The organism is Streptomyces sp. SAI-170, from assembly GCF_049739565.1.
Lineage (GTDB): Bacteria > Actinomycetota > Actinomycetes > Streptomycetales > Streptomycetaceae > Streptomyces.
On sequence record NZ_JBMGQD010000001.1, the window covers coordinates 4,183,671 to 4,241,341 of the forward strand.

Genomic DNA, 57,671 nt, shown 5'->3' on the forward strand with positions numbered 1-57,671 from the left:
ACACCCAGGACCCCAAGGAGTGGAAGCGCTTCGGCAAGCGCATCCGCGAGCTCACCGGCGGCGAGGACATCGACATCGTCTTCGAGCACCCCGGCCGCGAGACCTTCGGCGCGTCCGTCTACGTCACCCGCAAGGGCGGCACCATCACCACCTGCGCCTCCACCTCCGGCTACATGCACGAGTACGACAACCGCTACCTGTGGATGTCCCTGAAGCGGATCATCGGCTCCCACTTCGCCAACTACCGCGAGGCCTGGGAAGCCAACCGCCTCATCGCCAAGGGCAAGATCCACCCCACCCTGTCGAAGACGTACTCCCTCGAAGAGACCGGGCAGGCCGCGTACGACGTGCACCGCAACCTCCACCAGGGCAAGGTCGGCGTCCTCTGCCTCGCCCCCGAGGAAGGCCTCGGCGTCCGCGACCAGGAGATGCGCGCCCAGCACCTCGCCGCCATCAACCGCTTCCGGACGGCGTAGCGGCAAGGGCCGGCCCCACATGGCCGGCCACCCAGGCGACGATGTCCCGCGTGGGCGTCCCGGGCGTGAAGACGGCGGCCACACCGAGGTCCCGCAGCACCGGGATGTCCGCGTCCGGGACGATGCCGCCGCCGAACACCGTGATGTCCTCGGCATCGGCCTCGCGCAGCAGCGCGAGCACCTCCGCGAACAGGGTCAGGTGCGCCCCGGACAGGATCGACAGTCCGATGCCGTGCACGTCCTCCTGCAACGCCGCGTCGACGATCTGGCGCGGCGTCTGGTGCAGGCCGGTGTAGACGACCTCGACGCCCGCGTCCCGCAAGGCGCGGGCGATCACTTTTGCCCCGCGGTCATGGCCGTCCAGGCCGGGCTTCGCCACCATCACGCGGATGCGCTCGGTCGTTGTCGTCATCTCTTCCTCTCCCTTGATTCTCGTCGCTTGTGGTGAAAGGGGTCGTAACGCCCGCGGCGGGCGGGCCCGTTGCCGGGTCCGCCCGCCGATGGGCCTGAGGCTGGGATGCCGCTCAGTGCGCGGCGGCCTCGCCGCGCAGTCGGGCGGCGAGCTGGACGGGAGTGGGGTGGGCGAACAGGTCGGCCAGCTTCAGGCGGGTGCCCGTCGACTCCTCGACCCGCTGGAGGAGTTGCGCGCCGAGCAGCGAGTGGCCGCCGGAGGTGAAGAAGTGCGTGTCGGCGCCGGCCGTGGGCGTGGCGAGCAGGTCGCCCCACAGGGCGACGAGTTCGTCGACCAGGGCGTCACCCGTGGCCGCGTCGGTGCGGCCCGCGGCGGTCCGGCGGTCGTGCAGCCTGCGCTCCTCGGCCTGCCGGGTCAGCGCCGGGTAGTCGGTCTTGTCGTTGCCCGTGGTGGGGAAGGCGTCGACGAGGACGAAGTCCTGGGGGGCGGCGGAGCCCGGCAGAAGGGTCCGGGCGTGCTCCCACAGCCCGTCCCGTACGGCCTCTCCCTCGGGGGCGACGACGAACGCGACGAGCGCCCCGTCCGCCGAGGGGTCGCCCACGACGACCACGGCCGCGGCGGCGACGCCCGGGTGGGCGGTGAGGACCGACTCGACCTCCCCGAGCTCGATGCGGTTGCCGCGCAGCTTCACCTGACGGTCCATGCGTCCGAGCACCTCCAGTGTGCCGTCCGGCAGCCAGCGGGCCAGGTCGCCCGTACGGTAGGAGCGGCCGTGGACGGGATGGTCGATGAAGCGTTCCGCGGTCAGCTCGGGCCGCTCGTGGTAGCCCATCGCCACGCCCACGCCGCCGATGCACAGCTCGCCGCCGAGGCCGATCGGCAGCTCCCGGCCGTCGGGGCCGAGGAGGAACACGCGAGTGTTGGCGATGGGCGAACCGACCCGGATGCGGCCGGTGTCCGCGCTGGTCACCCGGCCCGAGGTGGACCAGATGGTCGTCTCGGTGGGGCCGTACACATTGCGCAGGTCCGCGCCGACGGCGACGAGTTCCCGGGCGAGCGTGGCCGGCAGCGGTTCGCCGCCGCACAGCACCCGCACCCCGGCCAGGGACGCCCCGGCCTCGGCGACGATCAGCCGCCAGCTGGTGGGGGTGGCCTGGGCGATGGTCACCTTGTGCCGGCGCAGCACCTGCAGCAGACGGCCGCCGTCGGTGCGGGCGTCGTCCGGGGCCACGACCAGCCGGCCGCCCGTGGTGAGCGGCAGGAACAGCTCCAGCGCGGAGATGTCGAAGCTGAAGGTCGTCATCCACAGCGTGGAGTCGTCGGCTCCGGCGGCGAGTTCGCCGGCGAAGTGGTCGACGAGGTTGACCAGCCCGCGGTGGTGCAGCCGGGTGCCCTTGGGCCGGCCGGTGGAGCCGGAGGTGTAGATGAGGTAGGCGCAGGACAGCGGGTCCACGGCGGGCACATCGGCCACGGCATCGGTGCCCTCGGCCTCGGCCTCCGCGGAGTCCGCCGGGGCGGGGGTCAGGGTCACCCGGGCCGCGGCGTCCGGAACCTGCACCCCGGGGTCGGCGATCACGACCGAGGCGGCCGAGTCGGACAGCTGGTAGGCGATGCGCTGTTCCGGATGGTCGGGGTCGAGCGGCAGATAGGTGGCCTCGGCGAGCCAGATGCCGAGCACGGCGGCGGCCAGCTCGGGGCCGCGCCGGCTCAGCAGGGCGACGACGGAGCCCGGCTCCACGCCCACCGCGCGCAGCCGGTCCCGGTTGTCGAGGGCGGTCCACCACAGCTGCGCGTAACTGAGCTGCCGGTCGCCGTCGACGACGGCCGGCGCGTCCGGGGTGCGGTCGACCCGCTCCGCGATCGCGCGCAGGACGGTGGCGTCGTCGGCGATGGGGCGGTCCGTGGCGTTCGCGGCCTCGATCACGGCACGGTCGCGCTCGCTCCACACCGGGATGCCGGCCAGCGGGCTGTCCGGGTCGGCGGCGAGCGCCCGCAGCAGGTCGTCGTAGCGCTCGAGCAGCAGCTCTACGTCACTGCGGTCGATGGCGTCGACGTAGTACGCGGCGCGGACCTGGAGGGCCTGCGCGGAGGCGGTGACGAAGAACTCGAGGTCGAACTTGCTGGAGCCGTTCTCGACCATCAGCAGGCGGGCGCGTTCGCCGCCCAGCTTGAACTCGGTGTCCGCGCTGTCCGGGATGTAGTTGAAGACATGGCGGAAGAGCTGGTTGCGCCACTCGGAACCGGCCCTGGGCACCAGCTCCAGCAGGTCGTCGACGGGCAGGTCGGCGTGGCCGACCGCCTCCAGGAAGTTGCGGCGGACCTGGACGACCAGGTCGCGGAAGCTGCGCTGCGGGTCGACGTCGGCCCGCAGCGTCAGGACGTTGATGTGGTAGCCGATCGCGCGCTGCTCGTCCCGGCCGCGGATGCTCAGCGGGGAGCCCACGGTGAGGTCGCGGCCGGTGCCGTGCGCGGCGAGCAGGACGTAGTAGGCGGCGAGGAGCACCACGGCCTCGGGGGCGCGCAGTTCGCGCTGCATGCGCTTGACGACGGCGGTGGCCTCCTCGGACAGCCGCCGGTTGACGGTGTCGCCGGCCAGGGTGACCTGGGCGGGCGCCGGCTTGTCGCAGCCGAGGGTGAGGGTGGAGGGGTCGAAGCCGTCCAGCTGGCGCTGCCAGAAGACGCGGCTCTTCTCGGACGGGACGGTCTCGGGCAGCAGCGGCTGCTCGGTGGTGAGCTCCTCGGGCAGCTCCTCGCCCGCGGCGAACGCGTCGTACGCCGTGGCGAAGTCGTCGCGCAGGATCGTGGTGGACATGCCGTCGAAGACGGAGTGGTGCAGCGCCAGGCAGAGCACGTCGCCGTCGGCGCGCCGCAGATGCCGGGCCCGCCACAGCGGGCCGCCGTCGCGCTGGAAGGGCCGGGCGACGAACGCCGTCAGGCCGGGCAGCACGTCGGCCTCGGCGCAGTCGAGGCTCTCCACCTCGACCCGGAAGGCGTCCGCCGGGCGGATCTCCTTGGTGAGGGCGAGTCCGTCGCCGTGGAAGACGGTGCGCAGCACACGGTGCCGACGGGCGAGCCAGTCGACGGTGCGCCGCACGGCCTCCAGGTCGAGCCGGCCCTCGGTGTGGAAGGCGACGGAAAGGTTGTTCACCCCGGTACCGGGGACAAGGTCCTCCAGCAGCCAGAGAGACTTCTCCTTGCTGGTGGCGGCGGTCGGCGTCGGCATTTCCCCGTCCGTTCTGTTGGGTGGTCGCGTGGGGGGATCGTGGTGGGGGATCGTGTGAGGGCTGGGCCGAGGGTCAGTCGTTGATCAGCCGGTCGGTGCCCCTCGCGACCTCGGGGTCGCGCAGCATCTCCGAGTGGGCGGAGGCGAAGACGATCTCCTCGGCGACGAGTTCGGCCTCGGGCAGGAGGAAGGAGTCGCGCACCCGGTTCAGGCCGCTCTCCTGGCTCGCGGAGCACAGGGCGACGGCCCGGCGCCACAGCGGCAGCGCCTCGACCGGCTCGGCGATCGACAGGTACGACATGAAGGAGCCGACGAGGTCGAGCAGGTCCTGCGCGAACGCCGGGCCCAGGCCCATGCGGGCGAACGCCGCGGCGGCGGCCTGCTCGAACAGGTCGTACAGGGTCGCCGTGAGCTGCTGGACGTTCTCGCCGTTCGCCTCGAAGGCGGTACGGCCGGCGGCCTGGAGCTGCGCCGCCTCGTCCGGGGCGAGTACCTGGGACATGCTGCCGACCATCTTGTAGAACTGCCAGAACACCGTCTCGGCGTTGACGAGTTCCGGGTCGAACAGCAGCACCTTGGGCTCCTCGCCCTGCCACTGGCCGATCCGCTCGGCAAGGACGGACGCGTAGACGCCGCCGACGCAGAAACCGAGGACGGCCCGCACCTTCAGCCCGCTGCCGCGCACCTCGTCGAGCCACGGCTCGATGTACTCCTCGACGGCGACGTCCCGCAGCAGGCCGTTCGGCTCCACCAGCGTCCGCCACACCGCGTGGTCGGTGGCCAGCAGCGGCGCCAGCGCGTTGAAGTCGGCCTCCGCGCGCCCGGTGGCGGGGAAGTCGACGGCGAGCACGACCTCGCCGGAAATTCCGGAGCGGAGTTCGTCCCAGGTCTTGAGCCCACTCATGATTTCTCCTCATTTCCCTTGCGGAATGTTGGAGTCTTGTCACTCCGCCAGAAAAATGTAGTGAGCCAAACCTGTCGAATTAACCCCCACCGACCCCCTATCGGCCCCTAGGGCCGCCTCAGGGGCTCCCCGCCCCGGTAATGGCCGGGCCGTGCCAAAAAATTCAGACCGGCACGGGCGAGATCCGCGCCAGATAAGGCCGCACGTCGGACAGGTTCCTCCTGTCCGCGAGCAGGCCGATGTAACCGTCCGGCCTGATGACCGCCACATCGCCCTTGGCGACACCGTAGGCGGTGTGCACACTGCTGTCCGCGTCCACCAGCACGGCCCGCGCCCCGGCGGGCCACGCGTCGACCTCGGGATGGATCACGGTACGCACGGCCGCACCCGGCGGCAGCAGTTCCTGCCGTACGCCGGTGTCGTCGAGCCCGAAGGCCAGCACGGTCGCCTGCGGGCCGCGCAGCGCGTCGAAGAGCCGCACCCTCGCGCCGTACGGGTCCCGGCACACCGCGTCGGGCGCCCGGTCGCCGGCACGCAGCGGCCCCGCGGCCGTACGGCGGTCCCACGACAGCGCGCTGTCCCGGTAGTGGAGCTGAAGTTGGTGGGTCTCCCGGCCCGGCTGCCGGAAGCGCAGGTTCTCCCGGGCGGCGGCGGTCTGGAGGCGGCTGCTCAGCTCCAGCACCCGCGCGGCGACCGGCAGCCGCTCCTCCTCGTAGGAGTCCAGCAGCCCCTCGGGGGCGCCGCGCAGGACGGCGCCCAGCTTCCAGCCGAGGTTGAACGCGTCCTGGATGCCGGTGTTCACGCCCTGCCCGCCCGCCGGCGGATGCACATGCGCGGCGTCGCCCGCCAGGAACACCCGGCCGGTCCGGAAACGCTCGGCCATGCGCACGTTGAAGGTGTACACCGACAGCCAGCTCGGCGAGTGCGGCCGGATGTCCGCCCGCCCGGTCCGGGCCGCGACGAGCCCGGCCACGCCGCGCGCGGTCAGGGTGACGTCCTCGCCCGGGGCGAGACCCGCGAAGAAGCAGAACTCCTCGGTGCCGGGCAGCGGGAAGAACGCCACCGGCCCGCCGGCCGCGTCCGGCCACGCGTGCGTGTGCTCGCGGTCCAAGCCCTCCACCGCGATGTCCCCGACGAGGACGCGCCGGTCGCCGTCCGTCTCGCCGCGGAACCCGACACCCGCCGCCGCGCGCACCCGGCTGTGAGCGCCGTCCGCCCCCACGAGATACGCGCACCGCACGCTCTCCTCCGCCCCTGAGTCCGCGCGCAGCACGACGGACACCCCATCGGGGTCCTGCCGCAGGTCCACGATCTCGACCCCGTGTTCCACCCGGACGCCGAGCGCCTCGAGCCGGTCGCACAAAATGCGTTCCGTGGCGTACTGCGGCACCATCCGCAGGCTCGGATACGGGGTGTCCGGGCGGGGCCTGACCTGGTCGAACCAGGACCAGCCGCCGATGGCCCGGTCACCGTCGTAGCCGCGGAAGGGCAGGTAGGGGCCGCTGTGCGCCAGGATCTCGCCGATCACCCCGAGGTCCTCCAGGATCTCCAGGGTGCGCGGCTGGAGCCCCTTGCCCCGGGAGCCGGGGCGCAGGCCGGGCAGCTTGTCCACGATGCGGCAGGAAACCCCCCGCCGGGCCAGATCACAGGCCAGCGCCAGACCGGTCGGGCCGGCGCCCGCGATCAGCACCTCGCATTCCGTGGGCCGACGCAACGAACTCATGGGACTCATGGCACTCGGGGGACTGGAAGGGCTCATGGAATTCCCGCCTTTCGCGCAGGAAGCGGCTCGGGCCGTGATCAAAACACCGCCCACCGCCCCACCGGCCGGACCCCGCACATATCCGGCCACCCGCGCACCCCGCCCACCGGACACGCGTGGCCGGAACGGAAGGTCCGCTCCGGCCACGACGATCACGGCACTGCGATGCCGCTCAGCGCATCTCGGCCGGCACCCGCGCCAGCCGCTCCCGCACCACCCCGGTCACGTCCTGCCGGTGCGGCACCAGGAAGAAGTGGGCGCCCTCGGCGAAGACCTCCAGGTCGAAATCGCCGGAGGTGTGCTCCGCCCAGGCCGCGGCCTCCTCCACCGTGCACTTGGGGTCGCCCTCCCCGACCAGCGCCGTGACCGGACAGGCCACCCGCGCCGCCGGATCGGGCCGGTACGTCTCGATCGCCCGGTAGTCGTTGCGGACCACCGGAAGGATCATCCGCAGCGTGTCCGGGTCGGTCAGCAGCCGCCGGTCCGTCACGCCGTTGTTCAGCATCTCCGCGATCAGCCCGTCGTCACCCATGAGATGGACCGTCTCGGGCCTGCGCTCACTGGACGGCGCCCGCCGCCCGGACAGGAAGAGCCGCTCGGGCCCCCGGCCCAGCCGCTCCTCCATCCGCAGAGCCACCTCGAAGGCCAGCGCCGCGCCCATGCTGTGCCCGAAGAACACGAGCCGCTGCTCCGCACCGGCCGGCGCCACCTCCGCGTAGATCAGCTCGGCCAGTTCACCGATGTCGGCGACAAGGGATTCCCGATAGCGCTCCTGCCGCCCCGGATACTGAATCGTCAGCGTATCCACATAGGGCGCCAGATCCACCGTGTGCGGATGGAAGAAGCTCGCGGAACCTCCCGCATGCGGAAAGAAAACGACGACTTGATCTGTTCCGGCCACCGGATGAAATCGCCGCAGCCACGGGCTTTCGTCGGTCATGAAACGTCCGTGCAAGAGAGGTCTCCCGAGTTCGACAGTTCGCTCATCACGTACTCCGCGAGAAGCCTGGGCGTGGGGCAGTCGTAGACGATACTCAGCGCGATGTCGAGTTCTGTGGCGGTCCGCAAGGAATTCCCGAATTCCACCGCGGCCAAAGAAGTGAACCCGAGATCCAGGAAATCGTCGTCCGGCCCGATGTCGGTGCCCGCCGCGTGCCCCAGCGCCTTGGCGGCCTCCTGCCGTACGACCTCCAGCACCAGGCCCATCCGCTCGGCCTCCGGCAGCCCCGCCAGCCGGTCCGGCAGCAGCAGGGGAGCCGCGGTTTCCGGGGCCGGCGTCTCGTCCCCGGCCGCCGCCTCCTCCAGCAACTGCATCCGCCACTTCGCCAGCAACGGCAGTGCCCGGGACAGCGCGTCCCGCTCGTCCATCGGCAGCCCGTCCTGCACCCCGCCGATCAACTCGGCCAGCGCATCCGCGTCCTCCGCCTCCACGGCCCCCCAGAAACGCCCCTCGACACCGCCTCGCGCGGCCCCGGTGAGGGGGTTGCCGGGCTTGGAGCGAAGCCAGTAGCGGCTGTGCTGGAAGGCGTACGTGGGCAGCTCGACGTGCCTGCTCGGCTCCGGCAGCAGCGGGGACCAGTCGACGGTGACACCCCGGGTGTACGCGGTGGCCAGGGCGGTGAGGAAGGTCCGGGCCTCGGGCCGGTCCCGGCGCTGCGTGGCGATCGCGGTGACGGTGTCGTCACCTGCGAGGGTCTCGCGGGCGAGGGCGGTCAGGATGCCGTCGGGGCCGAGCTCAAGGAGAGTGCTCGCTCCTTCGGCCCGCATGGCGTCGACGCCGTCGGCGAAACGGACCGCTTCGCGGACGTGGCGGACCCAGTACTCGGGGTCCTGGAGCAGGCCGGGTTCGGCGAGACGGCCGGTGACGTTGGAGACGACCGGGATCTTCGCCGGCTCGTACGAGATCGATGCGGCGACCTTGCGGAAGTCGTCCAGCATCGGCTCCATCAGCGGCGAGTGGAAGGCGTGGCTGACCTTGAGACGGGTCGTCTTACGGTCGGCGAAGTGCGCCTGCACGGCGAGGACTTCGGCCTCCACGCCGGAGATCACGACCGAGCGGGGACCGTTCACGGCAGCGATACCGACCCCGTCCGTCAGCAGCGGACGCACCTCGTCCTCGGTCGCCTGAAGCGCGACCATCGCCCCACCCGCAGGCAGGGCCTGCATCAGCCGGCCACGAGCGGCGATCAGCCTGGCAGCATCTGCCAGGGAGAAGACCCCGGCGACATGCGCGGCAGCGATCTCACCGACCGAGTGACCGCCGACCACCGACGGCTTGACCCCGAAGTGCTCGGCGAGCCGGAACAGCGCCACCTCGACAGCGAACAGCGCAGGCTGCGTGAAAGCCGTCTGATTCAGCTGCCCAGCGTCCTCACCCCACACGACCTCCCGCAGCGGAAGCTCCAGCTCACCAACCACCGCGTCAAAGGCCTCGGCGAACACGGGGAAGGCGTCGTACAACTCCCGGCCCATCCCCAGCCGCTGAGCCCCCTGCCCCGTGAACAGCACACCCAGCCCGCCCGGCACCACCCGACCGCCGGTCAGAGCGGACAACCCGGCGACGAGTTCCTCTCGGGTCTCGCCCAGGACGACGGCCCGGTGGTCGAAGACCGCCCGCTGCTTCAGCAGGGCCGCACCGATGTCCCGTACGTCCCCGTCCACAGAGGCCAGCTTCGCTGCCTGCCCGGCCAGCGCCTCCGCGCTGCGGGCGGAGATCACCCACGGCACGAACCCACCGGCAGCAGGACCACGCATCGGCTCCGGCTGCGGCTCGGGTTCTTCGAGAATCACGTGGGCGTTGGTGCCGCTGATGCCGAAGGACGACACACCGGCCCTGCGCGGACGCCCGTCCTTCGCGGACCATTCCCGCTGCTCGGTCAGCAGCTCCACGGCCCCCGCCGACCAGTCCACGTGCGGGGACGGCTCGGTCACGTGCAGGGTCTGCGGCAGCACCCCGTTCCGCATCGCCATGACCATCTTGATCACGCCGCCGACACCGGCAGCGGCCTGGGCATGGCCGATGTTCGACTTCAAGGAGCCCAGGAACAGGGGCCCTTCACGGTCCTGCCCGTACGTCGCGATCAGCGCCTGCGCCTCGATCGGGTCCCCCAGCGAAGTACCCGTCCCATGCGCCTCCACCGCATCCACGTCAGCAGGCGACAGTCCCGCCGAGGCCAGCGCCTGCCGAATCACCCGCTGCTGCGAAGGACCGTTCGGCGCCGTCAGGCCATTGCTCGCGCCGTCCTGGTTCACCGCGCTGCCCCGCAGCACCGCCACCACCGGATGCCCGTTCCGCCGGGCGTCCGACAGCCGCTCCAGCGCGACCAGACCCGCGCCCTCGGCCCACACGACCCCGTCCGCGTCGGCGGAGAAGGCCTTCGAGCGGCCGTCGGGGGCGAGGCCGCGCTGGCGGCTGAACTCCACGAAGGCGTTGGGCGTGGCCATGACGGTCACGCCACCGGCGAGGGCGAGGTCGCACTCGCCGTGCCGGAGAGCCTGCGCGGCCATGTGGAGGGACACGAGGGACGACGAGCAGGCCGTGTCGACGCTGACGGCAGGGCCTTCGAGGCCGAGGGTGTACGAGATACGCCCGGAGGCCACGCTGCCCGCGCTGCCGATGCCCAGGTAGCCCTCGAACTCCTCGGGCGCCGACTCGAACCGGGTCGCGTAGTCCTGGTACATGACGCCGGTGTAGACGCCGGTGCGGCTGCCGCGCAGAGCCGTCGGGTCGATGCCCGCCCGCTCCAGCGCCTCCCAGGCCGTCTCCAGCAGCAGCCGCTGCTGCGGGTCGACGGCCAGCGCCTCACGCGGGGAGATCCCGAAGAACGCCGCGTCGAATTCGGCGGCACTGTCCAGGAACCCACCCTGAAGGAGGTAGCTCGTGCCCGGCTTTGCGGGGTCGGGGTCGTAGAGGGCGTCGGTGTCCCAGCCGCGGTCGGCCGGGAAGTCGCCGATGGCGTCGACGCCCTCGGACACCAGCCGCCACAGGTCCTCCGGCGAGGACACCCCGCCCGGGAACCGGCAGCCCATGCCCACGATGACGATCGGGTCGTCGTCGACCACCGCGGTGGGCAGGTCCTCCACTCGCACGGCCGCTTGTACGCCGACCAGCTCGCCGGCCATGAACGCGGCCAGGTCGGCGGCGTTCGGGTAGTCGAAGACGAGGGTCGTGGGCAGGGAGAGGCCCGTCACCGCGTTCAGGCGGTTGCGCAGTTCGACGGCGGTCAGCGAGTCGAAGCCGAGTTCGCTGAAGGCCCGCTCGGGGCGGATCGCGTCGCCGCCCGCGTGCCCAAGGACGTCGGCGACCTGCCCGGTCACCAGATCGAGGACGGCCTGCTGCCGCTCGGCCGGTGCCAGCCGCGCCAGCCGCTCCACCAGGCCCGACTCGCCCCGGCCCGCCGCAGCGGCCCGACGCACCCGGACCAGGCCCTGGAGGATCTCCGGCAGCGTGCCGGCCCGGGCCCGTGCCTTCAGCGCCGGCTCGTCCAGCTTCACGGCGACGACCGCACCGCGCTCGGACCGGAGACCCGCGTCGAAGAGGCTGAGGGCCTCGGCGTTCGACATCGGGGCGATGCCCGAGCGGGACAGCCGTACCCGGTCGGCCTCACCGAGGTCCTGGGTCATGCCGTCCGCCTCGCCCCACAGGCCCCAGGCCAGGGAGACGGCAGGGAGCCCGGCGGCCCGGCGGTGCTCGGCCAGGGCGTCCAGGAAGACGTTCGCAGCGGCGTAGTTGGCCTGACCGCCCGTCCCGACCACACCGGCCACCGACGAGAACAGCACGAACGCCGACAGGTCCAGGCCGGTGGTCAGCTCATGGAGATTCCACGCCGCGTCGACCTTGGGCCGCAGCACCGTCTCGAACCGCTCCGGCGACAGCGCGGCCAGCACACCGTCGTCCAGGACACCGGCGGCGTGGATCACGCCCGTCAGGGGGTGCTCCGCAGAGATCGAACCGACAAGGGCGGACAGAGCATCCCGGTCCGCGATGTCGCAGGCCGCCAGCGTGACCTCCGCACCGAGTCCCGACAGCTCCGCCTCCAGCTCAGCCGCGCCCGCAGCCTGCCGCCCCGCGCCGCGAGACGAGCAGCAGATGCCGTACGCCGTGCTCGGTGACCAGATGCCGCGCGACGACCCGGCCCAGCGCACCGGTCGCGCCGGTCACCAGGACCGTGCCCGCCGGAGCGAAGGTGCCTTCCGCTTCGGGCTGCGTCTGCCGCACGAGACGTGGCACGTAGGCGACACCGCCGCGCACCGCCACCTGCTCGGCGTCGGTGCCGAGGTCCAGGTCGGGGAGCCCGTCCATCGCCGGGTCGGCGTCCACCAGGACGAACCGCCCCGGGTACTCGGCCTGCGCCGAGCGCACCAGGCCCCACACGGCAGCGGCCGCGACGTCCGGTGCCCCTTCACCCTGCACCTGGACCGCGCCCCGGGTGACGACGACCAGTCGCTCTCCCTCGGGCAGCTCCCACACCCGCTCCAGCGTGGCGAAGAGCTGTTCGCGCACGAGGTCAGGGACCACACCGGCACCCGAGGGCACGACAAAGACCGTGTGCTCTCCAGTGCTCTCGCCCGGCGAGGCGGGCACCCACTCCACGCCGAGGAGAGGCAGGGCGCTGCTCGCGCCCACCGCCTGGCGCAGTTGCTCCTCGCTCACCTGGCGAGCCGCGACGGACCGGGCGGCGAGCACGGGCCGGCCGCTGTCGTCGTACGCCGTCAGCCGCACGGAGTCGGTGTCCGTGCCGCTGAGGTGGACACGGAGGCCGGTGGCGGCCGTGGCGTGGAGTTCGACGCCCTCCCAGGCGAAGGGCAGCCGCATGGTGTCCGTGCCGTCGGCGGCGATCACGGCGTGCAGCACCGAGTCGAGCAGGGCGGGGTGGATGCCGAACGCGTCCGCGTCACCGGCCGGTTCGGCCGGGAGGACGACCTCGGCGTACACCTCGCCGCCCCGCCGCCACACGGCCCGCAGGCCCTGGAAGGCCGGGCCGTAGCCGTAGCCGCGCCCGGCGGCCTCCTCGTAGAACGAGGAGACATCCAGGGCCTCGACGTCGGCCGGCGGCCATACGGTCAGCTCCGCGGGCATGCCGTCCGCAGCGGTCAGCGTCCCGTGGGCGTGCCGCTGCCAGTGCGCACCCGGCACATCCGGACGGGCGTGGATGTCCAGCCGGTGCCGGCCCGCCTCGTCGGCCCCGCCGACCACCACCTGCACCTGTACGGCACCCTGCTCGGGCAGCATGAGCGGCGCTTCCAGGGCCAGTTCCTCGACCCGGTCCAGACCGACCTCGTCGGCCGCCCGCAGCGCCACCTCGACGAACGCCGTACCGGGCACGAGCACGGTGTCGAAGACGGCGTGGTCCGCCAGCCACGGGTGCGTGGCCAGGGAGAGCCGACCGGTCAGGACGACCCCGTCGCCCTCCGCCAGCGGCACCGCCGCGCCCAGCAGCGGATGTTCCACGGCCCCCAGCCCCAACGCCGCCGCGTCGCCCGGGGCGTCCGGTACGTCGAGCCAGTAACGCTCTCGGTCGAACGCGTAGGTGGGCAGGTCGACATGGCGTGCCTCGGCGGGCAGCAGCGGAGCCCAGTCCACCGCGACACCGCGCGCGTACGCGGTGGCCAGGGCGGTGAGGAAGGTCCGGGCCTCGGGCCGGTCACGGCGCTGAACGGCGATCGCCGCCACCGTCTCGTCCCCCGCGAGGGTCTCCTGCGCCAGCGCCGTCAGAATGCCGTCCGGCCCCAGCTCCAGCAGCGTCACCGCACCCGCACTCCGCATGGCGGCGACGCCGTCGGCGAAGCGGACCGCTTCGCGGACGTGGCGGATCCAGTACTCGGGGTCCTGGAACAGGCCGGGTTCCGCGAGGCGGCCGGTGACGTTGGAGACCACCGGGATCTTCGCCGCCTCGTACGAGATCGACGCCGCGACCCTGCGGAAGTCGTCCAGCATCGGCTCCATCAACGGAGAGTGGAACGCGTGGCTGACCTTGAGACGGGTCGTCTTACGGTCCGCGAAGTGCGCCTGCACGGCCAGCACTTCGGCCTCCACGCCGGAGATCACCACCGAGCGGGGGCCGTTCACGGCAGCGATACCAACACCCTCGGTCAGCAGCGCACGCACCTCGTCCTCGGTCGCCTGGAGCGCGACCATCGCCCCACCAGAAGGCAACGCCTGCATCAGACGGCCCCGGGCAGCGATCAGCCGAACCGCATCCGCCAGGGAGAAGACCCCGGCGACATGCGCGGCAGCGATCTCACCGACCGAGTGACCGCCCACCACCGACGGCTTGACCCCGAAGTGCTCGGCCAGCCGGAACAGCGCAACCTCAACAGCGAACAGCGCAGGCTGCGTGAAAGCCGTCTGATTCAGCTGCCCAGCGTCCTCACCCCACACCACCTCCCGCAGCGGAAGCTCCAACTCACCAGCCACCGCGTCGAAAGCCTCGGCGAACACGGGGAAGGCGTCGTACAACTCCCGGCCCATCCCCAGCCGCTGAGCCCCCTGACCCGTGAACAGCAGGCCTACTCCGCCAGGCACCACACCACCAGCAGGCAGGCGGCCGTCAGCCACAGAGGCCAGCCCAGCAACAAGTTCATCCCGAGACTCACCCAGTACGACAGCCCGCTGATCGAACCCGGCCCGCTGCTTCAGCAGGGCCGCGCCTATGTCACGTATGTCCCCCTCCACAGAGGCCAGCTTCTCGGCCTGGCCCGCGAGGGCCCTCGCGCTACGGGCGGAGATCACCCACGGCACGAGCCCTCCGGCAGAGGGAGCGGGCTGGGTCTCGGGCTCCGGCTCGCCCTCTTCGAGGATGACGTGGGCGTTGGTGCCGCTGATGCCGAAGGACGACACACCGGCCCGGCGCGGACGCCCGTCCTGCACCCGCCACTCACGGGACTCCGTCAGCAGCTCCACGGCCCCCGCCGACCAGTCCACGTGCGGGGACGGCTCGGTCACGTGCAGGGTCTGCGGCAGCACCCCGTTGCGCATCGCCATCACCATCTTGATGACGCCACCGACACCCGCAGCCGCTTGAGCATGCCCGATGTTCGACTTCAACGAACCGAGCCACAGCGGCCCTTCACGGTCCTGCCCGTACGTCGCGATCAGCGCCTGCGCCTCGATCGGGTCCCCGAGCGAGGTACCCGTCCCATGCGCCTCCACCGCGTCCACATCAGCAGGGGAAAGCCCCGCCGAAGCCAGCGCCTGCCGGATCACCCGCTGCTGCGAAGGACCGTTCGGCGCGGTCAGGCCATTGCTCGCGCCGTCCTGGTTCACCGCGCTGCCCCGCAGCACCGCCAGCACCCGGTGGCCGTTGCGCCGCGCGTCCGACAGGCGCTCCAGGAGCAGGAGTCCCAGGCCCTCGGACCAGCCGGCGCCGTCCGCGTCGGCGGAGAAGGCCTTGCAGCGGCCGTCGGGGGACATCGCGCGCTGGCGGCTGAACTCGACGAACAGTTCGGGCGTGGCCATCACGGTCACGCCGCCGGCCAGGGCCAGCGAGCACTCGTCCTTGCGCAGGGCCTGCGCGGCGAGATGGATGGCGACCAGGGACGAGGAGCAGGCGGTGTCGACGCTGACCGCGGGGCCCTCCAGGCCCAGGGTGTAGGCGACACGGCCGGAGGCCACGCTGCCCGCGCTGCCGATGCCGAAGTACGCCTCGAACTCCTCGGGCGGGTGCGGGAAGCGGGTCGCGTAGTCGTTGTACATGACGCCCGTGTAGACGCCCGTACGGCTGCCCCGCAGAGCCGTCGGGTCGATGCCCGCCCGCTCCAGGGCCTCCCAGGCCGTCTCCAGCAGCAGGCGCTGCTGCGGGTCGACGGCCAGGGCCTCGCGCGGGGAGATCCCGAAGAAGGCCGGGTCGAAGTCGGCGGCGTCGTAGAGGAAGCCGCCCTGGGTCGAGTAGGACTTGCCCACCGCGTCGGGGTCCGGGTCGTACAGGCCCTCGGCGTCCCAGCCGCGGTCGGCGGGGAAGTCACCGATGGCGTCGACGCCGTCGGCGACCAGCCGCCACAGGTCCTCCGGGGAGGACACCCCGCCGGGGAAGCGGCACGCCATGCCGACGATGGCGATCGGCTCCCCTGCGGCGGCCTCAAGTTCCTCGTTGAGCCGGCGCAGCCGCTCGGACTCCTTGACCGAGGCACGGAGCGCTTCGAGAAGTTGCTCGTTGGATGTTGCCATGTCCGTTCTCCAGGCTCGCTGTCGTGTCTCGGTGGTCAGGAGGAGGTCTTGCCGAGGGCCATGGCGATGAGGCTGTCGGCGTCCATGTCGTCGATCGCCTCCTCGGCCGTGGGCCCCGCGTCCGCCTCGGATGTGCCGTGGGCCGGCTGGGCGAGGGCGACGAGGTCCGCCATCAGGCCCGATGCGCGAAGCGTCGCCAGGGGGATGCTGGTGAGGAGCGCCCGCACCCCGGCCTCGTCCATGTCGTCCGGCACCGGCTCGCCGGCGGGCTCGGCCTGTTCGAGCACGTACTGGGCGACGGCCTCCGGGGTCGGATAGTCGAAGACCAGGGTGGTCGGCAGGGTCAGGCCGGTCGCCGCGTTGAGCCGGTTGCGCAGCTCGACCGCGATGAGGGAGTCGAAGCCGATCTCCTTGAAGCTGCGCGCGGGCGCGACCGTGTCGGCGGAGGCGTGGCCGAGGACGGCCGCGACATGCCCCGCGACCAGGTCGAGGACCAGCTGGGCGCGTTCCGCCGCGGGCACCCGGGCCAGGCGTTCGGCCAGTCCGGCCTCGCCTACGGCCGCGGTCGCGGTACGGCGGGTGCGCACCAGGCCGCTCAGCATCTCCGGCAGGGTGCCGGCCCGGGCCTGGCCGCGCAGGCCCGTCATGTCGAACTTGGCCACGACCGAGGTGGTCCGCCCGGTCGCGAGGGCCGCGTCGAGCAGGGTGGCGCCTTCGGTGTTGGACAGCGGGGCGATACCGAGACGTGCGATGCGGGAGAGGTCGGCCGCCTCCATCTGCCCGGTCATGTCGCTGGTCTCGCTCCACAGACCCCAGGCCAGGGAGGCGGCGGGCAGTCCGGAGGCCCGGCGTTGCTCGGCGAGCGCGTCCAGGAAGACGTTCGCGGCGGCGTAGTTGGCCTGGCCTGCGGCACCGAGCACACCGGCCATGGAGGAGAACAGGACGAACGCCGACAGGTCCAGGTCCGCTGTCAGCTCGTGCAGGTTCCAGGCGGCGTCGACCTTGGGCCGCAGCACGGTCTCGAACCGCTCCGGCGACAGGGCAGACAGCACGCCGTCGTCCAGGACACCGGCCGCGTGGATGACGCCGGTCAGGGGGTGCTCCGGCGACACCGACGCCAGCAGCTCGGACAGGGCAGCCCGGTCCGCGATGTCACAGGCCGCCAGGGTGACCTCCGCACCGAGTCCCGACAGCTCCGCCTCGAGTTCAGCCGCGCCCGCAGCCTGCGCGCCCCGCCGGGACACCAGCAGCAGATGCCGTACGCCGTGCTCAGTGACCAGATGCCGCGCCACGACCCGGCCCAGCGCGCCCATCGCGCCGGTCAGCAGGACCGTACCGGCCGGGTCGAAGACCACCGGCTCGCCGGACGGCGTCTCCTGGCGCACCAGGCGCGGCACATAAGCCGTACCGCCGCGGACCGCGACCTGACCGGCGCCGCCCGCCAGGACCGAGCCCAGCAGGGCCACGGACGAGGGGCGGTCGTCGAGGTCGACGACGGCCAGCCGGCCGGGGTTCTCCGTCTGGGCCGTGCGCAGCAGACCCCATACGGCCGCGGCCGTCAGGTCCGGGGTCTCCTCCTCGCCCACGGCGACGGCGCCACGGGTGACGACGACCAGCCGGGACTGTGCGCTCCGCTCGTCCGCCAGCCACTCCTGCACCCGGGCCAGCACCTCGAACAGCGGCTCCCGCACCCGTGCGGGCAGGTCGCCGCCGTCCTGGCGGCCCTCGACGAGCAGCAGGACGTCGGAGGGGATCTGTCCCTCGGAGAGCGCGGTGAACTCGATCCCGGACGCCACCAGGCGCTCGGCGCCCGAGGACATCAGGGCCGCCGTCGTCACCGGGTTCTCGGTCGGCGCGGGCGCCTCGGACCACTCGACGCCGAACACCGGCAGCTGGGCCGCCGCGCCCACGGCCGCCCGCAGCTGCTGCTCGGTGACCGCGCGGGCCGTCAGCGAGCCGACGCTCACCACCGCGGCCCCGGTGGCGTCGTAGCCGCGGACCTTCATGGTGTCGGTGTGCAGGTCGCCGATGTGGACGCGCAGCGTCGAGGCGGCCGTGGCGTGCAGTTCGACGCCCTCCCAGGCGAAGGGCAGCCGCATCGTCTCCACGCCCCCGGCGGCCAGCACCGCGTGCAGCGCCGAGTCGAGCAGGGCGGGGTGGATGCCGAAGGCGTCCGCGTCCGCGGCGTGCCCGTCGGCGAGGGCGACCTCGGCGAACACCTCGTTGCCGCGCCGCCACACGGCCCGCAGGCCCTGGAAGACCGGGCCGTAGCCGTAGCCGCGGGCGTCGGCGTCCTCGTAGAACGACGTCACGTCCAGCGCCTGGGCGCCCACCGGCGGCCACGCACCGGCGAACTCCGCGGCCGTGCCCTGCGCGCCGGACAGCGTGCCCTGCGCGTGCCGCTGCCAGGTGCCGCCGTCGCCCTCCGGGCGGGAGTGCACGCCCACCGGGCGCCGGCCCGTCTCGTCGGGCGCGCCGACCACCACCTGCACCTGCACCGCACCGCCCGCGGACAGCGCCAGCGGCGCCTCCAGCGTCAGGTCCTGCACCCGGTCGAGCCCGACCTCGTCCGCGGCGCGCAGCGCCATCTCGACGAACGCCGTGCCCGGCAGCAGGACCGTGCCGAACACCGCGTGGTCCGCCAGCCACGGCAGCGCCGACAGCGACAGCCGTCCCGTCAGGACGACACCGTCGCCCTCCGCCAGCGGCACCGCGGCACCGAGCAGCCCGTGCCCGACCGCGTCCAGGCCGACGGAGGCCACGTCACCGCCGCCCGCCACCATGTCCAGCCAGTAACGGCTGTGCTGGAAGGCGTACGTGGGCAGCTCGACGTGCCCGGACCCGGCCGGGAGCAGCGGGGACCAGTCGACGGGGACACCGACGGTGTACGCCTGCGCCAGCGAGCCGGCGAAGCGGCGCAGACCGCCCTCGTCGCGGCGCAGTGACGGGACGGCCACCGCACGGGCGCCCGCCGCCTCCGCCGTCTCCGTCACCCCGGCGGCCAGCACGGCGTGCGGGCTGCACTCGACGAACGCGGTGAAGCCGTCGTCGAGCAGCTTGCGCACGACCGGCTCGAAGAGGACCGGGCGGCGGCAGTTCTCGTAGATGTACTCGGCGTCGATCTCGGAGCCGTCGAGGATCTCGCACGTGGTGGTCGAGTACAGCGGGACCGTCCCCGGGCGCGACCGCACGAAGCGCACGCTTTCGATCAACTCGTCGCGCACGCCCTCCAGTTGCGGCGAGTGCGAGGCCACCGAGGCGACCACCCTGACCCGGACCTCCGCGGCGGTCAGGGCCGCCACGAACTCCTCCGCCGCGTCCGCGTCACCGGCCACGGTGACCGCGCCGGGACCGTTGAGCCCGGCGAGCGACAGTCGGCCCTCGAACGGCTCCAGCCACGGCCCGGCCTCGTCCGCGGACAGACCCACCGCCACCACGACCCCACGGCCGTCCAGGTGCTCGGCGAACATCCGCGAACGCACCACGATCACCCGCGCGGCGTCCTCCAGCGTCAGCGCACCGGCCACGCACGCGGCCGCGATCTCGCCCTGCGAGTGCCCGATCACGGCGTCCGGCTCGACCCCGTACGACCGCCACAGCGCGGCCAGCGACACCATCACGGCGAACAGCACGGGCTGGACGACCTCGATGCGCTCCAGCGACGGCGCGCCCTCACCGCCACGCAGCGCCGCCTCGACCGACCAGTCGACGTGCGCCTCGATCGCCGCGGCACACTCGGCCAGCCGCTCGGCGAACACCGGCGACTCCTCGGCGAGTTGGGTGGCCATGCCGACCCACTGCGACCCCTGACCGGGGAAGACGAACACGGTCTTGCCGGCCTGGTCGGCCGTCCCCGTCACGACGTCCGCAGACGCCTCCCCGGCGCTCAACGCCTCAAGGGCGGCGCGGAGTTCTTCCCGCGTCTCGCCGAGGACGACCGCGCGGTGATCGAACTCCGCCCGCTGGCTGAGCAGAGCCGCACCGATCTCTCGTACGTCGCCTTCGACCGCGGTCAGCTTCTCGGCCTGACCCGCGAGGGCCGCCGCGCTGCGGGCGGAGATCACCCACGGCACGAGCCCTCCGGCAGAGGGAGCGGGCTGGACCTCGGGCTGCGGCTCGGGTTCTTCGAGGATGACGTGGGCGTTGGTGCCGCTGATGCCGAAGGACGACACGCCGGCCCGGCGCGGACGCCCGTCCCGCGAGGCCCACTCACGCTGCTCGGTCAGCAGCTCGACAGCACCGGCCGACCAGTCCACGTGCGGGGACGGCTCGGTGACATGCAGGGTCTGCGGCAGCACCCCGTTGCGCATCGCCATGACCATCTTGATGACGCCACCGACACCCGCGGCCGCCTGCGCGTGGCCGATGTTGGACTTCAACGAGCCCAGGAGCAGGGGCTCTTCACGGTTCTGCCCGTACGTCGCGATCAGCGCCTGCGCCTCGATCGGGTCCCCGAGCGCGGTACCCGTCCCGTGTGCCTCGACGGCGTCGACGTCGGCGGGCGCGAGGCCGGCGGAGGCCAGTGCCTGCCGGATGACGCGCTGCTGCGAGGGGCCGTTCGGCGCGGTCAGACCGTTGCTGGCGCCGTCCTGGTTCACCGCGCTGCCGCGCACGACGGCCAGCACTCGATGCCCGTTGCGCCGGGCGTCCGACAGCCGCTCCAGCGCGACCAGACCCGCGCCCTCGGCCCAGCCGGTGCCGTCGGCCTCGGCCGAGAACGCCCGGGAGCGGCCGGTCGGCGAGAGCGCGCGCTGCCTGCTGAACTCGATGAACGTCGAGGGAGTGGCCATGACGGTCACACCGCCGGCCAGAGCCAGGTCGCACTCGCCGCTCCGCAGCGCCTGCGCGGCCATGTGGATCGACACGAGGGACGACGAGCAGGCCGTGTCGACGCTGACCGCGGGTCCCTCCAGGCCGAGCGTGTAGGAGATACGGCCCGAGGCCACACTGCCCGCGCTGCCCAGGCCCAGGTGCCCCTCGAAGTCCTCGGGGAACTTGGCGCCGTGGCGCATGCTGTAGTCCTGGTACATGACGCCCGTGTAGACGCCCGTACGGCTGCCGCGCAGGCTCGTCGGGTCGATGCCCGCCCGCTCCAGCGCCTCCCAGGCCGTCTCCAGCAGCAGCCGCTGCTGCGGGTCGATGGTGAGCGCCTCACGCGGGGAGATCCCGAAGAACCCGGCGTCGAACTCCGCCGCGTCCCGCAGGAAACCGGCCTCCGCCACATGGGTCCGGCCCGGGGCGTCCGGGTCGGGGTCGTAGAGGTGCTCAAGGTCCCAGCCGCGGTCGGTCGGAAAGTCACCGATGGCGTCGACGCCCTCGGACACCAGCCGCCACAGGTCCTCCGGCGAGGACACCCCGCCCGGGAACCGGCAGCCCATGCCCACGATGACGATCGGGTCGTCGTCGACCACCGCGGTCGGCAGGTCCTGCTCGGCCGTCGAGGCCTGCTCCTCGCCGAGGAGTTCGGCACCGATGTGGTCGGCGAGCTCCGCCGGCGTCGGGTAGTCGAAGACCAGCGTGGTCGGGAGCAGCAGACCGGTCTCGGCCTTGAGCCGGTTGCGCAGTTCCACGGCGAGCAGGGAGTCGAAGCCGAGTTCGCTGAAGGCCCGCTCGGGGCGTACGGCGTCACCGTTCGTGTGCCCGAGCACCCCGGCGACCTGCCCGGTCACCAGGCCGAGGACGGCCTGCTGCCGCTCGGCCGGTGCCAGCCGCGACAGCCGCTCCACCAGGCCCGACTCGCCCCGGCCCGCCGCGGCGGCCCGACGCACCCGGACCAGCTTGCGGAAGACCTCCGGCAGCGTCCCGACCCCGGCCTGCGCACGCAGCGCGGGCATGTCCCACTTCGCCGCCACCACGGCGCCGTCCGGCGAGCCGAGGGCGGAGTCGAGGAGAGCGAGGGCCTCGGCGTTGCTCATCGGGGCGATGCCCGAGCGCGACAGCCGCACCCGGTCGGCCTCACCGAGGTCCTGGGTCATGCCGTCCGCCTCGCCCCACAGACCCCAGGCGACGGACACGGCGGCGAGGCCTGCCGTACGGCGGTGCTGGGCCAGGGCGTCGAGGAAGACGTTCGCGGCGGCGTAGTTGGCCTGGCCGCCCGTGCCGACGACTCCGGCCACCGACGAGAACAGCACGAACGCCGACAGGTCCAGGTCGGTGGTCAGCTCGTGCAGGTTCCAGGCGGCGTCGACCTTGGGCCGCAGCACGGTCTCGAACCGCTCGGGCGACAGGGCAGACAGCACACCGTCGTCCAGGACACCGGCCGCGTGGACCACGCCGGTCAGCGGATGCTCCGCAGGGACCTGGCTCAGCAGCTCGGACAGGGCATCCCGGTCCGCGATGTCACAGGCCGCCAGCGTGACCTCCGCACCAAGGCCCGCCAGCTCCGCCTCGAGTTCAGCGGCGCCCGCAGCCTGCGCCCCGCGCCGGGACACCAGCAGCAGATGCCGTACGCCGTGCTCGGTGACCAGATGCCGCGCGACGACCCGGCCCAGCGCACCGGTCGCGCCGGACACCAGGACCGTGCCCGCCGGGTCGAGGGACACCGGCTCGCCGGACGTCTCCTGGCGGGCCAGCCGCGGCACGTAGGCGATGCCGTCGCGCACCGCCACCTGCTCGGCGTCGGTGCCGAGGTCCAGGTCGGGCAGCCCGTCGACGGCCGGGTCGGCGTCCACCAGGACGAACCGCCCCGGATACTCGGCCTGCGCCGAACGCACCAGACCCCACACCGCGGCGGCCGCCACGTCAGGCGACTCGACGCCGTCCACCGAGACCGCGCCCCGGGTGACGACGACCAGTCGCTCTCCCTCGGGCAGTTCCCGCACCCGCTCCAGCACCGCGAAGAGCTGCTCGCGCACCAGCTCAGGGACCTCACCCGCACCCGAAGGCACGACAAACACCGTGTGCTCTCCGGCGCTCTCGCCCGACGGCGCGGGCACCCACTCCAGCCGGAAGACCGGCGCGGACTCCGCCGCCCCGAGGAGCGAGCGGCCCTCGGGCACGGCCACCACGGTCAGCGCGTCGGCGGACGCCACCGGGCCACCGGCGGTGTCGGCGACCTGCACCTGCCAGGTCTCCGCACTGGCCCGGGTCAGCCGGACCCGCAACTCGGTGGCACCCTGCGCGTGCAGCTCGACGCCCTCCCAGGCGAACGGCAGCCGCAGCGGCTCCAGGCCGTCCACCGCGAGGACGGTGTGCAGCGCGGAGTCGAGCAGGGCGGGGTGGATGCCGAACCGGTCGGCGTCACCCGCGTGTTCGGAAGCGAGAGCGACCTCGGCGAACACCTCGTCGCCGCGCCGCCACACGGCCCGCAGCCCCTGGAACGCCGGGCCGTAGCCGTAGCCGCGCCCGGCGGCCTCCTCGTAGAACGACGAGACGTCCAGCGCCTCGGCACCCTCCGGCGGCCACACCTCACCGAACCCGCCGGGCGCGCCCACCGCACCGGACAGCGTGCCCTGGGCGTGCCGCCGCCAGGGCGCGTCGTCGTCCGGTCGCGAGTGGATCTCCAGGCTGCGGCGGCCCTCGGCGTCGAGCTCGCCGACCACCACCTGGATCTGCGCGGCGCCCTGCTCCGGCAGGACGAGCGGCGCCTCCAGGGTGAGCGTCTCCACCCGCTCCAGACCGACCTCGTCGGCCGCCCGCAGTGCCAGGTCGACATAGGCCGTGCCGGGCAGCAGGACCGTACCGGCCACCGCGTGGTCCCTGAGCCAGGGCTGGCCGGCCACGGACAGCCGCCCGGTCATCACCCACCCGTCCCGCCCGGCCAGGGACACACCCGCACCGAGCAGCGGATGCCCCAGCGCACCGAGGCCCACAGAGGTGACGTCGCCCAGGTCGGCCACCGCGTCCAGCCAGTAACGGCTGTGCTGGAAGGCGTACGTGGGCAGCTCGACGTGCCTGCTCGGCTCCGGCAGCAGCGGGGACCAGTCGACGGTGACGCCCCGCGTGTACGCGGCGGCAAGCCCGTCGAGGAAGGCCCGCACCTCGGAACGGTCCCGACGCTGGACGGCGATCGCGGTGACCGACTCGTCGCCCGCGAGGGTCTCCTGCGCGAGGGCGGTGAGGACACCGTCGGGGCCCAGCTCCAGGAGGGTCACGACGCCCTCGGCCCGCATGGTCTCGACGCCGTCTGCGAACCGGACGGCTTCGCGGACGTGGCGGACCCAGTACTCGGGGTCCTGGAGCAGGCCGGGTTCGGCGAGCCGGCCGGTGACGTTGGAGACCACCGGGATGGTCGGCGGCTCGTACGAGATGGACGCCGCGACCTTGCGGAAGTCGTCCAGCATCGGCTCCATGAGCGGGGAGTGGAAGGCGTGGCTGACCTTGAGACGGGTCGTCTTACGGTCGGCGAAGTGCGCCTGCACAGCCAGCACTTCGGCCTCGACGCCGGAGATCACCACCGAGCGCGGGCCGTTCACGGCGGCGATACCGACGCCGTCCGTCAGCAGCGGACGCACCTCGTCCTCGGTCGCCTGGAGCGCGACCATCGCCCCACCCGCAGGCAACGCCTGCATCAGACGACCCCGGGCAGCGATCAGCCGAGCCGCATCCTGGAGGGAGAACACCCCGGCCACATGCGCGGCAGCAATCTCACCGACGGAGTGGCCACCCACCACCGACGGCTTGACGCCGAAGTGCTCAGCGAGGCGGAACAGCGCCACCTCGACCGCGAACAGCGCAGGCTGCGTGAAAGCCGTCTGGTTCAGCTGCCCAGCGTCCTCGCCCCAGACGACCTCCCGCAGCGGAAGCTCGAGCTCACCCGCCACCGCGTCGAAAGCCTCGGCAAAGGCAGGGAAGGCGACGTACAACTCCCGGCCCATCCCCAGCCGCTGAGCCCCCTGACCCGTGAACAGCACACCGACACCACCCGGTGTGACCCGGTCGCCGACCACAGACGACAGCCCGGCAACCAGCTCGTCCCGCGTCTCGCCCAGTACGACGGCCCGGTGGCCGAACACAGCCCGCTGCTTCAGCAGGGCCGCGCCGATCTCCCCGATCCCGGTGTCGGTCCCGGCGGCGAACGCGGCCAGCTTCTCGGCCTGCCCCGCCAGGGCCTCCGCGCTGCGGGCGGAGACCACCCAGGGCACGACACCCGCGACCGGCGCGGGCGCCTCCACGGGCTCGGGCTCGGCCTCCTCCAGCACCACGTGGGCGTTGGTGCCGCTGATGCCGAAGGACGACACACCCGCCCGGCGCGGACGCCCGTCCTTGGCGGCCCATTCCCGCTGCTCGGTCAGCAGCTCCACGGCACCGGCCGACCAGTCGACGTGCGGGGACGGCTCGGTGACATGCAGGGTCTGCGGCAGTACACCGTGTCGCATCGCCATGACCATCTTGATGACGCCACCGACACCGGCAGCCGCCTGCGCGTGCCCGATGTTGGACTTCAACGAGCCCAGGAACAGCGGGCCTTCACGGTCCTGCCCGTACGTGGCGAGGATGGCCTGCGCCTCGATCGGGTCCCCCAACGAGGTACCCGTCCCATGCGCCTCCACCGCGTCCACATCAGCAGGCGCCAGCCCCGCCGAAGCCAGCGCCTGCCGGATCACCCGCTGCTGCGAGGGACCGTTCGGCGCCGTCAGGCCGCTGCTCGCGCCGTCCTGGTTGACGGCGCTGCCCCGCAGCACGGCCAGTACCGGGTGGCCGTTGCGCCGGGCGTCCGAGAGCCGCTCCAGGACCAGCAGGCCGGCGCCCTCGGACCAGCCGGCGCCGTTGGCGTCGGCGGAGAAGGCCTTGCAGCGGCCGTCGGGGGACATGGCCCGCTGCCGGCTGAACTCCACGAACAGCTCGGGCGTCGCCATCACGGTCACACCGCCGGCCAGGGCCAGCGAGCACTCGCCCTGCCGCAGTGACTGGGCGGCCATGTGGATGGCGACCAGCGAGGAGGAGCAAGCGGTGTCGACGCTCACCGCGGGGCCCTCCAGGCCGAGCGTGTACGCGATACGGCCGGAGGCCACGCTGCCGATGCTGCCGGTGAGGAGGTGGCCCTCGAACTCCTCGGGGGCCATCTGGAAGCGGCCCCAGTAGTCCTGGTACATGACCCCGGAGAAGACACCGGTGCGGCTGCCGCGCAGGCTCGTCGGGTCGATGCCCGCCCGCTCCAGGGCCTCCCAGGCCGTCTCCAGCAGCAGGCGCTGCTGCGGGTCGACGGCCAACGCCTCACGCGGGGAGATCCCGAAGAACTCGGCGTCGAAGTCGGCGGCGTCGTAGAGGAAGCCGCCCTGCGTGGAGTAGGACTTGCCCACCGCGTCGGGGTCCGGGTCGTACAGGCCCTCGGCGTCCCAGCCGCGGTCGGCCGGGAACTCGCCGATCGCGTCCACGCCCTCGGACACCACCCGCCACAGGTCCTCCGGGGAGGACACCCCGCCCGGGAACCGGCAGCCCATCCCCACGACGGCGATGGGCTCACGGGCCCGTGCCTCGAGTTCGCTCAGCTGCTGGCGCGCCTGCCGCAGATCGGCTGTCGCACGCTTCAGATAGTCGCGGAGCTTGTCCTCGTTCGTCGCCATGACGGCGTCGACCCCCTTGTGTGCACGTGTGGACGGTGAAACGGGATGGGATGGGTTGGTGAGTGGCCGGCCCGGACCAGCGGGTGTCAGAGGCCGAGTTCCTCGTCGAGTGCGGCGAACAGTTCGTCGTCCGTGGCCTCCGACAGGTCCGCCACCGGTGCCGCGTCGGCGGTGCCCGCCAGGCTCAGCTGCTGCCAGTCGCGCAGCAGACCCTGGAGCCGGACGCCGACGGCCGCGTGGTCCTCGGCCTCCATCACCAGCTCGGAGAGGGCGACCGCGACCTTGTCGAGGTCCTGGAGCAGCCCGAGGGACGTGGCCGAGGCGCCGCCGTAGCCGAGCTCGGACAGCACGTGGTCGGTGAGCGCGCCGACCGTCGGGTAGTCGAAGACGAGGGTCGTCGGCAGCCGCAGCCCGGTCGCGGTGTTGAGCCGGTTGCGCAGTTCGACGGCGGTGAGCGAGTCGAAGCCCATGTCGCGCAGGCCGCGCTCGGTGTCGACGCCCGCCGGGTGGCCGAGCCCGAGGATGGAGGCGACATCGGCCCGGATCAGGTCGCCGAGGACCTTGACCCGTTCCTCGGCGCCCACGCCGTCGAGCCGGTCGGTGAGAGCCGAAACGCCGCGCCCGGAACCGGACTCCGCGGAGGACACGGCCGCGGCCCGGCGCACCGGCGTCCGCACGAGTCCGCTGAGCAGTGGCGGCAGGTTGCCGCCGACGGCCAGCTCCCGCAGCGCCGGCCCGTGCGGGCGGACGGGGACGAGGGCCGGCTCCTCGGCCGCGGCCAGCGCCCGGTCGAAGAGGGCCAGGCCGTACTCGGTGTCGAGGGCGCCGAGACCGCTGCGCTCGATGCGGGCCAGGTCGGTGTCGTCGAGGTGACCGGTCATGCCGCTGGCCTGCGCCCAGAAGCCCCAGGCCAGCGAGGTGGCGGGGAGCCCCTGCGCGTGCCGCTGGTGGGCGAGGGCGTCCAGGAAGGCGTTGGCGGCGGCGTAGTTGGCCTGGCCGGGGCTGCCCACGACCCCGGCGATCGAGGAGAACAGCACGAAGGCCGTGAGGTCCAGGTCCGCGGTGAGCTCGTGCAGATGCCAGGCGGCGTCCGCCTTCGGGCGCAGCACCTTCTCCAGACGCTCCTGCGACAGCGAGCCGAGCACCCCGTCGTCCAGGACACCCGCGGTGTGCACGACCGCCGTCAGGGGGCGGTCCTGCGGGACCCCGTCGAGCAGCCGGCCCAGGTCCGCCCGGTCGGCCACGTCGCACGCGGCCACCGTGACCTGCGCGCCCAGCGCCGTGAGGTCCGCGGCGAGCACGTCCGCGCCCTCCGCCTTGGGGCCGCTGCGCGAGGTCAGCAGCAGATGCCGTACGCCGTGCCGCTCCACCAGACGCCGGGCGACGAGGCCGCCCAGGACGCCGGTGCCGCCGGTGATCAGTACGGTGCCTTCCGCGTCGAACAGCGCCACCGACTCGTTCGCGGCGGCCGGCAGGTCGTCGGTGAGCCGGGGCACCAGCAGGGCACCGTCCCGGACGACCGCCTGCGGCTCGTCCAGGGCCAGCACGGCGGACACCGCCTCGCGTACGTCCGTCCCGTCGACGTCCACCAGGGTCACACGGCCGGGCTGCTCGGACTGGGCCGTGCGCACCAGGCCCCACACCGGCGCGGCGGCGAGGTCCACGGTCCGGCCGGACTGTACGGCGACGGCTCCCCGGGTCAGCACGACCAGCCGGGAGTCCGCCCACCGCTCGTCGGCGAGCCACTCCTGGAGCAGGCCGAGCATCCGCCCGGTGACGGCCCGCGCCTCACCGGGCAGGTCACCGTCACCGCCGACGGCGTCCACGACGACGACGTCGTACGCCGTGCCGTCGGCGGCGAGCGCCCGCAGGTCCTCGTACCGGTCGCCCAGGTCCTCGTACCGGTCCCCCAACCCGTCGGGCGCGGTGCCCACGACGGCCCAGCGGCCCTCCGCCCCGGCAGGCGCCGGCGCCTGGCGCGGCAGCCACGTCACCCGCAGCGGGGTCGGACCCCTGCGGGCCCCGGCCGGGACGAGTTCGCCCTCCAGGGGGCGCAGCGACAGCGCGTCGACCCGGGCGACGGGCGCCCCTTCGGTGTCGGCGACCTCGATGGTCAGCGCCCGGCCGTCGGCGGCCGGGGTCACGCACACCCGTGCCGCGACGGCACCGGTGGCGTACAGGGACACGCCCGTCCAGGAGAACGGCAGCCGGACCCGGGTGTCCCTGCCGTCGGCGGGCAGCACCACCGGGTGCAGCGCCGCGTCCAGCAGGGCGGGGTGGATGCCGAAGGTCCGGGCGTCGGCGTGCAGCCCGTCGGGCAGCGCCAGTTCGGCGTAGGTGCGCTCGCCGTCCCGCCAGACGGAGCGCAGGCCCTGGAAGGCGGGCCCGTAGTCGTACCCGGTCGCGGCGAGCCGGGCCCGCAGCTCGTCCACGGAGGCCGGAGCCGCGCCGGCCGGCGGCCAGACCGTGAAGTCGGTGCCGGGGGCGGCCGGTTCACCGGCGGTGAGGGTGCCGACCGCGTGGCACGTCCACGCCTCGGTGTCGGTGTCCGAGAGCGGTCCGCCGTCGTCCGTCAGGGAGTACACCCGCACGGACCGGGCGCCCTGCTCGTCAGGCGCCCCCACGACCACCTGGACCAGCGCCTCGGCGTCGTCGGACAGCAACAGCGGTGCCTGGAGGGTCAGTTCGTCGAGCCGTTCGGCGCCGGCCTCGGCACCGGCGCGCAGCGCCAGTTCCACGAAGGCGGTGCCGGGCAGCAGCGCGGTGCCCTCCACGGCGTGATCGGCCAGCCAGAGGTGGGTGTCCAGGGACAGCCGCCCGGTCAGGACCGCGCCGCCGTCACCGGCGATCCGTACGGCCGCGCCGAGCAGCGGATGCCCTGCGCTGTCCAGGCCCGCCGCCCGGACGTCGCCCGTGGCGGTCGCGGCGTCGATCCAGTGGCGCTGCCGCTGGAAGGGGTAGGTGGGCAGGTCCACGCGCCCGGTCGGGGCGGGCGGCAGGACGGGCGTCCAGTCAACGGGCACCCCGCGCACATGGGCCAGGGCGACGGAGGCGAGGAAGCGGTCCAGGCCGCCCTCGCCGCGCCGCAGCGACGGCACGGAGAAGGAACGCGCGGCCTGCGCGGCCTCGACGGTCTCCTCGACGCCGATGACGAGCACCGGGTGCGGGCTGCACTCGACGAACGCCTGGTCGCCCTGCGCCAGCAGGTTCCGGACCGTCTTCTCGAACTCGACCGTCTGCCGCAGGTTGCGGTACCAGTAGTCGGCGCCGAGTTCCGTGCCCTCGATCCTCTCGCCGGTCACCGTCGACCAGAAGTCCACGGACGCCGCCCGCGGCCGGATGCCCGCCAGTACCTCGGCGAGGCGTTCCCGGATGGTCTCGACCTGCGGGGAGTGGGAGGCGTAGTCGACGGGGATGCGCCGGGCGCGCACACCGTCCCGCTCGCACGCGGCCATGAGCGCGTCCAGCGCCTCGGGGGTACCGGCCACCACGGTCGCGGACGGTCCGTTGACGGCCGCGACTCCGATCCGGTCCTCCTGGCCGGCGATACGTTCCCGCACCGCGTCCGCCGGAAGCGCGACGGACATCATGCCGCCCGCGCCGGCCAGCGCGGTGATCGCCTGGCTGCGCAGGGCCACCACCTTGGCGCCGTCCTCCAGCGACAGCGCCCCGGCCACGCACGCGGCGGCGATCTCGCCCTGCGAGTGCCCGACGACCGCACGCGGCTCCACCCCGAAGGACCGCCAGGTCTCGGCCAGCGACACCATGACCGCCCACAGGGCCGGCTGCACCACGTCGACCCGCAGGAGCGCGTCCGGGTCGTCGGTCTCTTCGAGTACATCGATGAGGGACCAGTCGGTGTACGGGGCGAGCGCCTCGGCGCAGGCGGCGAGCCGCTCCCGGAACACCGCCGAGGAGGCGCGCAGGTCCTTCGCCATGCCGAGCCACTGCGAGCCCTGCCCGGGGAAGACGAACACGGGCGCCGGGTCGCCGGTCACCGAGCCGGCCACGGCCCGTGCCGTCGAGCCGCCCTCGGCGAGGGCACCGAGTCCTTCGAGCAGCTCCTCGCGGCCGGCCCCGACGACGACCGCCCGGTGGCCGAGCAGGGCCCGGCCGTGGGCGAGTTCGGCGGCCACGTCCCGCACCGCGGGTTCCCCGGCCCCGGCCAGGTGGTCGCGCAGCCGGCCGGCCTGCTCGCGCAGGGCGGTCTCGGTGGCGGCGGACAGCAGCCACGGAACGGCCGTCCCGTCCTGCGCGGACGCCAACTCCGCCTCCTCCTCGACCTGTTCCAGAATGGCGTGGGCGTTGGTGCCGCTGATGCCGAAGGACGACACACCGGCCCGGCGCGGACGACCGTCCTTCGCGGCCCACTCCCGCTGCTCGGTCAGCAGCTCCACGGCCCCCGCCGACCAGTCGACGTGCGGGGACGGCTCGGTGACATGCAGGGTCTGCGGCAGCACCCCGTTGCGCATCGCCATCACCATCTTGATCACACCGCCGACACCGGCGGCGGCCATGGTGTGCCCGATGTTGGACTTCAACGAGCCGAGCCACAGCGGCTCTTCGCGGTCCTGGCCGTACGTGGCGAGGATGGCCTGCGCCTCGATCGGGTCCCCGAGCGAGGTACCCGTCCCGTGCGCCTCCACCGCGTCCACGTCGGCGGCCGTGAGCCCCGCCGAAGCCAGCGCCTGCCGGATGACGCGCTGCTGCGAGGGACCGTTCGGCGCGGTCAGACCGTTGCTCGCGCCGTCCTGGTTCACCGCGCTGCCCCGCAGCACCGCCAGCACCCGGTGCCCGTTGCGCCGCGCGTCCGACAGCCGCTCCAGGAGCACCAGACCGGCGCCCTCGGCCCAGCTGGTCCCGTCGGCGTCGGCCGAGAACGCCTTGGAGCGCCCGTCGGGGGCGAGGCCCCGCTGCCGGCTGAACTCGACGAACATGCCCGGCGTCGACATGACCGTCACACCGCCGGCCAGCGCCAGGTCGCACTCACCGCTCCGCAGCGCCTGCGCCGCCATGTGGATCGCCACCAGCGACGACGAGCACGCCGTGTCCACGGTGATCGCCGGCCCCTCCAGGCCGAAGGTGTAGGCGATCCGGCCCGAGGCGACACTGGGGGTGCCGCCCGTCAGCAGATACCCCTCGAACCCGTCCGCGGGCTCGTGCAGCCGGGGACCGTAGTCCTGCGCGGTCGCACCGACGTACACACCCGTGGCACTGCCCGCGAGCGACGCCGGAGCCATCCCGGCCCGCTCGAACACCTCCCACGCCGTCTCCAGCAGGATGCGCTGCTGCGGGTCGATCGCCGCCGCCTCCCGCGGGGAGATCCCGAAGAACTCCGCGTCGAACAGGTCGATCCCGTCGAGGAAACCGCCTTCGCGCGTGTACGTCCTTCCGGGCACGCCCGGCTCCGGGTCGAACAGCCGCTGCAGCTGACGCCCGCGCTCGTCCGTGGCCTCGCCGATCGCGTCGACCCCGTCGGCCACCAGCCGCCACAGCTCCTCCGGGGACGAGACCCCGCCCGGGAACCGGCACCCCATGGCGACGATCGCGACCGGATCGTCGGAGGCGGCACCCGTGGACCGTACGGCCAGGTCGTCGCCCTGCTCCCCGAGCGCCTCGCGCACGAGGTGCGCCGCCAGCACGGCCGGCCTCGGGTGGTCGAACAGCAGCGTGGCCTCCAGGGCCAGCTCGGTGCGCGCAGCCAGCCGGTCGCGGAACTCCACGGCCGTGAGGGAGTCGAAGCCGAGGTCCTTGAACGACAGCGAGGTGTCGACGTCCGCGACGGACGGGTACTCCAGCACCAGCGCCGTCAGCTCGCGGACGAGCCGCAGCGCCAGGTCCGCCCGCCGCGCCTCCGGCGCCCCGGCCAACTCCCTGACCCAGGCACTCCCTTCCTCGGCCACGGGCTCCTCGGCCACGGGCTCCTCGGCCACCTCCACCGCGGCCGGGGCCGCGACCGGGACACCGGTCGGCCAGTAGCGCTCGCGCTGGAAGGCGTACGTGGGCAGCTCGACGTGGCGCACCTCGGCCGGGAGGAGCAGCGACCAGTCGACGTGAACGCCCCGTGCGTAGGCGCTGCCCAGCCCCTTGAGGAAGGTCCGGGCCTCGGGCCGGTCCCGGCGCTGCGTGGCGATCGCGGTGACGGTGTCGTCGCCCGCGAGGGTCTCGCGGGCGAGGGCGGTCAGGATGCCGTCGGGGCCGAGCTCGAGGAGAGTGCTCGCTCCTTCGGCCCGCATGGCGTCGACGCCGTCTGCGAACCGGACCGCTTCGCGGACGTGGCGGACCCAGTACTCGGGGTCCTGGAGCAGGCCCGGCTCGGCGAGGCGGCCGGTGACGTTGGAGACGACCGGGATGGTCGGCTGCTCGTATGTGATGGACGCCGCGACCTTGCGGAAGTCGTCCAGCATCGGCTCCATCAGCGGCGAGTGGAAGGCGTGGCTGACCTTGAGACGGGTCGTCTTACGGTCGGCGAAGTGGGCCTGCACGGCCAGGACTTCGGCCTCCACGCCGGAGATCACCACCGAGCGGGGGCCGTTGACTGCGGCGATACCGACCCCGTCCGTCAGCAGCGGACGTACCTCGTCCTCGGTCGCCTGAAGCGCGACCATCGCCCCACCCGCAGGCAGGGCCTGCATCAGACGGCCACGAGCGGCGATCAGCCTGGCAGCATCTGCCAGGGAGAAGACCCCGGCGACATGCGCGGCAGCGATCTCACCGACCGAGTGACCGCCCACCACCGACGGCTTGACCCCGAAGTGCTCGGCGAGCCGGAACAGCGCCACCTCAACAGCGAACAGCGCAGGCTGCGTGAAAGCCGTCTGATTCAGCCGCTCCGGGTCCTCACCCCACACCACCTCCCGCAGCGGAAGCTCCAACTCACCAGCAACCGCGTCGAAAGCCTCGGCAAACACGGGGAAGGCGTCGTACAGCTCGCGCCCCATCCCCAGCCGCTGAGCCCCCTGCCCCGTGAACAGCACACCGACGTCACCCGGCGTGACCCGGTCGCCGACCACAGACGACAACCCGGCGACGAGTTCCTCCCGGCTCTCACCAAGGACGACCGCCCGGTGATCGAACAGCGTCCGCTGCCCCAGCAGAGCCGCGCCGATCTCCCCGATCCCGGTGTCGGTCCCGGCGGCGAACGCGGCCAGCTTCTCGGCCTGGCCCACCAGAGCCTGGGCACTCCGGGCAGAGATCACCCAGGGCACAAGACCTGCGACGGGTTCAGCCACCTCCACGGTCTCGGTCTCGGCCTCCTCCAGCACCAGATGGGCGTTGGTGCCGCCCATCCCGAAGGAGGACACGCCCGCGAGGCGGCGCCCGGCCGTGGCGGGCCACGGCGTCAGCGTGGTCTGGACGCGCAGGTTGAGGGTGTCCAGCGGGATGGCCGGGTTGGGCGTCTCGTAGTTGAGGCTGGCCGGTATGTGGCCGTGGCGCAGGGACAGGGCGGTCTTGATGAGGCCGACGATGCCGGCCGCGCCCTCCAGGTGGCCCACGTTGGTCTTGGCGGAGCCGACGACGAGGGGGTCTCCCGGTCGGCGGTGCTGCCCGATGACGGCGCCGAGGGCCGCGGCCTCGACGGGGTCGCCGAGGCGGGTGCCGGTGCCGTGGAGTTCGACGTAGCCGATGTCGGCGGGGGCCACGCCGGCCCGTTCGCAGGCGAGGGCGATGACCTCGCGCTGGGCGTCCGCGCTGGGCACCGTGAAGCCGTCCCCGCTGCCGTTGTTGACCGCGCCGCCGCGGATCACGCAGTAGACACGGTCGCCGTCGGCGCGCGCGTCGGCGAGGCGCTTGAGGACGACGACGCCGCCGCCCTCGCCGCGTACGTAGCCGTTGGCGCGGGCGTCGAAGGTGTGGCAGCGGCCGTCGGGCGAGAGGGCGCCGAACTTGGAGGTGGCGACGGTGCTCTCGGGGCCGACCATGAGGCTGACACCGCCGGCGACGGCCAGCGAGGTCTCGCCGTCGCGGAGGCTGTCGCAGGCGCGCTGGACGGCGACGAGGGAGGAGGACTGGCCGGAGTCGACGACGAGGCTGGGGCCGGACAGCCGCAGGTGGTGGGAGATGCGGTTGGCGATGCCGCTGCGGTGCAGGCCGGTCACGGTGTGCACTCCGATGCGGGCGGCGCCGAGCCGGTTCATGAGGGCCGCGTAGTCGTCGGCGATGGCGCCGACGAAGACGCCGGTCCTGGTGCCCCGCAGGTCGTGCGGGAGGAACGCGGCGTCCTCCAGGGCCTCCCAGGCGAGCTCCAGCATGAGGCGCTGCTGGGGGTCCATGGCGGTGGCTTCGCGGGGGGAGATGCCGAAGAAGCGGGCGTCGAAGCGGTCGATGCCGTCGAGGAAGCCGCCCCAGCGGGAGATCGTCCGGGCGGGCTCGTCGGGGTTCTCCGAGTAGTGCTCGGCCGCGTTCCAGCGGTCCTCGGGGACTTCCCGGACGGCGCTGGTGCCCGTGGTCAGCAGCTGCCAGAAGGCGTCCGGGGACTGCGCTCCGGGGAACCGGCACGACATGCCGACGACCGCGACGGCGGTCTCACCCTGGTCCTCCTGCGGAAAACCGAGGTCGGTCGGACGGTTCACCATGGGACTCCTTCGCCTTCTTCTTCGTGCGGGAGGGTTGGTCTGGGAGATGTGCGAGTGGGGGAGGGTCAGGAAAAGACCACGGTGCGGGTGCCGTTGAGGAGCACCCGGTGTTCGGCGTGCCAGGCGACGGCCCGGGCCAGCGTGGTGTTCTCGATGTCGCGGCCGAGTGCGACGAGGTGGCGCGGGTCGGCGTCGTGCCGGACCCGGACCACGTCCTGCTCGATGATCGGGCCCTCGTCCAGGTCGGCGGTGACGTAGTGGGCGGTGGCGCCGATCAGCTTCACGCCCCGGGTGTGCGCCTGGTGGTAGGGCCGGGCGCCCTTGAAGCTGGGCAGGAAGGAGTGGTGGATGTTGATGATCCGGCCGTCGAGCCGCTTGCAGACGTCGGCCGACAGGATCTGCATGTAGCGGGCGAGGACCACGAGTTCGATGCGTTCCTCGGCCACCAGATCCAGCAGCCGGCGTTCGGCCTCCGGCTTGGTCTCGGGGGTGACCGGGATGTGGTGGAAGGGGATGCCGTGGGCGCCGGCCAGTTCCTCGAAGTCGCGGCAGTTGGACACCACGCCGGCGATCTGCACGGGCAGCGCGCCGGTGGCGGCCCGGAAGAGGAGGTCGTTGAGGCAGTGGCCGTACTTGCTGACCATCACCAGGACCCGGGTGGGCGCGGCCATGTCGTGGAACTGCCAGGTCATGGAGAACCGCGCGGCGGTGTCGGAGAATTCCGCGCCGAGTTCCTGTGGGGTCATCGGCCGGCCGAGCGCGAAATGGACACGCAGGAAGAAGATTCCGCTCTGCCGGTCGCCGTACTGCTGGCTGTCGAGGATGTCACCGCCGATGCCGAGCAGATAGCCGGTCACGGCGTGCACGATTCCGGGGGAATCGGGGCAGGACAAGGTCAGCGCATACTGGTGCTCGGGGGTCGTCGTCAATTCTTTTCCCCTGTGTCGCAGCGGGTCTGTCAGCACAGGCCCGCTGGGGCCTCGTCGGCCGACGAGCCGGCCCGGAACGCTGCGCGGACGGGGGCCTCCTACGCTCGTTCCGGGCCGACTCGGGGCCGTTCCACAGGTTCGAAGATATGTGGCACAGGGGGCCACAATTAACCCCTATTAACCCCCTAACGGCCCCTAGGAAAAGGAATTCGAGCACACTTTCCGAATGTTTTCCTTGGGGGTTATACGGCTTCCGCGGGGGAAATCAGGGGAAGGAAGTCGCCGAGGTCGCTCCGGCGGTTCACCTGGAGCTTCCGGTAAATGCGGGTGAGGTGCTGCTCCACCGTGCTGACGGTGACGAACAATTTCTGGGATATCTGCCTGTTGGTATAGCCCTTCGCGGCCAGGACCGCAACACGCTGTTCCGCCTCGGTGAGTTCGTCGGCGGCCGCGTCGAGGCTCTCGTGGACGGGTTCGCGCTGGGCGGGGAAGTGCGTCACGGCGCCGTGTTCCCCGGTCCGGGCCGAGCCGAGCTGGTAGCTGATGCGACGGGCCACCCCGCTCGCGCGCTGGGCGCTGGCCCGCGCGGGCCGGGTCATTCCGAGGTCGAAGTACGCCTTGCTCAACAGGTCGAGTGCGCGGGCGAGTTCGAGCTGATCGCCGCCCTTCTCCAGGTCCTCGACCGCCTCGTTGAGCAGTCGCAGGCGCGAGCGCGGGGCGCTGGTCGCGGCGAGGGCCCGCAGCGAGATGCCCCTGGCCCGCCGGCTCTGTGTGGGGCAGGCGCGCAGTTGTTCCTCGGCGAGTCCGCGTGCCTGGTCGGACTCCTCGGTCTCCCACAGCAGTTCGGCGACCTCGGTGCGCCAGGGGACCACGGCGGGCAGGTCCATCTTCCAGGACCGCAGCAGCTCGCCGCAGGTGCGGAAGTCGTCCGTGGCGGCCCGCTGGGCGCCCATGGCACGGTGGTAGCGGCCACGCGCGTAGAGATAGTGCACCGCCCACCGGGTGCGCATGATGCCGGCCGGGACGGGGTGGTTGAGCGCCTCGGCGGCCTGGCTGAGCCGTCCCGTCAGGGTCTGCGCGGTGATCAGCACGGACAGCGGCAGCCCGACCGCCGGCCCCCACGCCTTGGCCGGGAGTTCCTTCAGGGCCTCGGCGGCCAGGTCGGCGGCGCTCTCCAGTGCGCCCTGGCGCAGCGCGATCTCCGCGCTCATCGCCGTGAGCAGGGCGGCGCGCGTGCGCTGCCCGTGTGCCTGGGCGTCGGCGCGCAGGGAAGCGCAGTGCAGGGCCGCGCGGTCGAGCCGGTCGGCGTAGATCAGGACGTCGAGGGCGGTGATGACGGCGGGCGCGAACGCGCGGCCCTCGGCCGCGCCGAGCAGGCAGGACTCCGCGAAGGCGATGGCCTCGTGGGCTGGTCCGCCCGCGAGCATGTCGCGCAGCAGTGCCGCTCCCCGCGCCTCCAGCCCGAGGGCGTGGGGCAGCCGGTCCTGGGTGGCGGGTTCGGCGTGGCCGGGGATGCGTTCCAGGATGCCGGGCCAGGTCACGGCCAGCCAGGGGCCGAGCCGTTCCAGCAGCTCGCGCCGCCGCTCCTCGGGCAGTGCGGCGCAGATGGCGACGACCTCGTGTTCGTCGCCCTGCCACAGCATGTGGCGGACGAGGAAGTCCAGTCCCTCGCCCAGCAGATGGCCGTCGTGGTAGGCGGCGACGGCGTCGGGCAGCCGGCGGCCGGCCATGGCCGGGTCGAGGTTCCACTCGCAGCCGATGAGTTCCATGAGGATCTCGGCCCGCTCCTCCTCGAAGGGCGTGGAGTCCATGGCGAGTTCGAGCAGCCGGGCGGCGTCGAGGAACCGGCCCTCGGAGCGCGGTGTGTCCGCCGCCTCGCGCAGCACCGGGATCGCCCAGACGTCGGCCGGCTCCTCGGCCTCCAGCAGATGGGCGGCGGTGACCTGCGCGGGCGCGTTCAGCGAGGCGAGCACATCGGCGGCCCTGCGGTGCAGTGCGGCCCGCTGCGGCCGGTCCAGCGAGTCGAGCAGCAGCCGGGACAGCATCGAGTGCCGGATCGTTCCGCCACAGGCGATGCCGGCCGCCTCCAGAGAGCTGACGGCCTGCCACACGCTGCGTTCGTCGAGCCCCAGCACCTCCACGAGGTGCTCGGCGCCCCCGAAGCAGTCCAGGAGCGCGCTGGTCACGGCGACCTCCCGGGCCAGTGCGGGCATGCGCCGCAGCAGGCTGGTCAGTGCCTGCGGGAAGGTGCGCGGCGCGGGCAGGCTCGGGGCCGGTGTCGGCTGCCCCTCCTCCTGCTCCTGTACGTCCTCCAGCAGCGCCCTGATCAGCAGCGGGTTGCCGCCGGTCATGGCGCGCCAGGCGAGGGCCTGCTCCCGGCCGACGCCCGCGAAGCGCTCGGCGAGCAGCTCGGCGACCCCGTCCGCCGAGAGGGTGGTCAGGGTGAACCGCCGGAAGGAGGGCTGGCGCAGCAGTTCGGTGAGGAACTGGCTGAACGGCCCTTCGAACCCGTCGCAGACACTGACCACGATCGCCACCGGCGCGGACCGCGCGCGGTGGATGAAGCGGCCGAGCCGCCGCAAGGAGACCTCGTCCGCCAGATGGACGTCGTCCACGACCATGACGACGGGCCGGTCGCCGCCGAGCAGCGCGTTGTTCATCAGCCGCGCACCGGCGGCGTCGAGCCGGCCCTCGGCCACCTCGTCGGCGACGTCGTGCAGTTCGCTCATCGACTCAGGTGCACTGGAGAGGAGTTGAGCGATCGCGGACAGCGGAACGTCGCGCTCGTCGGGCGAGCACACCGCCGCGAGGACGGCCGCGCCGTGCTCCTCCTCCGCCCAGCGCGCGAAGGCGTGCAGCACCTCCGTCTTGCCCAGCCCCGGTCCCGACTGGACGACGGCGACGCCGCCTCTTCCGGCTGCCGCTCCTGTAAAGACCTCCCGCAGTCCTGCTGCCACAGCGTCACGTTCGACAAGTACCACCACTGGCCTTTCCCCCATGCACCCCGGTGCGACGGTGGTCGCGCCCGGGATACCGCCAACGTGTGCCGGGTGGGGCGCCGAAAAGCCATTGGATAGATTTCAACAATCTCCGAGCACGCCCACCCACCAAACATCTTTGGCCACGGCCAGTATCTACGCAAGTTCATTCATTGGTGAGCCCAAAAATTTACCAATCAATGGAGATCGTTTGACCAGAAAACCCGGCCTGAGCTGGAGCTATGTCGATCCTCAAGTAAATCTCAAAGACGGCGTCGCCAATGCCGCCAGCCGTCACCCTTACGGCGACGGCTTTCGGCTGTTTGCCAAAGAATTCCCCTGTTCTTATTCCTCCCCTCCGCAGGCGGCCACCCTCATCGCGAAGTAGTGGGCTGCCGCGTGCAGGATGGCATTCCTTTCTTCTTTCAACAGAGCCAGCTCGGTCCGCAGCCGGAGCAGTTCCAGCCGCTCGTCCGCCGCGAGCTCCTCGGCCCACGGGCCGGCCGGGCACGGCTCCTCGCTCCCGTCGGCGCCCTCCGCCTTGCGGACCCAGGTCCGCAGGGTCTCGGGGTTGATGCCGAGCCGGCGAGCCACGGTGGCGATCGGCTGACCCGACTCCTGGACCATCGCGACGGCGTCGGCGACGAACCGGGCTCCGTACTTCAGCGGCCTTCCCATCGCACCCCCCTTCTCCGGATGGCCTGAGGGCCTGGGACGTTCCCCGGTCCCGGCCCCAGTGCCGGCGTCAACGATGCGAGACAGTCGCCTCGTCCCCCCGCGCGGAGGACATCGTGGCCGCGGCACCGACGGCCGGGTGGGCGGGTGCGGCATGGGCTCCGGGGCCCGTCGGGCCCGGTCGGCCCGGGGCCTTGGAGCGGCCCGCCATCAGGACCAGGACCAGCGCGGCCAGGCCCGCGGCCAGCACCGTGCCGGCCATCAGCATCTGGTCGACGCCCGCCGCCGTGGCGGCCTCGGCCAGCTCCTTGAGGGCCCCGCGGCCCTGCGGCGGCGCCGCCTCGGCGATCTTCGCGCCGGCTCCGGCGCGCAGCGCCTCGGTGATCTCGGCGGCGTGCTCCTTCATCTCGGGGCTGGCCGCGAGCCGGTCCTTGGCGTCGTTGACGACCTGGTGCTCGAACACCGCGCCCAGCACCGCGACACCCACGGCCGTGCCCAGGCGGCGGAAGGTGTTGACCGCGCCCGTCGCCATACCGGCGTCACTCGGCTTGACCGCGTTGAGCGAGGCGGCCGAGGCGGAGGAGCTGATCACACCGAGGCCGATGCCGCCGATGACGAAGCCGGGCACGAGGTGCGTCCAGGTGGTGCTGCCGTCCACACCGGTCATCAGCCAGGCACCGGCGGCCACCAGCACCATGGCGATGGCGATCAGCCAGCGGTCGGGCAGCTTGTGCGCGACCTTGGCGGCCAGCGGCGCGGCGACGAAGGCGGCGAGGGTGAGCGGCAGGAAGCGCAGGCCCGCGTCGACGGCGTCGTAGCCGAGCCCGTTCTGCACATAGACGGCCAGGTAGTTGAGGCTGGAGACGAGCGCGGCCTCCACGCCGAAGGAGGCGAGGATGATGCCGACGAACTGGCGGTTGCGGAACAGGCGCAGCTCCAGCATGGGGCTGGCGGCGGTGGCCTGCCGGATCACGAAGCCGACGAGCAGGGCGGCACCCACGCTGAAGCAGGTCAGGATGCGGGTGGAGCCCCAGCCGTCGCTGTTGCCCTGGATGAGGCCGAACAGGAGCAGGACCAGTCCGCCGACGAGCAGCACGGTGCCCGGCCAGTCCATGGCGCGCGCGTTCTCGGCGCGCGACTCGGTCAGGTAGCGGAAGCCGAGCACGAAGGCGACGGCCGTCACCGGCACGGTGACCAGGAAGATCCAGCGCCAGCCGGGTCCGTCGACGAGGACACCGCCGAGCAGCGGGCCGACCGCCGTGGCCGCGGCGATGGAGGCGCCGTAGGCACCGATGGCACCGGCCCGGGCACGCGGCTCGGGGAACGCGGCGCCGATCAGCGGCAGCGTCATGGCGAACAGCAGCGTGCCGCCGATGCCCTGGACCGCGCGGGCCACGTCCAGGCTCAGGGTGTTCTGCGCCAGGGCGCAGCCGATCGAGCCGAGCGTGAAGACCGCCATGCCGACCTGGAAGACCTTCTTGCGCCCGATCCGGTCGCCCAGGGTCGCCGCGGTGAGCACCAGCCCGGCCAGCGGGAGGGTGTACGCGTTCACCACCCAGGTCAGGTCGGACAGGCTCGCGTCCATGGCGTCCTGAATGCTCGTCAGCGCCACGGCGACGATCGTGACGTTCATGAGCAGGACGAAGACGGCGGTGCAGACCAGGGCGAGTGTCCAGCCCCGATGAGACCTGCCGACGGTGGCAGTGGGTGCCACGACGGGCTCCTCTCGTTTACGCAACAGGTGTAGCCTATACGACAAAGGTGTACGCCCATAGCGCTACACCTGTCAAGCTAAGACTGTTCACTAAACTGGATCCGGGACATCACAGGACGACAAGAGGAGGCCGGGAGCCATGGCATCCGGGCAGCGCACCACCGCCACGACCACGCAGGAACGCGAGACCACCGGTGAGCAGCAGGCGCCTGAGGAGACCGGGCAGACCCCCCGGCGCCGCAGGCCCGCACGGCGCGGGCAGGGAGGCCAGCTGCGCACCGAGATCGTCGAGGCGGCGAGCCGCATGCTCGCCGAGACCGGCGACGTGAACACCCTGTCGCTGCGCTCCGTGGCCCGCGAGGTCGGCGTCGCGGCCACCTCGATCTACCTGCACTTCGACGACATCGCGGAACTGATCACCGCGGTCAAGCAGCGCCGCTTCCAGCAGTTCACCGAGGCGCTGTCCGAGGCGGCCGGCACCGCCGGGGACGACGCGCGGTCCCGGGTGCGGGCCATGAGCCGGGCCTACGTCTCCTACGGCCTGACCCATCCGGGCAACTACCGGGTCATGTTCACGCCGCTGTCCGAGACGGCGAACTCCGCCGAGGGCGACGACGAGAGCCGCCGGGAACGCCAGGCCATCGGCGAGGGCGCCTTCGCGCTGCTGTGCGACGCGGTGTCAGCGGCCGTGGGGGAGGCCGACGGGGAGCGCGTCGCCATCCACCTGTGGACGGCCCTGCACGGCGCCGTCACCCTGCACAGCCTGACGTACTTCCCCTGGCCGCCCGTCGAGGAGCACGTCGACAGCCTGGTCTCCCTGCTGCTGCGTCCCTGAGACCTTCCTCACAGAGGCTGGAGCGGTGCGGGGAGACCCGCGCCGCCACCGCCGTAGAGGCGAACCGACCGCCGTGAGAGAGAACACAAAGCGGAAGGGCCGGCATCGTTTTCACGATGCCGGCCCTTCCGACTGGTGCGCGAGGGGGGAGTTGAACCCCCACGCCCTTGCGGGCACTGGAACCTGAATCCAGCGCGTCTGCCTATTCCGCCACCCGCGCATTGGGTGTGTCCTCGGGCTCCGTTCCTTTCGGCCCGGCGCCTTCCGACACGCAGAACATTAGCACGGTGGCCGGGGTGGATTCACATCCCTTCCCGCCGGGGGGTGACCGACGGGAGCGCGGGGGCGCCGCTCCCGGTGGCACGTATCAACCCTGTACCGGTCCTCCCCGTCCTCCCAGGAGCCGGACCGCGAGCACAGCCGCGTGCGGGACACTGGTCCAAGGCCGCCTCTACGATCCATGGCAGCAGGGGGCCCGAGCGGAGTTCGAAGGAGCTCCGCGGGGGGAACTGTCGCAGGCGTCGGCAACCAGTCGGCAGCCGCGCGGCGACCTGGAGGCAGCCGTCGGCACCCGTCGACACCGATCAGCCGGTTCACCAGGGGGAACCAGCCGATCCAGCAGCGCGTGGATACGATCAGTAAGCAGTACCAAGTAAGAAGCAGCCGGGTAAGAAACAGCAGTACGCAGGACGACAGCGACGGAGGAGGTGCCCCATGGGAGTCCTGAAGCGTTTCGAGCAGCGTCTCGAAGGTCTGGTCAACGGCACCTTCGCCAAGGTCTTCAAGTCCGAGGTCCAGCCGGTGGAGATCGCCGGCGCGCTCCAGCGCGAGTGCGACAACAACGCGACCATCTGGAACCGCGACCGGACCGTCGTACCCAATGACTTCATCGTGGAGCTGAGCACACCCGACCACGAGCGGCTCAGCCCCTACTCCGGGCAGCTCGGCGACGAACTCGCCGGCATGGTCCGCGACTACGCCAAGCAGCAGCGCTACACCTTCATGGGCCCCATCAAGGTCCATCTGGAGAAGGCCGACGACCTCGACACCGGTCTGTACCGGGTGCGCAGCCGTACCCTCGCCTCCTCCTCCAGCCAGGCCCAGGCCCCCGGCCCCGCGGCCGGACCTGCCGCCTACGGCTACCCGCCGCCCGGCGCCGCACCCGGAGCACCGCCCGCCGGTGCCCCGCCCATGCCGTCGGCCCCGCCGCCCGGCGCACGCCCCGGCGGCTACGGCTATCCGCAGCCCGCGGCCGGCCGGCAGCCCGGCGGATACGGCTACCCGCAGCCCGCGGGCGGCCAGCGGCCCGGCGCCGCACCCGGCGGACCCGCGGCCGGCGGCCGCACCCGCTACTGGATCGAGATCAACGGCACCCGCCATCAGATCTCCCGCGCCACGCTCGTGCTGGGTCGCAGCACCGAAGCCGACGTGCGGATCGACGACCCCGGCGTGAGCCGACGGCACTGCGAGATCCGGACCGGAACGCCCTCGACGATCCAGGATCTCGGCTCCACCAACGGCATCGTGGTGGACGGGCAGCACACCACCCGCGCTACGCTCCGCGACGGCTCGCGGATCGTCGTGGGCAGCACCACCGTTATCTATAGGCAAGCCGAAGGGTGATCCGGGGGCAATGTCAGAGCTGACCCTCACGGTCATGCGGCTGGGTTTCCTGGCCGTACTGTGGCTGTTCGTGATCGTGGCCGTGCAGGTCATCCGCAGCGATCTGTTCGGCACGCGCGTCACACAGCGCGGGTCGCGACGCGACGCCGGGCGGCCACAGCAGGCCGCGCGCCAGGCGCCGCCCCAGCAGCGCCAGCAGCCCGCGCCCGCCGGCCGCGGGCGCCGAAACGCCCCCACGAAGCTGGTGGTGACCGAAGGCACACTCACGGGCACCACGGTCGCGCTCCAGGGGCAGACCATCACCCTGGGCCGTGCGCACGACAGCACGATCGTGCTGGACGACGACTACGCCTCCAGCCGGCATGCCAGGATCTACCCGGACCGCGACGGCCAGTGGATCGTCGAGGACCTGAGCTCCACGAACGGCACCTACCTCGACCGCGCCCGGCTGACGACCCCCACACCGATTCCGCTGGGTGCGCCGATCCGCATCGGCAAGACCGTCATCGAGCTGCGGAAGTAGTGCTACATCATGAATGAGCGCGAGCGGAGCGAGCACGCAGCGGCGGCCGGCACCCCGGGCCCCGGCGCGCTCCCGACCGGAGGGTGGGCAGTGTGGCTCGACACGACCGGCTGCATGCGGAGCCGACGGGCGAGGTGGGCATGAGTCTGTCACTGCGCTTCGCCGCCGGATCGCACAAGGGCATGATCCGCGAGGGCAACGAGGACTCCGGTTACGCCGGACCGCGCCTGCTCGCCATCGCCGACGGCATGGGCGGCGCCGCCGCCGGCGAGGTCGCCTCCTCCGAGGCCATCTCCACCATCGTCGCCCTCGACGAGGACATCCCCGGCTCCGACGTGCTCACCTCCCTCGGCACCGCCGTGCAGCGCGCCAACGACCAGCTGCGCTCCATGGTCGAGGACGACCCCCAGCTCGAGGGCATGGGCACCACGCTCACCGCCCTGCTGTGGACCGGCCAGCGCCTGGGCCTCGTGCACGTCGGCGACTCGCGCGCCTACCTGCTGCGCGACGGCGTCCTCACCCAGATCACGCAGGACCACACCTGGGTGCAGCGCCTCGTCGACGAGGGCCGCATCACCGAGGAAGAGGCCACCACCCACCCGCAGCGCTCCCTGCTGATGCGCGCCCTCGGCAGCGGTGACCATGTCGAACCCGACCTGTCGATCCGCGAGGTCCGGGCCGGTGACCGCTACCTCATCTGCTCCGACGGCCTGTCCGGCGTGGTGTCCCACCAGACCCTGGAGGACACCCTCGCCAGCTACCAGGGCCCGCAGGAGACCGTGCACGAGCTGATCCAGCTCGCGCTGCGCGGCGGCGGCCCCGACAACATCACCGTCATCGTCGCCGACGTCCTGGACCTGGACACCGGGGACACCCTCGCCGGGCAGCTGTCCGACGCGCCCGTCGTGGTCGGCGCGGTCGCCGAGAACCAGAACCAGCTCAGCGACAACGGCATCATGCAGACCCCGGCCGGCCGCGCCTCCGGCCTCGGCCGCAGACCGCAAGCGCACGGCGGCGGCGGCGAGTTCGGCCCGCCCGGCTCCGGTGACGTCACCGGCTTCGTCCCCACCGACGGCTTCGGCGGCTACAGCGACGAGGACTTCGTCAAGGAGCGCTCCGGCCGCAAGTGGCTCAAGCGCTCGCTGTACGGCGGCCTCGCGCTCGCCGTCGTCGGCGCGGGCCTCTACGGCGGCTACCGCTGGACGCAGACCCAGTACTACGTCGGCACCAACGACGAGCACGTCGCCCTCTACCGCGGCATCAGCCAGGACCTGGCCTGGGTGTCGCTGTCGAAGGTCGAGAAGGACCACCCCGAGATCGAACTCAAGTACCTGCCGCCGTACCAGCAGAAGGCGGTCAAGGCGACGATCGCCGAGGGCGGGCTGAAGAACGCCCAGGCGAAGATCGACGAACTGGCCGTCCAGGCCTCCGCATGCCGCAAGCAGGCCGAGCGGCGCGCCGCCGAGAGCGAGCAGAACGCGAAGACGGGCGAGGGCGAGGCCGGCGGCACCACGGGAACCACCCGTACCTCGCTGACGTCCAAGGCATCGCCGACACCCACCCCGTCGGCACCGACATCCCCGAACGCGTCCAAGTCCCCGACCCCGACCGCCACTCCCAGCCCCGGCCCGAGTCTGTCGGAGGAAGAGCAGAAGGTCGTCTCGCTGTGCGGTAAGCAGTAGGCGAGCCGTGAGAGGCCCCGTCACACGATGAGCAGTACTACCAACACGTCGACGCACCACACGTCCACGATCGGCGCCATCGGCGCGCCCAGCAGGCGCAACACCGAGCTGGCGCTGCTCGTCTTCGCCGTCGTCATCCCGGTCTTCGCCTACGCCAACGTCGGCCTGGCCATCAACGACGAGGTGCCGTCCGGCCTGCTGGCCTACGGTCTCGGCCTCGGCCTGCTGGCCGGTGTCGGCCATCTCGTCGTCCGCAGGTTCGCGCCGTACGCCGACCCCCTGCTGCTGCCGCTGGCCACGCTGCTCAACGGACTCGGGCTGGTGGCGATCTGGCGCCTGGACCAGTCGAAGCTGCTGCAGTCCATCGGGCAGGCCGGCACCGCCGCGCCGCGCCAGCTGCTGTACACGGCGATGGGCATCGCGCTGTTCATCGTGGTGCTGATCTTCCTCAAGGACCACCGCGTCCTGCAGCGCTACACCTACATCTCCATGGTCGGCGCGCTGTTCCTGCTGCTGCTGCCGCTGGTGCCGGGCCTCGGCCAGAACATCTACGGCGCCAAGATCTGGATCTCCGTCGCCGGTTTCTCCATCCAGCCCGGTGAGTTCGCGAAGATCGTCCTCGCGGTGTTCTTCGCCGGCTACCTGATGGTGAAGCGGGACGCGCTCGCGCTCGCCAGCCGCCGCTTCATGGGCCTGTACCTGCCGCGCGGCCGCGACCTCGGTCCGATCCTGGTCGTCTGGGGCATCTCGATCCTCATCCTGGTGTTCGAGACCGACCTCGGTACGTCGCTGCTGTTCTTCGGAATGTTCGTCATCATGCTGTACGTCGCCACGGAGCGGACCAGCTGGATCGTCTTCGGTCTGCTGATGTCCGCGGTCGGCGCGGTCGGCGTGGCGAGCTTCGAGCCGCACATCCAGCAGCGTGTGGACGCCTGGCTCGACCCGATGCGCGAGTACACGCTCTCCCGCCAGGGCGTCGGCGGCCACTCCGAGCAGGCCATGCAGGCGCTGTGGGCGTTCGGCTCCGGCGGCACCCTCGGCTCCGGCTGGGGCCAGGGCCACTCCGAGCTGATCCGCTTCGCCGCCAACTCCGACTTCATCCTCGCCACCTTCGGCGAGGAGCTGGGCCTGGCCGGCCTGATGGCGATCCTGCTGATCTACGCACTCATCGCCGAGCGCGGCGTGCGCACCGCCCTCGCCGCCCGCGACCCCTTCGGCAAGCTGCTCGCCATCGGTCTGTCCGGTGCCTTCGCCCTTCAGGTGTTCGTCGTCGCCGGTGGCGTCATGGGCCTGATCCCGCTGACCGGTATGACGATGCCCTTCCTGGCGTACGGCGGTTCCTCCGTCATCGCCAACTGGGCGCTGATCGGCATCCTGCTCAGGATCAGCGACACCGCGCGCCGCCCGGCGCCGTCCCCCGCCCCCAACCCCGACGCCGAGATGACCCAGGTGGTCCGACCGTGAACAAGCCCCTGCGACGCATCGCGATCTTCTGCGGGCTGCTCATCCTGACCCTGCTGATCCGCGACAACTGGCTGCAGTACGTCAAGGCGGACGACCTGGCCACCGACAGCGAGAACCGCCGCGTCAACATCGCGCGCTACGCGACCCCGCGCGGCAACATCATCGTCGACGGCAAGCCCATCACCGGCTCGGTGGAGAGCAAGTCCGGCGACTACAAGTACAAGCGGACCTGGGTCAACGGCCCCATGTGGGCGCCGGTCACCGGCTACTCCTCGCAGGCGTTCGGCGCCAACCAGCTGGAGAAGCTCCAGGACGGCATCCTCACCGGCACCGACGACCGGCTGTTCTTCCGCAACACCCTCGACATGCTCACGGGCAAGGAGAAGGAGGGCGGCAGCGTCGTCACCACCCTCAACGCGGCCGCGCAGAAGGCCGCCTTCGAGGGACTCGGCGACAAGAAGGGCGCCGTCGCCGCGATCGAGCCGTCCACCGGCAAGATCCTCGCGCTGGTCTCCACGCCGTCGTACGACCCGTCGAAGTTCGCCGGCACCTCCGACGACGACGCCGAGGCGTGGAAGGCCGTCCAGAAGGACAACAACCCCGACGACCCGATGCTGAACCGCGCGCTGCGCGAGACCTACCCGCCTGGCTCCACCTTCAAGGTGGTCACCGCGGCGGCGGCCCTGGAGCACGGCGTCGTCTCCGGCATCGACGAGAAGACCAAGACGCCGGACCCGTACCAGCTGCCGCAGACCACGACCGACCTGACCAACCAGCACGGCGAGTGCAAGAACGCCAGCCTGCGGTACGCGCTGATGGTCTCCTGCAACACGGTCTTCGCGAAGCTCGCCGACTCCGTCGGCAACGAGGGCATGATCGAGCAGGCGGAGAAGTTCGGCTACAACAACAAGGAGCTGGACACCCCCGTCCGCGCCTCGGAGAGCGTCTACCCCGAGGACAACGCGCCGCAGAACGCCATGGACGGCATCGGTCAGGCCTCCAACCGGGCCACCCCGCTGCAGATGGCCATGGTCGTCGCGGCGATCGCCAACGACGGCAAGCTGATGAAGCCGTACATGGTCGACCAGCTCAAGGCCGCCAACCTCGACACCATCGAGACGACCGAGCCCGAGGAGCTGTCCCAGGCCGTCTCGGGCGAGACCGCCCAGAAGCTCCAGGAAATGATGGAGACGGTGGTCAACGACCCGCAGGGCACCGGCGGCAAGGCGAAGATCGAGGGCGCCACGGTCGGCGGCAAGACCGGTACGGCCCAGCACGGCCTGAACAACAGCGAGAAGCCGTACGCCTGGTTCGTGTCCTACGCCAAGCTCAGCGACGGCAGCGCACCGGTCGCCGTGGCCGTGGTCGTCGAGGACGGCGCCGCGAACCGCGACGACATCACCGGTGGCGGTCTGGCCGGCCCCATCGCGCGGGATGTGATGAAGGCCGTCCTCGACAGCAAGAAGTGACCCCGATCACGTCCCCTTCACATCGGCGCACGTTGCGATACCGGTCCTGTATCGGGTGACGGGCTTGGCCAGGTCGCACAAGGAGAGCCGGGTACGGTAGGGCCCGGACGGCAGCCTCCACCCGCACGGATGTGCGGGTCGGGACCGACGGAGAGGGCTGGTAGGTAGCTATGGAAGAGCCGCGTCGCCTCGGCGGCCGGTACGAGCTGGGCCAGGTGCTCGGCCGTGGTGGCATGGCGGAGGTATACCTCGCGCATGACACCCGCCTCGGCCGCACCGTGGCGGTGAAGACGCTGCGCGCGGACCTCGCGCGCGACCCGTCCTTCCAGGCCCGGTTCCGCCGGGAGGCCCAGTCGGCCGCCTCGCTCAACCATCCCGCGATCGTGGCGGTCTACGACACGGGCGAGGACTACATCGACGGGGTCTCGATCCCGTACATCGTCATGGAGTACGTCGACGGCTCCACGCTGCGTGAGCTGCTGCACAGCGGCCGCAAGCTGCTGCCGGAGCGCTCCCTGGAGATGACCATCGGGATCCTCCAGGCCCTGGAGTACTCGCACCGCAGTGGCATCGTCCACCGTGACATCAAGCCCGCGAACGTCATGCTGACGCGCAACGGCCAGGTCAAGGTGATGGACTTCGGCATCGCCCGCGCCATGGGCGACTCCGGCATGACGATGACCCAGACGTCCGCCGTCATCGGCACCGCCCAGTACCTCTCCCCGGAGCAGGCCAAGGGCGAGCAGGTCGACGCGCGCTCGGACCTCTACTCCACGGGCTGCCTGCTGTACGAGCTGCTGACCGTCCGACCGCCCTTCGTGGGCGACTCCCCGGTCGCGGTGGCGTACCAGCACGTCCGCGAGGAGGCCCAGCCGCCGTCGGTCTTCGACCCTGAGATCACGCCCGAGATGGACGCGATCGTGCTGAAGGCCCTGACCAAGGACCCCAACTACCGCTACCAGTCGGCCGACGAGATGCGCGCCGACATCGAGGCCTGCCTCGACGGCCAGCCCGTCGCCGCGACGGCCGCGATGGGCGCGGTCGGCTACGGCGGCTACCCCGACGAGCAGCCGACCACGGCCCTGCGCTCCACGGACGCCGGCGCCACCTCGATGCTGCCGCCCATGAACCCGGACGACGGCGGCTTCGGCTACGACGACCGCCCCGACCGGCGCCGCCAGAAGAAGTCCAACACCTCCACGATCCTCCTCGTCCTCGCGGCCGTCCTGGTCCTGGTGGGCGCGATCCTGATCGGGAAGTGGATCTTCAGCGGGGACGGAGTCGGCAACAGCACCGCCAAGGTGCCCAACTTCGTCGGGCTCACCGAGAAGCAGGCCCGGGAACAGGCCGACAACGTCAGCCTCGTGGTGGCCTTCGATCCCAAGCCGTGCGAGGAGATGGCCAAGGGCAAGGTCTGCGAACAGGACCAGAAGCCGAACGCCACGGTCGACAAGGAGTCGACCGTCAACCTCGTCCTGTCGACGGGCGCGCCCAAGGTGGCGGTGCCGAACGTGACCGGCGACAGCCTGGACGAGGCGAAGGCCGAGCTGGAGGGCGACGAGTACAACTTCACCGTCAAGGTGACGTACGAGGAGTCGTCCACGGAGGACCCGGACACGGTCCTCGAGCAGGACCCCGGTCTCGGCGAAGAGGTCGAGAAGGGCTCCACCATCACCCTGACGGTCGCCAAGGAAGAGGCCAAGGAGACGGTCCCCGACCTCACCGGCCAGGACTGCAACGCGGCCCTCGCCCAGCTCCAGGCCAACAACCTCACCGGCACCTGCACCAACGTGCCGACCGAGGACGACAGCCAGGTCGGCAAGGTCATCAACACCACGCCGGGACGCGGGGAAGAGGTCCTCCCGGGTTCCACAGTGACGATCAACATCGGTGAGAAGAAGAAGACCGAGGTCCAGGTCCCCGAGGTCCGCAACCGCACGGTCGCCGAGGCCAAGCAGATCCTGAACGCCGCGGGCTTCACGAACATCCAGTTCGACGGCGACGCCAGCGACACGGCGTTCGTCATCGACCAGGACCCGAAGCCGGACAAGAAGACCGACGACCCGGCAGGGACGACGATCACCCTGAAGACCGTCAGCTTCGGCCAGAACCAGAACGGCGGCAACGGCAACGGAGGCGACGGCGGCACAGTCGTCTTCGGCGGTACGACGGGCTAGCCCCCGGCCGCACCGGACATGACGGAGCCCCGGCTCCCCTGGAAAGGGGGGCCGGGGCTCCGTCCGTGCGGTCAGCCGCGCAGTTCCTTCGGCGGAGTCCGCTCGTCGTTCACCTTCTCCACCCGGACCAGCTCCCCCCACACCACGTACCGATACCGCGACGTGTACACCGGCGTGCAGGTGGTGAGGGTGATGTACTTGCCGGCCTTCTTCCTGCCGGACTCCTCGGGGACGGCGGCGAGGACGTCGACGTTGTACTTCGAGGTCTCGGGGAGGGTCGCGTAGACCTTGTAGACGTACCAGCGGTTCTTCGTCTCGAAGACGATCGGGTCGCCCTTGTCGAGCTTGTCGATGTTGTGGAACTTGGCGCCGTGGCCGTCGCGGTGGGCGGCGAGGGTGAAGTTGCCGTTGCGGCCCGACATGGGGAGGGTCGCCTTGACGGGGTCGGTGTAGTAGCCGGCGACGCCGTCGTTGAGGAGCTCGGTCGAGGTGCCCTTCTTGACGAGGATCTCGTGGCTGCTCATGGCGGGGACGTGCAGGAAGCCGATGCCGTCCTTGGTGTCCAGGGTGCGGGGGCCGGTCTGCCGGGACTCGGCCCAGTGGTCGCGGACCTTGTCGCTCTCCTTGTCGGCCTTGCGGTCGGCGAGGACGTTGGTCCACCACAGCGAGTAGACGACGAAGAGGCCGAGGACCAGGCCCGCCGTGATCAGCAGCTCGCCGAAGACGCTGATCGCGGTGGCGATCCGGCCGGGGCCGCGGCGGCGCGGTGCGGAATCGGGAGCGGGGTCCGGCAGGTCCGCGCCGGTGTGCTCTTCGGTGTCGTCGGTGGTCGCTGCCACTGTTCTTCCGCCCTTAACTGACTAGCGCATCGGGCTTGCCCTTGCTGCGCGGCCGTTCCTCGACCATCTTGCCCCAGACGATCATCCGGTACTTGCTGGTGAACTCCGGCGTGCATGTCGTGAGGGTGATGTAACGCCCCGGCCCGGTGAAGCCCGAGCCCTTCGGCACGGGATCGAGGACGCTGACGTTCCCCGGCGAGGTGACCGGCAGGATCGAGGCCATCTTGTAGACGTAGTACGTGTCCTGCGTCTCGACGACGATCGCGTCCCCGGGCTGGAGCCGGTTGATGTACCGGAACGGCTCCCCGTGCGTGTTGCGGTGCCCGGCCAGCCCGAAGTTGCCCGTCTTCGCGCCCGGCATCGCCGTCTTCAGCGGCGCCTCGCCGTAATGCCCGACCATCCCCTTGTCGAGCACCTTCTTGCTGCTGACGCCCTCCGCTATCGGCACCACCACGTCCAGCTCGGGGATGCGCAGGATCGCGAAGCCCTCGCCCGGCTCGAACACGTCCGGCCTGCGCTTGCCGCTGGCCCAGTCGTCCTGGAGGTCCCTGGCCTCGGCGCCGGCCTGCGCGTGGGCGCGGACGTTCGTCCACCACAGCTGGTAGGTGACGAACAGCAGCATCAGCACGCCGGTGGTGATGAACAGTTCGCCGATCACCCGGCTGGCGACGACGGCCGGGCTGGGCTTGCGGGCCCGCGCGAGCCGGCGGGCCTCCACCCGTGAGAGCGGCCGATCGGGCTCCGCCGTCGCCGCCGTCTGCGTGTCGTCGGGCGTCGCGCCTCCGCCGTGACGCCCGTGACGGCGCTTGGCGGCCTTTCTGCGGGCCGCACGGCCACCGGTCGGGGTTCCGCCCGCCCGGGAGGTCCCCGAGGCGCCCAGAGAACCCGGTATGGACTCGCCGGACGCGGCCGGTACCCGCAGCGCCACCGTCTCGTCGTCCCGCGGAGGTTCGTAGGGGGCCTCGTACGACTCCTCGTACGACTCCTGGTACGGCTCCTGCGACGGGTACGGCGCATACGGCTCCTGCGCCGGCGCGTACCCCTCCGAGCCGTACCAGTCCGAGGTCACGCCGTGGCCCTGCCCACCACCGGGGCGAGCCCCGCGGACCGCGCCACCGCGCCCTCGTCGCCGCACTCCACCAGCCAGTTGGCCAGCATCCGGTGGCCGTGCTCGGTCAGCACCGACTCGGGATGGAACTGCACGCCCTCCACCGGCAGTTCGCGGTGGCGCAGGCCCATCACGATGCCGTCCCGCGTCCGCGCGGTGACCTCCAGCTCGGCCGGGACGGTGGCGGGCTCGGCGGCCAGGGAGTGGTAGCGGGTCGCGGTGAAGGGCGAGGGCAGACCGGCGAAGACGCCCTTGCCCTCGTGCTCCACCGGCGAGGTCTTGCCGTGCAGCAGCTCGGGCGCGCGGTCCACGACGCCGCCGTACGCCACCTGCATCGACTGCATGCCCAGGCACACGCCGAAGACGGGGACACCGGTGTCCGCGCAGTGCCGGACCATGTCGATGCAGACGCCGGCCTGCTCGGGGGCGCCGGGGCCGGGCGAGAGCAGCACCCCGTCGAAGCCGTCCTGGGCGTGCGCGGTCGACACCTCGTCGTTGCGCAGCACCTCACACTCGGCGCCCAGCTGGTACAGGTACTGGACCAGGTTGAAGACGAAGCTGTCGTAGTTGTCGACGACGAGAATGCGCGCGCTCAATGGTTGTCCACCGTCACATCGTTGAAGGGAAGCAGCGGTTCGGCCCACGGGAAGACGTACTGGAACAGGACGTAGACCACGGCCAGGACCAGCAGGAGCGAGACCAGCGCCTTCACCCACACGTTGCCCGGCAGATGCCGCCAGATCCAGCCGTACATGCCGTCCCTTCCGTCCGTTCCACGGCACCACGCTCACGCCGCCCGAACCAGATTAACGGCGCAGCGCCTCCGGTTCGCCTTCGTCCACAGGCTGGGTCTCGTCCAGGTGCGCCCAGACGATCAGCCGGTGGCTGTGGCCCCACTCCGGGTCGCAGGTGGTGAGGGTGAGATAGCGGCCGGGGCGGTCGTAGCCGGACGCGCGCGGGACGGGGTCGACGACCGCCACGTCGGTGGGCACGGTCCGGTAGGGCCCCTTGTCGATCCGGTACGTGAACCAGCTCGTGCCGTCGGTCAGCACCACCGCGTCGCCGCGGCGCAGGCGCGGGAAGTCCTTGAAGGGGTCGCCGTGGGTGCGCCGGTGCCCGGCGACGGCGAAGTTCCCCTGCTGCCCGAGCCGCGCGGTGCCCGCGTAGTGGCCGAGGCCCTTCTTCAGAGTGCCGGCGGCGGTGCCCTCCAGGACCGGCTTGTTCCACGTGAAACCGAGCCGCGGAACGTACATCACCGCGAAAGGCTGCCCGCTCCTGTACGGCGCCGGCGGGCGGGGAGTCGCGGCGGCGGGGCGGGCCGGCTCCTGGGCCCACCTCTCCTGGAGCCGGTCGATCTGCTCGGCCATCGCGTCGTCGGCCTGGACACCGGTCCAGAAGAGGACGTAGCCGACGAACAGCACGATCAGGGTTCCGGCGGTGATGCAGAGCTCGCTGAGGGTCCTGACGACGACGCGCACCGGCGGCTCCAGAGGGGCGTGCGAGTCACTCCACGGGCTTGGCGTAGTGCAGATCCACTGTGCCCGAGTAGCCCGGCAGAGTCACCGTCCCGTTCTCCTCCACTTTCCAGCCGAGACCGTAGACATTGACGTACACCATGTAGTTCTGGATCGCGGGGCTCGCGCTGAGCGCCTTCTGGAGCTTCTCGGGGTCACCCACAGCCGTGATCTTGTACGGCGGTGAGTAGACGCGGCCCTGGAGGATCAGGGTGTTGCCCACGCAGCGCACGGCGCTGGTGGAGATCAGCCGCTGGTCCATGACCTTGATGCCCTCGGCGCCGCCCTGCCACAGCGCGTTCACCACGGCCTGGAGGTCCTGCTGGTGGATGACCAGGTAGTCGGGCTGCGGCTCGGGGTAGCCGGGCAGCTTGGCGGTGGCGTCCGGCGGGGCGTCGTTCAGGGTGACCGTGATGGCCTCGCCCTTGAGCTTCTGGGTGCCGGCGTTCTCCTCCAGGGCGGCGAGCTTGGCGTCCTCGGCCGCGGTGGAGCCGTCGTCGCGGTCGGCGAGGGATTCGACCCGGTCGCGCAGGGCCGCGTTCGACTCGTCCAGTTCGCCGTTCTTGTGGCTGCGTTCCTGGATCAGGTCGGAAAGCTTGAGCAAGGACGTGTCCGTGCGGATATTGGTGCCCTTGGCCGTATTGAAACTGGTGAAGAAAAGCAGGCCCGCGAGAGCGAAGACGGCGACCGTGAGCACTCGCACGGGACGGAAACCGCCCCTGCGGCCGCCCAAGGGGGCCGTCCCGGGCCCCGTACTGGATCCCGGCTGGGGAGAGTCGGCAGAATTGCTCAACGTACCCTTATCTCCTTCGGCGCCACGGAAGCACTACGCTAACGGACGCCCGGGGGAGCACTCAGATTCGCATCGGCGGACCCTTGTACGCTGCCCCGAGCCCGACCCAGTTCCCTGCGCGGCCACGCAGCGCATCGACAGGAGAGACCCTCGTGCCGAAGTCACGTATCCGCAAGAAGGCCGACTACACGCCGCCGCCCGCCAAGCAGGCACAGGCCATCAAGCTCACCAACCGCGCATGGGTCGCGCCGGTCATGCTGGCCATGTTCCTCATCGGCCTCGCCTGGATCGTCGTCTTCTATGTGACCGACGGATCGCTGCCGCTCGACAGCCTCGACAACTGGAACATCGTCGTCGGCTTCGGGTTCATCGCGGCCGGATTCGGCGTCTCGACGCAGTGGAAGTAACGGCGTCCGGCCGCTGAACACAGCTCTGCCCAGGGCTATCCACTGAGTTATCCACAGCTACTTTCCACATGCTGGGGAAAAGAAAAGACGATCTGTGGATAACCCCTCGGCGGTTGACGCCGGTGTGACGGAACGACCGGCCGGAGCCTCCACTCGAAAACCTGTTCGCCCCCTGCCTGACCTGCGGAAACGCGAGTCGGTGGCAGGGGGCACAGTTGTTCGCGCACACTGTGCACAAGCTTGGCGACAGGGTGTGGACAACAGGCCGCTCAGGTGAGCTGGACCGTCCTCAACAGGGTGGCGACGACGAGCACGACCGCGACCAGCGCACAGGCCCCGTACTGCACCAGCGCGCGCCGCTCACGCGGGGCGTGGACCATGGCGTACGCGATCGCCGTACCGGCCACCAGGCCGCCGATGTGGGCCTGCCAGGAGATGTTGGTCCCCGGGCTGAAGGTGAAGACCAGGTTGATCGCCAGCAGCACCAGCACCGGACGCATGTCGTAGTTCTGGCGGCGCAGCAGCACGGCGAAGGCACCGAACAGGCCGAAGACGGCGCCGGAGGCCCCGAGCGTGGCGGTGGCCGGGTCCGTCAGCAGATAGGCGAGGGTGCTGCCGGCCAGGCCGGAGAGCAGATAGAGCGTGAGATAGCGGGCCCTGCCGAGCGCGGCCTCCACCTGACTGCCCAGCAGCCACAGGTTGAGCAGGTTGAAGCCGATGTGCCAGAACTCCTGGTGGGTGAACGTCGAGGTCAGCAGCCGGTACCACTCGCCCTCCGCGACACCTTCCGTCGCGGTCCAGGGCGCGGGCGGCCAGGCGCCGATCAGCACGAGATCGTTCAGGAGGGATTCCCGCAGGTTCACGGCGATGAACACCGCGAGGTTGATCCCGATCAGGATCTTGGTGATCAGCCGGGTGTCGCCGACGACGGTCGCGCCCGCGATGGTGCGGGGCGCGGTGGCGCGGGCCACCGGTCCGCTGCCGTCGGTGGCGCCCCGGACGCACTCCGGGCACTGGAAGCCCACCGAGGCGCTGATCATGCACTCGGGGCAGATGGGGCGCTCGCAGCGGGTGCAGCGCACGCCGGTCTCGCGGTCCGGGTGGCGGTAGCACACGGGGACCTGCTGTGCGTCCGGCACCTGCTGCATGCGCGTCACCCCGTCCTCGTAGACATCTGCGGAGGCGATTCGTGGACGAAAAGCCCCGCTCATCCCTACGGACGAGCGGGGCGATTGGTTCCCGGCGGAAGAAGACAGGCGAAGCCGGTCGGCGCCGGGGCCGGTCAGCGCTTCTCGACGACGACCGACTCGATGACGACGTCCTGCACCGGGCGGTCGTTGCGGGCGGTGTCGGTGGTCGCGATGGAGTCGACGACCTTCTGGCTCGCCGCGTCGGTGACCTCGCCGAAGATGGTGTGCCGGCGGTTCAGGTGCGGCGTCGGGGAGACGGTGATGAAGAACTGCGAGCCGTTGGTGCCCGGGCCGGCGTTGGCCATGGCCAGCAGGTAGGGCTTGTTGAAGGAGAGCTCGGGGTGGAACTCGTCCTCGAACTCGTAGCCGGGGCCGCCGACGCCGTTGCCCAGCGGGTCGCCGCCCTGGATCATGAAGCCCCTGATGACCCGGTGGAAGACCGTGCCGTTGTAGAGCGGGTCCGACGTCTTCGCACCGGTCTCGGGGTTCGTCCACTCCCGCTGTCCCTGCGCGAGTTCGACGAAGTTCCTGACCGTCTTCGGAGCGTGGTTCGGGAACAGTCGGACCACGATGTCGCCGCGGTTGGTCTTGAGGGTGGCGTAGAGCTGCTCGGCCACGGTGTGCCTTCCGTTGTCTTCCTGTGATCCCCCCGATCCTCGCACGCCGGGCACCCTGCGTCGTACGGCGTGGGTCTTGCGTCGTCCGGTGCGGGTGTTGCCCAGCGCGG

27 protein-coding genes, 1 tRNA gene and 2 pseudogenes (1 of these 30 only partly in view) are annotated in these 57,671 nt (G+C 71.8%); 9 read left to right on the plus strand and 21 right to left on the minus strand.

The genetic code is table 11. The features are described 5' to 3' along the window. On the plus strand, window positions 1-476 hold the end of the coding sequence (ccrA, locus tag RKD23_RS18730) for a crotonyl-CoA carboxylase/reductase (RefSeq protein WP_424858276.1). The gene continues 862 nt to the left of window position 1, outside the view; 476 of the gene's 1,338 nt are visible here — the last part of the coding sequence; the start codon falls outside the window, past its left edge; its stop codon occupies window positions 474-476. Here the strand turns inward: ccrA and RKD23_RS18735 are convergent. From RKD23_RS18735 to RKD23_RS18790, 12 genes and pseudogenes are all read right to left on the minus strand, one after another. Then, a complete protein-coding gene (locus tag RKD23_RS18735) occupies window positions 454-888 on the minus strand; it encodes a cobalamin B12-binding domain-containing protein (protein ID WP_424854713.1) in 435 nt (144 codons plus the stop codon). The two genes, ccrA and RKD23_RS18735, sit on opposite strands and share 23 nt — an antisense overlap. Window positions 889-1,000: 112 nt before the next feature. After that, window positions 1,001-4,111, minus strand: coding sequence for a non-ribosomal peptide synthetase (locus RKD23_RS18740; RefSeq protein ID WP_424854714.1), 3,111 nt, complete (start codon window positions 4,109-4,111; stop codon window positions 1,001-1,003). A 73-nt stretch (window positions 4,112-4,184) separates the two neighbouring features. Then, window positions 4,185-5,015, minus strand: a complete 831-nt coding sequence (locus RKD23_RS18745) for a hypothetical protein (protein ID WP_404037088.1) — start codon at window positions 5,013-5,015, stop codon at window positions 4,185-4,187. Between the two features lie 163 nt (window positions 5,016-5,178). After that, entirely contained in the window at window positions 5,179-6,738 is a 1,560-nt protein-coding gene (locus RKD23_RS18750) for an FAD-dependent monooxygenase (protein ID WP_424854715.1), read from the minus strand. A gap of 211 nt (window positions 6,739-6,949) precedes the next feature. Beyond that, window positions 6,950-7,717 carry a thioesterase II family protein gene (locus RKD23_RS18755; RefSeq protein ID WP_424854716.1) on the minus strand — a complete coding sequence of 256 codons (768 nt, stop codon included), beginning with the start codon at window positions 7,715-7,717 and terminating at the stop codon, window positions 6,950-6,952. Then, window positions 7,714-15,982 (minus strand): annotated as a pseudogene (locus RKD23_RS18760) (SDR family NAD(P)-dependent oxidoreductase). The gene RKD23_RS18755 and the pseudogene RKD23_RS18760 overlap by 4 nt, the downstream one beginning before the upstream one ends. Continuing rightward, window positions 15,979-26,538 (minus strand): SDR family NAD(P)-dependent oxidoreductase, encoded by a 10,560-nt coding sequence (locus RKD23_RS18765; protein WP_424858277.1) that lies wholly within the window; start codon window positions 26,536-26,538, stop codon window positions 15,979-15,981. Before RKD23_RS18765 ends, RKD23_RS18760 begins: the two are co-directional and overlap by 4 nt. Continuing rightward, the gene (locus tag RKD23_RS18770; RefSeq protein ID WP_424854717.1) at window positions 26,535-35,024 is read right to left on the minus strand and encodes an SDR family NAD(P)-dependent oxidoreductase; all 8,490 of its coding nucleotides are present in this window, start codon (window positions 35,022-35,024) and stop codon (window positions 26,535-26,537) included. The genes RKD23_RS18765 and RKD23_RS18770 overlap by 4 nt, the downstream gene beginning before the upstream one ends. 65 nt (window positions 35,025-35,089) lie before the next feature. Then, entirely contained in the window at window positions 35,090-35,953 is an 864-nt protein-coding gene (gene purU / locus RKD23_RS18775) for a formyltetrahydrofolate deformylase (RefSeq protein ID WP_424854718.1), read from the minus strand. Window positions 35,954-36,195: 242 nt separating this feature from the next. After that, window positions 36,196-38,952, minus strand: a complete 2,757-nt coding sequence (locus RKD23_RS18780) for an AAA family ATPase (protein WP_424854719.1) — start codon at window positions 38,950-38,952, stop codon at window positions 36,196-36,198. Window positions 38,953-39,276: 324 nt separating this feature from the next. Further along, a complete protein-coding gene (locus RKD23_RS18785; RefSeq protein WP_424854720.1) occupies window positions 39,277-39,609 on the minus strand; it encodes a transposase in 333 nt (110 codons plus the stop codon). Window positions 39,610-39,676: 67 nt separating this feature from the next. Next, window positions 39,677-41,320, minus strand: coding sequence for an MFS transporter (locus RKD23_RS18790; protein WP_424854721.1), 1,644 nt, complete (start codon window positions 41,318-41,320; stop codon window positions 39,677-39,679). 139 nt (window positions 41,321-41,459) lie between these two features. Here RKD23_RS18790 and RKD23_RS18795 point away from each other — a divergent pair, with 139 nt between their 5' ends. Then, window positions 41,460-42,155, plus strand: coding sequence for a TetR/AcrR family transcriptional regulator (locus tag RKD23_RS18795; RefSeq protein WP_424854722.1), 696 nt, complete (start codon window positions 41,460-41,462; stop codon window positions 42,153-42,155). Between the two features lie 133 nt (window positions 42,156-42,288). Here the strand turns inward: RKD23_RS18795 and RKD23_RS18800 are convergent. After that, window positions 42,289-42,375: transfer RNA gene (locus RKD23_RS18800), tRNA-Leu, on the minus strand. Window positions 42,376-42,869: 494 nt separating this feature from the next. Here RKD23_RS18800 and RKD23_RS18805 point away from each other — a divergent pair. The 6 genes from RKD23_RS18805 (at window position 42,870) to pknB (ending at window position 51,093) form a co-directional block, all read left to right on the plus strand. Continuing rightward, a complete protein-coding gene (locus RKD23_RS18805) occupies window positions 42,870-43,778 on the plus strand; it encodes an FhaA domain-containing protein (RefSeq protein ID WP_424854723.1) in 909 nt (302 codons plus the stop codon). Between the two features lie 10 nt (window positions 43,779-43,788). Next, on the plus strand, window positions 43,789-44,301 hold the full coding sequence (locus RKD23_RS18810) for an FHA domain-containing protein FhaB/FipA (RefSeq protein ID WP_404037060.1): 513 nt from the start codon (window positions 43,789-43,791) through the stop codon (window positions 44,299-44,301). Window positions 44,302-44,441: 140 nt separating this feature from the next. Then, window positions 44,442-45,983 carry a Stp1/IreP family PP2C-type Ser/Thr phosphatase gene (locus RKD23_RS18815; protein WP_424854724.1) on the plus strand — a complete coding sequence of 514 codons (1,542 nt, stop codon included), beginning with the start codon at window positions 44,442-44,444 and terminating at the stop codon, window positions 45,981-45,983. Between the two features lie 27 nt (window positions 45,984-46,010). Then, on the plus strand, window positions 46,011-47,447 hold the full coding sequence (locus RKD23_RS18820) for an FtsW/RodA/SpoVE family cell cycle protein (protein ID WP_424854725.1): 1,437 nt from the start codon (window positions 46,011-46,013) through the stop codon (window positions 47,445-47,447). Beyond that, window positions 47,444-48,916 (plus strand): peptidoglycan D,D-transpeptidase FtsI family protein, encoded by a 1,473-nt coding sequence (locus RKD23_RS18825; RefSeq protein ID WP_424854726.1) that lies wholly within the window; start codon window positions 47,444-47,446, stop codon window positions 48,914-48,916. The genes RKD23_RS18820 and RKD23_RS18825 overlap by 4 nt, the downstream gene beginning before the upstream one ends. A gap of 170 nt (window positions 48,917-49,086) precedes the next feature. After that, window positions 49,087-51,093 carry a Stk1 family PASTA domain-containing Ser/Thr kinase gene (gene pknB / locus RKD23_RS18830; protein ID WP_424854727.1) on the plus strand — a complete coding sequence of 669 codons (2,007 nt, stop codon included), beginning with the start codon at window positions 49,087-49,089 and terminating at the stop codon, window positions 51,091-51,093. A gap of 71 nt (window positions 51,094-51,164) precedes the next feature. On the opposite strand, the gene RKD23_RS18835 is transcribed toward pknB, so the two are convergent. From RKD23_RS18835 to RKD23_RS18860, 6 genes and pseudogenes are all read right to left on the minus strand, one after another. Beyond that, entirely contained in the window at window positions 51,165-51,932 is a 768-nt protein-coding gene (locus tag RKD23_RS18835; RefSeq protein ID WP_424854728.1) for a class E sortase, read from the minus strand. A 13-nt stretch (window positions 51,933-51,945) separates the two neighbouring features. Continuing rightward, window positions 51,946-53,079, minus strand: a complete 1,134-nt coding sequence (locus RKD23_RS18840; RefSeq protein ID WP_424858278.1) for a class E sortase — start codon at window positions 53,077-53,079, stop codon at window positions 51,946-51,948. Continuing rightward, complete coding sequence (locus tag RKD23_RS18845) at window positions 52,998-53,636, minus strand: aminodeoxychorismate/anthranilate synthase component II (protein WP_404037042.1); 639 nt, start codon at window positions 53,634-53,636, stop codon at window positions 52,998-53,000. Before RKD23_RS18845 ends, RKD23_RS18840 begins: the two co-directional genes overlap by 82 nt. Next, window positions 53,633-53,831, minus strand: a pseudogene (locus tag RKD23_RS18850) (hypothetical protein). The gene RKD23_RS18845 and the pseudogene RKD23_RS18850 overlap by 4 nt, the downstream one beginning before the upstream one ends. Before the next feature lie 15 nt (window positions 53,832-53,846). Next, window positions 53,847-54,518: a class E sortase gene (locus RKD23_RS18855; RefSeq protein WP_424854729.1), complete on the minus strand. Its 672-nt coding sequence runs from the start codon at window positions 54,516-54,518 to the stop codon at window positions 53,847-53,849. 25 nt (window positions 54,519-54,543) lie between these two features. Continuing rightward, the gene (locus RKD23_RS18860) at window positions 54,544-55,347 is read right to left on the minus strand and encodes a DUF881 domain-containing protein (RefSeq protein ID WP_424854730.1); all 804 of its coding nucleotides are present in this window, start codon (window positions 55,345-55,347) and stop codon (window positions 54,544-54,546) included. A 152-nt stretch (window positions 55,348-55,499) separates the two neighbouring features. On the opposite strand from RKD23_RS18860, the gene crgA reads away from it, so the two are divergent. Continuing rightward, window positions 55,500-55,754 carry a cell division protein CrgA gene (crgA, locus tag RKD23_RS18865; RefSeq protein ID WP_404037034.1) on the plus strand — a complete coding sequence of 85 codons (255 nt, stop codon included), beginning with the start codon at window positions 55,500-55,502 and terminating at the stop codon, window positions 55,752-55,754. A gap of 269 nt (window positions 55,755-56,023) precedes the next feature. Here the strand turns inward: crgA and RKD23_RS18870 are convergent, their stop codons facing one another. Further along, a complete protein-coding gene (locus RKD23_RS18870) occupies window positions 56,024-56,902 on the minus strand; it encodes a rhomboid family intramembrane serine protease (RefSeq protein WP_424854731.1) in 879 nt (292 codons plus the stop codon). 134 nt (window positions 56,903-57,036) lie between these two features. Further along, window positions 57,037-57,561 (minus strand): peptidylprolyl isomerase, encoded by a 525-nt coding sequence (locus RKD23_RS18875; protein ID WP_424854732.1) that lies wholly within the window; start codon window positions 57,559-57,561, stop codon window positions 57,037-57,039. Window positions 57,562-57,671 lie beyond the last annotated feature (110 nt).

Excerpts from the sequence above, each read along its gene's own strand:
- pknB (WP_424854727.1), top strand. The coding sequence starts at position 49,087 with ATGGAAGAGCCGCGTCGCCTCGGCGGCCGGTACGAGCTGGGCCAGGTG.
- RKD23_RS18750 (WP_424854715.1), bottom strand. The coding sequence starts at position 6,738 with ATGAGTTCGTTGCGTCGGCCCACGGAATGCGAGGTGCTGATCGCGGGC.
- RKD23_RS18780 (WP_424854719.1), bottom strand. The coding sequence starts at position 38,952 with ATGGGGGAAAGGCCAGTGGTGGTACTTGTCGAACGTGACGCTGTGGCA.
- RKD23_RS18815 (WP_424854724.1), top strand. The coding sequence starts at position 44,442 with ATGAGTCTGTCACTGCGCTTCGCCGCCGGATCGCACAAGGGCATGATC.
- RKD23_RS18785 (WP_424854720.1), bottom strand. The coding sequence starts at position 39,609 with ATGGGAAGGCCGCTGAAGTACGGAGCCCGGTTCGTCGCCGACGCCGTC.
- RKD23_RS18870 (WP_424854731.1), bottom strand. The coding sequence starts at position 56,902 with ATGCAGCAGGTGCCGGACGCACAGCAGGTCCCCGTGTGCTACCGCCAC.
- RKD23_RS18770 (WP_424854717.1), bottom strand. The coding sequence starts at position 35,024 with ATGGTGAACCGTCCGACCGACCTCGGTTTTCCGCAGGAGGACCAGGGT.
- RKD23_RS18805 (WP_424854723.1), top strand. The coding sequence starts at position 42,870 with ATGGGAGTCCTGAAGCGTTTCGAGCAGCGTCTCGAAGGTCTGGTCAAC.
- RKD23_RS18740 (WP_424854714.1), bottom strand. The coding sequence starts at position 4,111 with ATGCCGACGCCGACCGCCGCCACCAGCAAGGAGAAGTCTCTCTGGCTG.
- RKD23_RS18755 (WP_424854716.1), bottom strand. The coding sequence starts at position 7,717 with ATGACCGACGAAAGCCCGTGGCTGCGGCGATTTCATCCGGTGGCCGGA.
- RKD23_RS18795 (WP_424854722.1), top strand. The coding sequence starts at position 41,460 with ATGGCATCCGGGCAGCGCACCACCGCCACGACCACGCAGGAACGCGAG.
- RKD23_RS18745 (WP_404037088.1), bottom strand. The coding sequence starts at position 5,015 with ATGAGTGGGCTCAAGACCTGGGACGAACTCCGCTCCGGAATTTCCGGC.
- RKD23_RS18735 (WP_424854713.1), bottom strand. The coding sequence starts at position 888 with ATGACGACAACGACCGAGCGCATCCGCGTGATGGTGGCGAAGCCCGGC.
- RKD23_RS18820 (WP_424854725.1), top strand. The coding sequence starts at position 46,011 with ATGAGCAGTACTACCAACACGTCGACGCACCACACGTCCACGATCGGC.
- RKD23_RS18810 (WP_404037060.1), top strand. The coding sequence starts at position 43,789 with ATGTCAGAGCTGACCCTCACGGTCATGCGGCTGGGTTTCCTGGCCGTA.